At 53.6% G+C, this 57,671-nt stretch carries 43 protein-coding genes (1 of these 43 running past the window's edge); 27 read left to right on the top strand and 16 right to left on the bottom strand.

The genetic code is table 11. The annotated features are described in order from the left end of the window. Nucleotides 1–1,082: the 5' portion of an outer membrane protein assembly factor BamB family protein gene (locus RID21_RS00675; protein WP_350186693.1), read on the bottom strand. It extends 169 nt beyond the left edge of the window; 1,082 of the gene's 1,251 nt are visible here — the first part of the coding sequence; its start codon is at nt 1,080–1,082; its stop codon lies beyond the left edge, outside the window. A 454-nt stretch (nt 1,083–1,536) separates the two neighbouring features. Between RID21_RS00675 and RID21_RS00670 the strand changes: the two genes are divergently transcribed. From RID21_RS00670 to RID21_RS00660, 3 genes are all read left to right on the top strand, one after another. Continuing rightward, a complete protein-coding gene (locus RID21_RS00670; protein WP_350186692.1) occupies nt 1,537–2,313 on the top strand; it encodes an ABC transporter ATP-binding protein in 777 nt (258 codons plus the stop codon). Beyond that, nucleotides 2,313–4,544, top strand: coding sequence for an ABC transporter permease subunit/CPBP intramembrane protease (locus tag RID21_RS00665; protein ID WP_350186691.1), 2,232 nt, complete (start codon nt 2,313–2,315; stop codon nt 4,542–4,544). Before RID21_RS00670 ends, RID21_RS00665 begins: the two co-directional genes overlap by 1 nt. Nucleotides 4,545–4,680: 136 nt before the next feature. Beyond that, nucleotides 4,681–6,234 (top strand): sulfatase family protein, encoded by a 1,554-nt coding sequence (locus tag RID21_RS00660; protein WP_350186690.1) that lies wholly within the window; start codon nt 4,681–4,683, stop codon nt 6,232–6,234. Between the two features lie 21 nt (nt 6,235–6,255). Here the strand turns inward: RID21_RS00660 and dinB are convergent, their stop codons facing one another. Beyond that, on the bottom strand, nt 6,256–7,449 hold the full coding sequence (gene dinB / locus RID21_RS00655; protein WP_350186689.1) for a DNA polymerase IV: 1,194 nt from the start codon (nt 7,447–7,449) through the stop codon (nt 6,256–6,258). Nucleotides 7,450–7,726: 277 nt separating this feature from the next. Between dinB and RID21_RS00650 the strand changes: the two genes are divergently transcribed. Then, on the top strand, nt 7,727–9,100 hold the full coding sequence (locus tag RID21_RS00650; protein ID WP_350186688.1) for a Gfo/Idh/MocA family oxidoreductase: 1,374 nt from the start codon (nt 7,727–7,729) through the stop codon (nt 9,098–9,100). Nucleotides 9,101–9,199: 99 nt separating this feature from the next. Here RID21_RS00650 and RID21_RS00645 read toward each other — a convergent pair whose 3' ends face one another. Together RID21_RS00645 and RID21_RS00640 are read right to left on the bottom strand one after the other, a co-directional pair. Beyond that, a complete protein-coding gene (locus tag RID21_RS00645; RefSeq protein WP_350186687.1) occupies nt 9,200–10,039 on the bottom strand; it encodes an MBL fold metallo-hydrolase in 840 nt (279 codons plus the stop codon). Nucleotides 10,040–10,268: 229 nt separating this feature from the next. Then, complete coding sequence (locus RID21_RS00640) at nt 10,269–11,330, bottom strand: Gfo/Idh/MocA family protein (protein ID WP_350186686.1); 1,062 nt, start codon at nt 11,328–11,330, stop codon at nt 10,269–10,271. A 626-nt stretch (nt 11,331–11,956) separates the two neighbouring features. Between RID21_RS00640 and RID21_RS00635 the strand changes: the two genes are divergently transcribed. From RID21_RS00635 to RID21_RS00600, 8 genes are all read left to right on the top strand, one after another. Beyond that, on the top strand, nt 11,957–12,160 hold the full coding sequence (locus tag RID21_RS00635; protein WP_145042092.1) for a carbon storage regulator: 204 nt from the start codon (nt 11,957–11,959) through the stop codon (nt 12,158–12,160). Between the two features lie 122 nt (nt 12,161–12,282). Further along, nucleotides 12,283–12,594 carry an acylphosphatase gene (locus RID21_RS00630; RefSeq protein ID WP_350186685.1) on the top strand — a complete coding sequence of 104 codons (312 nt, stop codon included), beginning with the start codon at nt 12,283–12,285 and terminating at the stop codon, nt 12,592–12,594. Beyond that, nucleotides 12,533–12,916 carry a hypothetical protein gene (locus RID21_RS00625; protein WP_350186684.1) on the top strand — a complete coding sequence of 128 codons (384 nt, stop codon included), beginning with the start codon at nt 12,533–12,535 and terminating at the stop codon, nt 12,914–12,916. Before RID21_RS00630 ends, RID21_RS00625 begins: the two co-directional genes overlap by 62 nt. 69 nt (nt 12,917–12,985) lie before the next feature. Then, nucleotides 12,986–13,912 carry an ABC transporter permease gene (locus tag RID21_RS00620; protein WP_145187919.1) on the top strand — a complete coding sequence of 309 codons (927 nt, stop codon included), beginning with the start codon at nt 12,986–12,988 and terminating at the stop codon, nt 13,910–13,912. Between the two features lie 55 nt (nt 13,913–13,967). Further along, nucleotides 13,968–16,076, top strand: a complete 2,109-nt coding sequence (locus RID21_RS00615; protein WP_350186682.1) for an ABC transporter ATP-binding protein — start codon at nt 13,968–13,970, stop codon at nt 16,074–16,076. Nucleotides 16,077–16,091: 15 nt separating this feature from the next. Next, nucleotides 16,092–16,679 (top strand): HD domain-containing protein, encoded by a 588-nt coding sequence (locus RID21_RS00610; RefSeq protein WP_350186681.1) that lies wholly within the window; start codon nt 16,092–16,094, stop codon nt 16,677–16,679. A 149-nt stretch (nt 16,680–16,828) separates the two neighbouring features. Next, nucleotides 16,829–17,452: a DUF3124 domain-containing protein gene (locus tag RID21_RS00605; RefSeq protein ID WP_350186680.1), complete on the top strand. Its 624-nt coding sequence runs from the start codon at nt 16,829–16,831 to the stop codon at nt 17,450–17,452. A gap of 55 nt (nt 17,453–17,507) precedes the next feature. Next, nucleotides 17,508–19,076, top strand: coding sequence for a sulfatase family protein (locus RID21_RS00600; protein WP_350186679.1), 1,569 nt, complete (start codon nt 17,508–17,510; stop codon nt 19,074–19,076). On the opposite strand, the gene RID21_RS00595 is transcribed toward RID21_RS00600, so the two are convergent. After that, nucleotides 19,077–20,582 (bottom strand): sulfatase, encoded by a 1,506-nt coding sequence (locus tag RID21_RS00595; RefSeq protein WP_350186678.1) that lies wholly within the window; start codon nt 20,580–20,582, stop codon nt 19,077–19,079. It abuts the gene before it with no gap. A 191-nt stretch (nt 20,583–20,773) separates the two neighbouring features. Here RID21_RS00595 and RID21_RS00590 point away from each other — a divergent pair, with 191 nt between their 5' ends. Next, a complete protein-coding gene (locus RID21_RS00590; protein WP_350186677.1) occupies nt 20,774–21,631 on the top strand; it encodes a deoxyribonuclease IV in 858 nt (285 codons plus the stop codon). 39 nt (nt 21,632–21,670) lie between these two features. Here the strand turns inward: RID21_RS00590 and RID21_RS00585 are convergent, their stop codons facing one another. Then, entirely contained in the window at nt 21,671–21,826 is a 156-nt protein-coding gene (locus RID21_RS00585; RefSeq protein WP_197996696.1) for a hypothetical protein, read from the bottom strand. A gap of 21 nt (nt 21,827–21,847) precedes the next feature. On the opposite strand from RID21_RS00585, the gene RID21_RS00580 reads away from it, so the two are divergent. After that, complete coding sequence (locus RID21_RS00580; RefSeq protein WP_350186676.1) at nt 21,848–23,710, top strand: hypothetical protein; 1,863 nt, start codon at nt 21,848–21,850, stop codon at nt 23,708–23,710. Between the two features lie 99 nt (nt 23,711–23,809). Here the strand turns inward: RID21_RS00580 and RID21_RS00575 are convergent, their stop codons facing one another. After that, a complete protein-coding gene (locus RID21_RS00575; RefSeq protein ID WP_145187900.1) occupies nt 23,810–24,160 on the bottom strand; it encodes a PilZ domain-containing protein in 351 nt (116 codons plus the stop codon). A 523-nt stretch (nt 24,161–24,683) separates the two neighbouring features. Here RID21_RS00575 and RID21_RS00570 point away from each other — a divergent pair. Together RID21_RS00570 and RID21_RS00565 are read left to right on the top strand one after the other, a co-directional pair. Continuing rightward, a complete protein-coding gene (locus tag RID21_RS00570) occupies nt 24,684–26,909 on the top strand; it encodes an efflux RND transporter permease subunit (protein WP_350186675.1) in 2,226 nt (741 codons plus the stop codon). A 259-nt stretch (nt 26,910–27,168) separates the two neighbouring features. Further along, nucleotides 27,169–28,302 carry an SDR family oxidoreductase gene (locus tag RID21_RS00565; protein ID WP_350186673.1) on the top strand — a complete coding sequence of 378 codons (1,134 nt, stop codon included), beginning with the start codon at nt 27,169–27,171 and terminating at the stop codon, nt 28,300–28,302. Here RID21_RS00565 and nusB read toward each other — a convergent pair. The 5 genes from nusB to polA form a co-directional block, all read right to left on the bottom strand. Beyond that, entirely contained in the window at nt 28,295–28,810 is a 516-nt protein-coding gene (nusB, locus tag RID21_RS00560) for a transcription antitermination factor NusB (protein ID WP_145042079.1), read from the bottom strand. The two genes, RID21_RS00565 and nusB, sit on opposite strands and share 8 nt — an antisense overlap. A gap of 72 nt (nt 28,811–28,882) precedes the next feature. Further along, the gene (gene ribH, locus RID21_RS00555) at nt 28,883–29,371 is read right to left on the bottom strand and encodes a 6,7-dimethyl-8-ribityllumazine synthase (protein WP_145042078.1); all 489 of its coding nucleotides are present in this window, start codon (nt 29,369–29,371) and stop codon (nt 28,883–28,885) included. Nucleotides 29,372–29,460: 89 nt separating this feature from the next. Further along, on the bottom strand, nt 29,461–30,894 hold the full coding sequence (rho, locus tag RID21_RS00550) for a transcription termination factor Rho (RefSeq protein WP_145187891.1): 1,434 nt from the start codon (nt 30,892–30,894) through the stop codon (nt 29,461–29,463). A 228-nt stretch (nt 30,895–31,122) separates the two neighbouring features. Then, nucleotides 31,123–31,770, bottom strand: a complete 648-nt coding sequence (coaE, locus tag RID21_RS00545) for a dephospho-CoA kinase (protein WP_350186672.1) — start codon at nt 31,768–31,770, stop codon at nt 31,123–31,125. A 315-nt stretch (nt 31,771–32,085) separates the two neighbouring features. Beyond that, nucleotides 32,086–34,782, bottom strand: coding sequence for a DNA polymerase I (gene polA / locus RID21_RS00540; protein ID WP_350186671.1), 2,697 nt, complete (start codon nt 34,780–34,782; stop codon nt 32,086–32,088). Nucleotides 34,783–35,301: 519 nt separating this feature from the next. On the opposite strand from polA, the gene RID21_RS00535 reads away from it, so the two are divergent. Further along, entirely contained in the window at nt 35,302–36,801 is a 1,500-nt protein-coding gene (locus RID21_RS00535) for a coiled-coil domain-containing protein (protein WP_350186670.1), read from the top strand. Between the two features lie 77 nt (nt 36,802–36,878). Here the strand turns inward: RID21_RS00535 and RID21_RS00530 are convergent, their stop codons facing one another. Continuing rightward, a complete protein-coding gene (locus tag RID21_RS00530) occupies nt 36,879–38,642 on the bottom strand; it encodes a DEAD/DEAH box helicase (RefSeq protein ID WP_350186669.1) in 1,764 nt (587 codons plus the stop codon). Between the two features lie 510 nt (nt 38,643–39,152). On the opposite strand from RID21_RS00530, the gene RID21_RS00525 reads away from it, so the two are divergent. Both RID21_RS00525 and RID21_RS00520 read left to right on the top strand, forming a co-directional pair. Next, nucleotides 39,153–41,207, top strand: coding sequence for a prolyl oligopeptidase family serine peptidase (locus RID21_RS00525; protein WP_350186667.1), 2,055 nt, complete (start codon nt 39,153–39,155; stop codon nt 41,205–41,207). Nucleotides 41,208–41,329: 122 nt separating this feature from the next. Beyond that, nucleotides 41,330–42,691, top strand: coding sequence for a sulfatase-like hydrolase/transferase (locus RID21_RS00520; protein ID WP_350186666.1), 1,362 nt, complete (start codon nt 41,330–41,332; stop codon nt 42,689–42,691). A 9-nt stretch (nt 42,692–42,700) separates the two neighbouring features. Here the strand turns inward: RID21_RS00520 and RID21_RS00515 are convergent, their stop codons facing one another. Together RID21_RS00515 and trpD are read right to left on the bottom strand one after the other, a co-directional pair. Next, nucleotides 42,701–43,168 (bottom strand): DUF2203 domain-containing protein, encoded by a 468-nt coding sequence (locus tag RID21_RS00515; RefSeq protein ID WP_350186664.1) that lies wholly within the window; start codon nt 43,166–43,168, stop codon nt 42,701–42,703. Nucleotides 43,169–43,324: 156 nt separating this feature from the next. Continuing rightward, nucleotides 43,325–44,356 carry an anthranilate phosphoribosyltransferase gene (trpD, locus tag RID21_RS00510; protein WP_350186663.1) on the bottom strand — a complete coding sequence of 344 codons (1,032 nt, stop codon included), beginning with the start codon at nt 44,354–44,356 and terminating at the stop codon, nt 43,325–43,327. Between the two features lie 287 nt (nt 44,357–44,643). On the opposite strand from trpD, the gene RID21_RS00505 reads away from it, so the two are divergent. From RID21_RS00505 to RID21_RS00475, 7 genes are all read left to right on the top strand, one after another. Next, on the top strand, nt 44,644–45,789 hold the full coding sequence (locus RID21_RS00505; protein ID WP_350186662.1) for a YfgM family protein: 1,146 nt from the start codon (nt 44,644–44,646) through the stop codon (nt 45,787–45,789). Nucleotides 45,790–45,846: 57 nt separating this feature from the next. After that, nucleotides 45,847–47,055, top strand: coding sequence for an outer membrane protein assembly factor BamB family protein (locus RID21_RS00500; protein ID WP_350186661.1), 1,209 nt, complete (start codon nt 45,847–45,849; stop codon nt 47,053–47,055). A 71-nt stretch (nt 47,056–47,126) separates the two neighbouring features. Then, on the top strand, nt 47,127–47,522 hold the full coding sequence (gene crcB / locus RID21_RS00495) for a fluoride efflux transporter CrcB (RefSeq protein WP_145441505.1): 396 nt from the start codon (nt 47,127–47,129) through the stop codon (nt 47,520–47,522). Between the two features lie 261 nt (nt 47,523–47,783). Next, nucleotides 47,784–48,296 (top strand): TIGR03546 family protein, encoded by a 513-nt coding sequence (locus RID21_RS00490; protein ID WP_350186660.1) that lies wholly within the window; start codon nt 47,784–47,786, stop codon nt 48,294–48,296. Next, entirely contained in the window at nt 48,293–50,026 is a 1,734-nt protein-coding gene (locus tag RID21_RS00485) for a TIGR03545 family protein (protein ID WP_350186659.1), read from the top strand. Before RID21_RS00490 ends, RID21_RS00485 begins: the two co-directional genes overlap by 4 nt. 412 nt (nt 50,027–50,438) lie before the next feature. Next, nucleotides 50,439–51,608 carry a M24 family metallopeptidase gene (locus tag RID21_RS00480; protein ID WP_350186657.1) on the top strand — a complete coding sequence of 390 codons (1,170 nt, stop codon included), beginning with the start codon at nt 50,439–50,441 and terminating at the stop codon, nt 51,606–51,608. 178 nt (nt 51,609–51,786) lie between these two features. Further along, the gene (locus RID21_RS00475) at nt 51,787–52,782 is read left to right on the top strand and encodes a cation diffusion facilitator family transporter (protein ID WP_350186656.1); all 996 of its coding nucleotides are present in this window, start codon (nt 51,787–51,789) and stop codon (nt 52,780–52,782) included. Between the two features lie 38 nt (nt 52,783–52,820). Here the strand turns inward: RID21_RS00475 and RID21_RS00470 are convergent, their stop codons facing one another. Further along, nucleotides 52,821–54,248, bottom strand: a complete 1,428-nt coding sequence (locus tag RID21_RS00470; protein ID WP_350186654.1) for a porin — start codon at nt 54,246–54,248, stop codon at nt 52,821–52,823. An 863-nt stretch (nt 54,249–55,111) separates the two neighbouring features. Between RID21_RS00470 and RID21_RS00465 the strand changes: the two genes are divergently transcribed. Then, a partial coding sequence (locus RID21_RS00465; RefSeq protein WP_350186653.1) for a cadherin-like domain-containing protein occupies nt 55,112–57,671 on the top strand: 2,560 nt, incomplete at its 3' end.

Below are 57,671 nucleotides of genomic sequence, written 5' to 3'. Positions count from 1 at the left end.
GTCCCCCGTTCGTTCGTCAGATACAGATTGCCGTTCGCGAGGACCAGTGAGGAAGAGACTTTCCCGCCCAGGCGATGCTTCCACATCTCTTTCCCGGTCTGTGCATCCCAGCAGTAGGCGATGCCGTTGTCATCGACCGCGTAGAGATATCCATTCGCAGCCAGCATCGATTGCTCATAGCATTTAACGCGGTTCGTCCAGGCGACCTTGTCCGAACCATCTGCTTTCACCGCGATGGTTCCCTTCGTCGGGAAACCACCGCTGGCGAAGACAAGTTCCTGATCCCAGACCATGGTGCCACAACTGACAATCCAGGGAGCAGGGACCGACCAGATCTCGCGACCAGTTCGCGGATCGAAACTCGCAACCCGCGAGTTGCCGCTGTGCAGCAGCTGGTCCCGACCAGCGATGCGGGTAACAATGGGCGTCGAGAAATTAATTTTCTCGGGGCGATCGAGACGCCAGACTTCTTTGCCCGTCTGTTGATCAAAGGCAGCCAGGTAACCGTTCTTTTCATATTCGGCTGCCACAATCACAGTATTCTCATAGAGAAGTGGGGAAGGACCATAGCCGAACTGATACGCCCTGGGCAGAAAGCCTCCCGCCCGGATCTGCCAGCGCTGTTTCCCATCCAGATCGAGTGCCGTGAGTTGAATACTTTCATGATGCGGGAAGGCCGCGAAAACCAGTTCGCCATTCGAAGCAAGTGTGGGAGAAGCGTGGGTATTCTTCTGATGGATTTTGGGAGCGAAACCACCCCGGTTGACGTTGGTCTTCCAGAGAATCCTCCCCGAATCCCGGGCGAGACAAACCACCGACTGGATTTCCTGTGACTCATCAGCGGTCGCAATCAGTACTCGGTCGTTAACCACAATCGGCGAGGCATGGCCCCGTCCGGGCAGTGGGGTTTTCCAGTGAATGTTTTCCGTTTCCGACCACTTGACTGGTGGTGTTTGTCCGGCAGCCGCCACCCCGTTTCCCGTGGGCCCGCGCCACACGCGCCAGTCATCAGCGGCAAACAGGCTGGACGCAAACAGGTAGAACAGAAGATTCAGTACGATCTGGCGGGTGAAGCATCTCATTTCGGAAACGGCTTTCAAACGGGAATGGAATGATACGGATAATCTGAGCAGCTTGAAGTAAGTATTTCGGTTCTATTGTGTGTTTGATGAGAACGGTCTGCAAGCAGAGTCTGGCTTCAAAGTTTTGTTTACTAAAATACCCGGTGGTAGATATTCAAATATTCATAGAAGAGGATGCATTCCCGCCTTCCGTTCAGGAAACCTGTTTTCACAGGTGACAGATTGACTTTTGATTTGTTAAGATGGACCAGTTCCGAATCAGGTTATTTATGCGCCAGCATTTCTATTCGCACTTCCAGTGAATTTAACATGATTCAGGCAGGCCAGCTCTTCCAATCTGAAGTTTCAAGTGTTTCTGGTTCTAATGAATTCAAGCGATGATCCGCCTTTGAATTCTCATTGATACCTCTGGTGCGCTCCCGGGGTTCTTTTAGAATCAGGACTAAGGGCCGTTATGATCCGCGTTCAAAACCTCACACGTATTTTCGAAGCCGGAAAACAGGATGTTCTGGCCGTCGATCATATTTCGTTCGCAGTCGAAACAGGCGAAGTCTATGGTTTGCTGGGACCCAATGGTGCCGGTAAAACTACGACGCTCCGCATGATTCTCGGCCTGCTCAAACCGACCAGTGGCGATGCTGAAGTCGAAGGCTTTCGCGTCTCGACGCATCCCGACGAAATCAAACGGCGGGTCGGCCTCGTCTCAACCAGTGCCGGGCTGTACCAGTGGTTGACACCCCGCGAGATCCTCTCTTTTTTCGCCGACGTCTACGGCGTCTCCGCAGCGCAGGCGGAAGACCGTATCGCGCGACTGTCCGAACTGTTTCGGCTCTCCGAGTTCCTCGATCGTCGGTCTGCCACTTTGAGTACCGGTCAGAAGCAACGCGTGAACCTGGCCCGTTCCCTGATACACGATCCGCCGGTGATGCTGATGGATGAACCGACGCGTGGTCTGGATGTGGTCGGCAGCAAAGTGATCTTCGATTACATCGATCATCTCCGCGATGAAGGCAAGGCCGTCATCGTCTGCACACATCGCCTGGATGAAGCCGAGCAGCTCTGCGATCGGTTCGGGCTCCTGTACCAGGGTAAGAAAAGCTACGAGGGCACACTGGAAGAGCTGCAGCAATGCACATCCTGTCAGACATTAACCCAGATCTTCCTGCAACTGCTGGATGCGCCTGTGACAACATCGGAAACAGTCGCCGCGGCACAGGGGGAACTGCTTTAATGGTGTCGCCCTACGATCAGGGCTCGGATCACCGGATCTATACTCCTACGACCGGTTTTCGCTTTTCGGGTCTCTTGAAGAAAGAACTGCGGGAAATTCTTCGCGACCGCCGGACTGTGATCACCCTGATCCTGATGCCGCTGCTGGTCTATCCACTGCTCGGATTACTGCTGCAGAAGTTTTTTTTGAGCCAGATGAGCCAGCTGGGCAAAGTGGAATACCGGATTATTCTCTCCAACGAATCAGAGGGGCAGCTGTTTCGCGCCCTGCTCACCAAGGGGAACCGTCTGCTGGCAACCAATCCCGGCATGTCGCCTGTAGAACAGAAATCAGCTGACGACGAGCAGCCCCTGGCCCGCTTTCAAAAAGTCGACCCGGTAATCAAGTTTCTGATTGCCGAGAGTTCCGGTGAAAATCAAAATATTCCCAAACTGGTCCGCGATGGTCAGGTTGACGTGGGAGTACGCTATATTCCCATCGACACGGCGCAGGCAGATCAGACCCACGAAAGACACAGTGGCCGTTTTCAGATTATCTACGGCGCACAGTCGCCTCACTCTCGACGGGCCGCGGAATATGTCGAGAAGCGTCTGCAGGTCGTGCGCTGGAATTACCGCGACCAGCTGCTGACAGAAATGGGAAAAAGCGACACCGTGCCGTTCATCGCGACATTTGAACCGGTAAAGTCCGAGATGCGACAGGGGGCTTCCCTGGTGACGTTCGTCCCCATGATTCTGCTGTTGATGACGATGACCGGCGCCGTCTATCCCGCGATTGACCTGACAGCCGGCGAACGCGAACGCGGAACACTGGAAACCTTAATGGCCGCACCGTTACCCCGCATGTGGATTCTGTGTTCCAAGTTTTTCGCCGTCCTGGCAGTGGCGACGCTGACGGCCATTGTCAATATGGTGGCGATGCTCGCGACCGCTTATGCAAACGGTCTAGAGGGGATGCTGTTCGGCGAGGGGCTGACCCCGGTCGTGTTACTGCAGATTCTGTTACTCCTGTTGATCTTCGCCGCCTTCTTCTCTGCGGTCCTGCTCTGTATCACCAGCTTTGCCCGCAGCTTCAAAGAAGCACAGGCCTACCTGATTCCCCTGATGCTGATCTCGATGGCCCCCGGGGTCATCGGCCTGGTGCCCGATCTCAAAATGACGCTGCTCTGGGCGGTGATTCCCCTGGCGAATATCGTACTGCTCAGTCGCGATTTTTTACTGCATCAGGCACAACCCACTCTGTTTTTTGTTTCCGTCTTTTCCACGGTCTTCTACGGCGTGGTTGCCCTCAGTCTGGCCGCCCGGATTTTCGGGACCGACACGATTCTGTATCAGAGTGAAGCTTCCTGGAGCGATTTTTTTAAGCGTTCCACCAAAACCCATGCTGCCCCCGCATTGAATAATGCAGTGCTCTGTCTGGCGGTGTTGTTTCCGGTGTTCATCCTGTCGGCTGCATTTATCAGTCGGCTGCAGGAACTTTCCATGGCGATGCGACTGCTGGCATCAGGTACACTCACCTTCTGTCTGTTCCTGCTGATCCCGCTGTTGTTTGCCTGGCTGGGAGGTGTGAATCTGAAGTCCGGCTTTCGCTGGAATCGCCCCCGACCGCTGGCCTGCGTGGGCGCGGTCCTGCTGGGGTTCACGCTCTGGCCGATGGCTTACGAGATTGAGATCTTCGCCCTGACCGACTATCGCATTGAAGTTCTCACGAAACTATTCGATTCGATGAAGCTGGAACTGGAGCTGGTACCTCTCTGGATCAAGCTGATCAGCCTGGCGGTACTCCCCGCGATCTGCGAAGAGCTCTTCTTCCGTGGTTACCTGTTGAGCGGTCTGTTGAACCGATTTTCGAGTACCAAATCGATCTTCATTTCAGCGTTTCTGTTCGCGCTGTTCCACGTCATCGTGCGTGATTCCCTGTTTATCGAACGGTTTTTTCCCAGCTTCTTCATGGGAATCTCTTTGGGATATGTCAACGTCCTCTCGCGAAGCGTGATTCCCGGGATCGTGCTGCACATGTTGCACAACGGCTTGCTGATCACCTTCGCCAGCTATCAGCAATATTTCTCACAATGGGACATGAACCTGCAGGACCAGAAGCATCTACCCCTATTCTGGCTGATCGTTTCCCTCTGTTTCATCGTTGTCGGATTCGCGCTGATTCATTTCAGTAGCCGGAGCCAGAAGACAGACGAGTCACTGGTCGGCGTCACTCCCCCGACAGCTGGTTAACACTTTTCTGTCAGTCCTGCTTTCGCTGTCGTTTTATAACCGGTAGGATAAATAAGAGAATTTCTGTCAGCTTCACAACGAGCTGCAGTTGGCAATCTCCTGCTTCATTGTCCTGGATCGTCTTGAGGAGTCTAACATGTTGCGCCCGCTTGTCTGTTGTCTCTTGTTATGTCTGAGCCCCGGATTGCTTTCGGCAGCTGAACAGCAGCAACCGAATATCGTGGTCATCCTGGCCGATGATTTCGGTGTGGGTGATATCCAGGCACACTATCCGGACAACAAAATTCCAACGCCGTATCTCGACCGCCTGGTAAAGCAGGGGATGAGCTTTACCGACGCCCACAGTGGTTCGGCGGTCTGTACTCCTACCCGCTATGGACTCCTCACGGGCCGCTATGCCTGGCGAACGCGATTGCAGGAATGGGTCATCGCCGCTTACGAACCTCCGCTGATCGCTGCCGATCGGCTCACCTACCCCGGATTTCTCAAATCGCAGGGGTACACAACCGCCTGCATCGGAAAGTGGCATCTGGGCTGGAACTGGCCCGGACCACAGCCCAGCCAGATGACGGAGAAACGCAACGGCCAGTGGCAACTGAGATGGGACTTCACCAAGCCAATTTCGGGGGGACCGGTTGACCGGGGCTTCGATTATTTTTTCGGCGTCGATCTGCCGAATCTGCCTCCGTTTACCTTTATTGAAAACGACCGGGTCTTTCCACAGCCCACGGCCAAATTTCAACCCGATCCCGCAGAGGGAATTGTCCTGCCCAAAGCGTTTACCGGCGCTCCAGCGGCACCCGGCTGGAAAATGCAGGAAATTCTTCCCGAATTAACCCGGCGGGCAGTCAAGTACATCGAACAGCGCGCGGCACAGCAGGAACCATTCTTTCTCTATTTTTCGCTGACCTCTCCTCATGAGCCTGTCGTTCCCTCGCCCCCTTTCCGTGGAAAAAGCGGCATCGCCCCCGTGGCCGATTTTGTGATGGAAACAGACTGGTCCGCAGGTCAGGTCATTCAGGCCATTGACCGAGCGGGACTCGGCGAGAACACTGTAGTGATCTTCACTGCAGACAATGGCCATTCGCATTATACGGGCTGGAAAGATTTGATCAAAGCCGGTCATCTCCCCAGCGGTCCTTATCGCGGACATAAAGGCGATGTCTGGGAGGGGGGACACCGTGTTCCACTGGTTGTACGCTGGCCCGGAAAAGTACAGGCGGGCAGCAGCAGTGACCAGTTGATCTGCCTGACGGATCTGCTGGCAACCAGTGCCGATCTGTTGGGAACAAAGTTACCCACAACCGGCGCAGAAGACAGTCTCAGCTTTTTCCCCGCACTGCAGGGAAAAGCGTCAGGCGGCTCACGTGCGTCAGTGGTCAATCACTCGAACTTTGGTGAATTTGCCTACCGGGACGGTCCCTGGAAACTGGTGTATAAACTGGGCGGACGCAATCTGGAAAAATCGCGCGGCAAGCCGACCATCGCAGAGCTCTATCACCTGCAAGCGGACATTGCGGAGGAGCAGGATCTGTCACAGAAACATCCGGAACGGGTCAGACAGATGACAGCCGACCTGCAGGCATTGATCGACCGGGGCAGCAGTCGACCAGACCAGCAAAGTCAAAATGACGGACAAGTCGAATTCAAGACAACTCAAAAGTTGCGCTGGGCACCAGTCAAAGATTGAAGAAACAAACGGAATTCGAGCTCAGTCCGCTTCCGCTGATTCATCTTGCATATCATTTAAAATGCGATTGCCGCGTTTCAGTGAATCCATTCCGAAACGGTCGGCGATCTGATCTTTGATCTGGTCCAGTCGGGAGTGCTTCTGTTGATCCTCTTCATCAAACAGACTGCGCTGCTGAACGGCGCTCTGATCGAAACCGGAAACGCCGACTCCAATCAGTCGAATTGACAGCCGGCGGGCCGGCAGTCGGTGTTCCAGCATCTGCAGAGCGGCGGACTGGATATCGCGGGTGATGTCCGTCGGTTGCGCAATGGTCGATGCCCGCGTAAAGGTCGAGAAGTCATCATACCTGATTTTGAGCTGAATCGTTTTTCCGCGCAACTGGTTTTTACGGAGCCGACGAGCCACGTCTTCTACCAGTTCAATCAGAACGGACTTGAGGATTTCCAGATCGGTCACATCGCGGGAAAAAGTGGTTTCGCGCGAAATGGATTTGGCCTGGCGTTCCGGCACCACGGGACGCTCATCGTGCCCCTGTGACAGCTTCCAGAGGTGCGCACCCTGTTCGCCGAACAGTTCCGTGAGTAATTTCGGTTCGAGGGCCCGTAATTGAGCGACGGTTTGAATTCCCAGTTGGTTAAAGCGGCGGGTGGCGACCTTCCCAATGCCCCAGATGCGGGAAATGGGGAGTGGATCGAGAAATTCATGAATGCGGTCAGGCGCGACAATCACCAGACCATCCGGTTTGTCCGCATCGCTGGCAATTTTCGCGAGGAATTTGTTCGGTGCGACTCCCACGGACGCGATCAGGTGTAACGTTTCCTGAACTTCGCGCTTGATCGTGCGCGCTATTTCTGCCCCCGTGCCGAAGAGCAGTTCACTTCCCGTCACATCCAGGAATGCTTCATCCAGGGACAACGGTTCAACCAGGGGTGTAAAACGCTGGAAGATCTGCTGCAGTGTATGGGAGACGGCTGCATAATCTTTCATCCGGACCGGAAAATAGTGTGCGTGGGGGCAGAGTGAGCGGGCGGTTTTCATCGGCATGGCACTGTGAACGCCGAATTTGCGCGCTGCATAGTTGGCAGCGGAAACGACACCACGTGACTCGGCCCGACCGCCGACAATAATCGGCTGCCCTTTGAGTTCCGGGTGGTCCCGTTCTTCGATGGACGCGTAAAAGGCGTCCATATCCACGTGCAGGATGGTGCGCATGCTACCGTTTCAGGCAAGAAAATATGTTAGGGTCTTTTATAAAACCGGGATCGCCACGTTCGATCAGTAAAAGCGAGGTGACGGCACTTTTTGATACTTTCATTCTATCAGGAACCCCGGACAAGTCGTATGAAGAAAACAGACATAAAGCAGTCTTGATCTTTGCATTGCCGATTCCGAGTTCCTTATAATGGATCTATTGATCAATCATCCTGCACCTGCGTGATTCCATTCCTGAAATCGGCGCGCACCCTTCCATGTAGATAAGGAGTCTTCAGTGAGTAATTCCAAGCAGAATCGTCGCGACTTTTTGAAAACCTCAGCAGCCGCAGTCGCGGGAAGCAGCGTTCCCTTCTGGTTCAGCGTTGATCCTGCCAGCGCCTACAAATTCAAAGCGGCCAATGATCGCCCCGTTGTAGGCTGTATCGGTACCGGAAGCCGCTGGAACGCCGTTGGTCCGAATGCGATGAAGTACGGTGACGTGATTGCCGTTTGCGACGTGGATGCAGCACACGCCGGTAAAGCACACGACAAGGTTAAAGAAATTCAGGGGAAAAAAGGCAACAACAAAGAAATCGCGGTCTTCGAAGACTACCAGAAAGTCCTGGAAAATCCCGAGATCGATATCGTGACGATCGTAACGACCGACCACTGGCACACCAAAATTGCCATTGAAGCAATGAAAGCCGGCAAGGACGTTTATTGTGAAAAACCGCTGACTCTGACGATTGATGAAGGCAAGCAGATCATCAAAGTGCTCAAGGAAACAGGCCGGGTCTTCCAGGTCGGTACCCAACAGCGGAGCGAAATGAATCAGCGGTTCCTGAACGCACTGGCAATCATCAAGGAAGGGCGCCTGGGTGACATCACCGAAGTGGAATGTGTGATTGGTGGCATCGACCCCAGCGGTTCCATTCCCGTGGCCGAAGTTCCCAAAACTCTGAACTGGGACAAATGGCTGGGCCAGGCACCTATGACGGATTACCGCTGGAAATCAGCCGACGGACGTCCTAAAACCCGTTGCCATTACGAATTCCGCTGGTGGTATGAGTATTCCGGTGGCAAAATGACCGACTGGGGCGCACATCATGTGGATATCGCCCAGTGGGGGATTGGCATGGATCATTCCGGACCGACCCAGGTCGTACCGATTTCCGCAGTGCATCCGGTTCCTCTCAAAGACGGTATGCCGACCAAGGATGATGAATACAATGTGGCTTCCAAGTTTGAAGTTCAGGCGACCTTCCCGAATGATGTGAAGATGACGATCAAAAGCGATGGCCGCAACGGAATTCTGTTTAGCGGAACCAAGGGGCGGATGTTTGTCAGCCGCGGCGATCTGACCGGAAAGCCGGTGGAAGACCTGAAAGACAATCCACTTTCCAGCGATACTATCAAGGAACTCTATAAAGGACGCCAGCCCGGCGATCACATGCGGAACTTCTATGAATGTGTCGATGCCCGTGAGCAGCCAATCTCAGATGTGATGACGCACCACCGCGCAATCACCACCTGTCACCTGGCCAACATTGCGATTCGCCTGAATCGATCGTTGAAATGGGATCCCCAGACGGAACAGATCATTGGCGATGATGAAGCCAACCAGTGGCAGAGCCGTGAGCAGCGGAAAGGCTACGAAATCAACGCATAAACGTTGACTGCACAGAAAAGGCCTGGAGGGGCGATCCCTTCCAGGCCTTTTTTTACAGATCTGCTGTCAGAGTCTCACAGTCAATCGAGGCCGGGTAAATTACAGCCAGAGATGGATGCGCTCGAGTAAATCCTCGGGAACCCGTTTTTTGACCGCGTTGAGCACCTGATTATCGTGGTAGCGCGTACTGAAATGCGCGAGAATCAGTAACTCGTTCTTAAAACGGTCGGCGCGTTCGATGATATCATCCAGGTGCATGTGCCCGAACTTATGAATTCGTTCCCGCCGATGTTCCGGACGGTGGAACGTCATCTCGGTGATCAGGACTTTTGATTCATAAGCGGTTTCGAAATGGTCCAGTCCTGCAGGAGCGGTATCGCCCGTGTAGCAGACCAGGGGCACCCGGATTTCTTCACTGACTTCGACTCCCGCCATCCGCGCATCGCGAATTTCGGTTTCCGGTTTACCCATGAATTCCGGCTTGAGCTTTTTACGACAGTCCCAGACCTGGAATCCGATCGAAGGGACCGTGTGCTTGGTCTGAAATGCAGTGACTGCATGTTCGCGGGTCAGCTGAATGTCTTCGCCGTCTTTCATGCCGATGAGTTCACAGTCCATGCGGCCCCGGTCCAGTTTGTGCCAGCTGCGGAGCATTTTCCAGACGGGATCGACGACTTCTTCGGGCAGATAGATTGTGGGCGGACTCATTTTCATCATCCGCCGTCGGGCCACGTACGCGGGCAGCGCTGCCATGTGATCCAGATGCGCATGAGAAATGAAATACACCGACGTTCCCATAAACGACCAGGGGCTGGCCCCCAGGTCAAAGCCAAGTTTCAGCTCGGGAATCCTCCAGTAACTCTGTACTGCAGCGCGGGAATACCCCTCGATGGTGAGTCCCTTATATTTTACTGATTGGAGAGGCAGATTTTCGAGCATGAGCTTAGCTTATCAGAGACTGGGCAGAGCCGTTTTTCAGAACCGGACCGCTTATTGTTACCGGTTCAGGTCGGAGTGATTAAAGATTCGGGCTCAATTGCCCGGGAATCAGGCTCAGATTACTTCATTTTCAGCAGTATACCAAGAAATACACCGCCGGTTTTCGAGAACGATTCGAGAATCGGCGGTGTGAATCTAATAATGTGTACTTCAACAGATGAAGTGACACTTATTTGACAGGAATGGATCGCCCTGTCTGAATACTTTTTGCTTCCGCGTAACAGATTTTCAGAGCATCGCGGGCCAGGGCGCCGGAGAGTGCCTCGGGGTCTTCACCCGACTGAATCGCATTGACGGCTGCCTGCAGTTCCAGCGTGAAGGCGGCACACCATTCGTTGCCCCCTTTGAGTTTTGGATGTTTCAGCTGACCGGATTTGGTGATCAATGTCAGCGGCTGGCTGACAACCCATTCCTTATTTTTGCCGACACCCATGGTTCCGGCTCCGAAGAGAACGGTGGCTTCTTCGAAGTAGAGTTCAAAGCCGTGGGCGAATTCGAGGCCGCGCGTCGCGATGCCACCACTGACACAACTGATCGCCAGGTTCGGGTCTTCATAGTCATAAACGGTATGCACGTGGTTGATGTAACCCTTGTTTTCGATACCGCGAGAGGTCACTTTCTGGGGAACGCCACACATCAGGCTGATCAGGTGGTTGTCATGAATGTGCAGGTCGATGCCCCAGCCCCCCAGTTTCTGGAAGTCTTCAATATTCTCTGACCATTTGGGAGGAGCCATCACACGGCGGAAGTGTGCGGCCAGCAGTTTTCCATATTTCTGGCTGCGAACACATTCAACGGCAAACTGAAATTCCGGGAAGAAGGGAAGGACCTGGGCTACCATGAACTGTACGCCCGCTTTTTCGGCTGCCTTCACCATCCGGTTGGCGGCCTTGAGGTCGATGGCAATCGGCTTTTCGACCAGTGTGTGTTTGCCGGCCTGGATGGAATCCATGGCGACTTTCTCATGCATTTCGGTGGGAAGACAGATATCGACCAGATCAATATCGGGGTCTGCCAGCAGTTCATGGTAATCACTGTACTGTTTTACCTTGGAGAGATCGACCTGACCTCCGCGAGGACCGAAGTTGCCTTCGATGCTGCTCCAGTCGCCAGACAGTTTCTTGGGATCGCGCGTTGAGATCGCAGTGACCTTGGCTCCTTTGAGCTTTTTGGCTCCTTCGTAGTGAGCCATTCCCATAAAACCGACGCCGATTATTCCGATACGAACCATGATGTTCCCCTGATAGCGAGGCAGAAATTCTGAGTTAGTTAACACTGTTGCTAAAGACTGACGATCAAAGTGGGAATCGTCAAGCGGTTCCCCGCTGGTTTTCCGTCTTCTTTTGCATCTGCATTCACCATCGCCAACCGGTAACCGGCTGAGAGGAGAGAAAGAAATTTTGAAATTATTTTCCAGCGTACGGACTGTATTTCAGTAGAGCCTGCGGCATCCACTATACTGGAAATTGACTGCGAGCTGGGCACCGGTCAGCGGGCTGAGAGGAAATTGTCTGGTTATGAGAGCTCTGACGATGGCACTGATCGTGCCTGTTTATTGTGCAGGGGTGGTTGTGCCTGATTTTTGGGCACGATTTTGGGTAAAAAGAGTGGTTTCGGGGCGGTTATTGGCGGTTGTGCGGGTCGTGACGTTATTTTTCAGTCTGGGCTGGACATGATAATTCAAAAGCTGTTATCATACTGATGTCGACATCGTAGTGATGGCAGTTTGCTGGCTGGTTTCAGTGAATTGTCGAGATGAGTACTCTTGAACTACCCTCATCCTGCACAATGCTTTCGACCTTCCTGGAAGGTTACAGGGAAGTATGAGGGAACAGAAAACGAAGGATTCGAAAAGAAATGCTTGTATTATCACGTAAGCCCGGCGAGCGGATTCGGATTGGCGATGACGTAACCCTGACGATTGTTCGAATTGGTCCCAATTCTGTGCGATTAGGAATTGATGCTCCGCGCAGCATGAGCATTGTTCGCGAAGAATTGTGTATCGACTTTTCAGACTTGCCGGAATCAGGCCAGTTGACTGAAGAGCCTTCTTCGCATTAAAGCAGTGTGACCGAAGTCTCTATTCATTTCTCAGGGCTTAAAGTCCCTTCTGATCGTACTGTCTCCGATCAACGTTTTTTCGCTCATTAATTTACGGTCTCTTGATAGAGAGGATATCGGCCATGTGTGCTGATCCTCATCAGTCCGGTTCTTCGACGGATCTGATCAGTCTACGCGCGATTTATGCGGGGCGGGTGCAGGGCGTCGGGTTTCGATATCGCACAACTCAGTTGGCGGAGCGTTACCCTGTTACCGGATTCGTCAAAAATCTACCCGATGGAACCGTGGAACTGGTCGCGCAGGCCCGTGATCAGTCAGTGCTCGATCGGTTTTTCGACGATATGATGCTGACATTCGCAACGAATGTGACGGATGTATCGATTCAAGGGGCCCCGGCCGATTCTGATCGTCAAAGTTTCACCATCGAATATTGAGCGCTCCGATCCCTGCTGGATCACCGACACGCCAGGTTTCGATCAGTCAAAACCCGCTTTGCTGTTCAACAGGAGCAGACTCCCCCTCACCATTTGCCGTGAGCATGGCAGCAATTTGGCAAGTTATAGCGAAGCTGCCTGTCAGATTGGGGAAAACGCGGGGCGTTTGGGTCTGTTTTCTTTACTTTCGCCACCGGTTCTCGGTAAAGTAGCTGTTACTTTCCGACGATGGTCTGCGAATTCTGAATTCTCTTTCTTTTTTCAGAAGTTCAAAAATAAAACCAACATCGGAGCAGACTTCATTCGTATGATGCAAGTGTAGTTGCGCACTCAGGTGTCAGCTGCGAGCACTGACTTTTTGATGCATTATTTTAAAGACGGTACATAAACAATGGGAAACCTGCTGGTATTGGCTGCTGAGACGACAAATCTGACAGTGCAATGGTGGATTACCGGAATCGGAGTTGCAATCTATTTTGTACTCCTGTTCGGTGTGACTTCGATGACCCAGGCGGGGGTAATCGCCAGGGCGACCACGAAGGAAGCCATTCGCCAGCCCGTGTTCCTCTTGCTGATGGCACTCGGTTTAATCCTGCTGCTGTTAAATACGTTTCTCCCGTTCTTTTCGATGGGGGATGACGTCAAGATGCTGATGGACTGTGGTCTTGCAACGATCCTGATCTGCAGTCTGTTGCTGGCCGTGTGGTCGGCGAGTACCAGCATCGCTGATGAAATTGAAGGTAAGACGGCCATGACGCTGTTGTCAAAGCCGATCAACCGTCGTCAGTTTATCGTCGGGAAATACCTGGGAATTCTGAAGGCCGTCGTCTGGCTGATGTTGCCCATGGTGATTACTTTCCTGCTGCTGGTTTATTTCAAAGTCGGCTATGATGCCCGCGAAGCGGCCCAGGAACCACCAACGCACGCCGAGCGGATGGCTGCGGTCTGGCTGATTCTGCCCGGGATTCTGCTGATCTATATGGAAGTCGCCATTCTGGCCGCCATCAGCGTGGCGATCTCGACCCGTCTGCCCATGATGGTCAACATGATTATCTGTTTTGGCGTCTATATCATTGGCCACCTCACTCCCAATCTGGTTCAGGCCAAGGCAGAGGGGCTGGAATTCGTGAAGTTTACCGGGCAGCTGATTGCTACGATTCTGCCCAACCTGGATAACTTCAATATGTCACCAGCGGTCGCAACGGGAACCGTGGTTCCACCAGTCTATATCGGTCATTCCGCATTAAGCTGCCTGCTCTATTCCGGAATTGCGATTCTGGTTGCCTTCATCCTTTTCGAAGACCGGGACCTTGCCTGACAGACAGGGGACAGGCCTTTTAATTTAATCACTTAAAACAGATTCGGTGGGTCCTGTGTCAAATCGTCAGCCCAACGCATTCCATCGCGCGTTCCCCGCGCGGGAGTTTTTTCGTGGGTCTGCCAGATCCGTTGTGTTCTGGTCGTTCATCAATGGCCTCTTGCTGGCGTTTCTGCTCATCCTGTTTTTTCTGATCCTGGATCTGCTGGATCATCGTGGGCGGATTTCGGTGCAGGGGGTAGAGCGGGTTCAGCAACTGCAGGAAATCCTGGCCAGTCCCGAACCCGAAGCACCTGCTGAAGCCACCGAACCATCCGAGGAACCGGCTGAGCCGAAAGCCGATACTGACGAAGTTGCCGCCGCGGAAGAAAAGCCCGCGCCCGAACCAGAGCCGAAAGCGGCTCCCGCGGACGCACAACCAGCGACTCCTCCAGATCGCTTGATTCTTGCTGATACGGGGATTCTGCCCTCCGTCTGGTGGACGCATTCCAAATACCATCTGGGGATCATGAAAAGCGTGTATCAGCGTGTCCCCTTGCTGCAGCAGAATCAGTCCGCGTTATTCACACTGATTTTAGTCGCGCTGGTTGTGGCCAGCATCCGGGTGTTGATCCGCTGGCGATGCCGACTGAGGAGCCTGAAAGTTTCCCATCATATTTCGACAACGTTACGCAATATGATTCATCGCCAGGCGCTCCGCCTGGGGCCCGGGGATCTGTCGGGGAAAGAGACCGATCAGGCGTTTCACCTGTTCATTCAGGATGTGGGAACCGTACAGAACGGTGTCTTCCACTGGGTCTACGGTTTGACGCGGCACACTATGACGCTGGCGATTCTGCTGTTGATTGCCGTTTCCATCGACTGGCGTTTAACGCTGCAGTGCATCATTCCACTGGCCGCAGCCTGGTATTTTCTGATGCAGCATCGCAAAGATTATGATTTGCAGCATGCCAGAACACTGGTCACCATCGATACCGAACTTTCCCTGCTGGCTGAAAATCTGCGGAGCACACGCCTGGTTCGCGGCTATGGAATGGAAAACCCGGAGCATGAACAGTTTCAGAAGCATCTGGCGAAATACACCGAAAACCTGGAAAAGCTGAAACGCGTTGAAGGCTGGGGACATCGTATCGCCCGAGGCCTGGCCGTCTTCTGTTCGTGCCTGGTTGTCTTTCTGGTGGGGTATAAAGTCCTCGTGAATCCGGATAGTCTGCCGCTCTCTGCTGCGGTGCTGGTGGTGGGAATCTTCGGCTTCTTCTACCTGCCGGTCAATGGTTTGCATGAACTGTTCCGTGTGCGCGAAGAATCCACTGTGGCTGCCAGCTCGATTTATCGTTATCTGAACCTGATCCCCGAAGTCGGGCAGGCAGTCGGTGCGAAATTTCTGGAGCCAATGTCGACAGCACTACAGTTCGAAAACGTCACTTACAGTCTCACGCCTGGTTCACCTCCGATCTTGAATGGCTTTGATCTGAAAATTCCCGCCGGTTCGACAACCGCACTGGTATCGCTGGAGAAACTCGCCCCACGCGCTGTCAGTTTCCTGGTACCCCGCTTTATTGAGCCCCGCTCGGGCCGGGTCCTGATCGACGGCGAAGACACGGCGTGGGTGACCCTGGAGTCTCTGCGGGCGGAAGCGATTTTTGTGAGCGGTAACGATCCCTGTCTCACCGGAACCGTCAAGGACAACATTCGCTGTGGCGATGAACGGTATTCGCTGCAGGAAGTCATTGCGGCTTCCAAAGAATCACACGCGCATCAGTTTATCCAGGGGCTGCCTCAAGGTTACGAAACCGTTCTGGGGCAGCACGGGGAAGATCTGACAACGGGTGAGTGTTTCCGGTTAGGACTGGCCCGCGCCCTGTTGCGAAAGCCGGCTCTGATGATCATCGAAGAACCGGAAGGGCCGCTCGACGAAGATACCAAAACGCTGCTCGAAGATGCCTACTCCCGGATTTTCCAGAACCGGACCGTGCTGGTCATTCCTTCCCGTATCACGACCCTGCGACGCGTCGATCAGGTCGTCATGATTCACGAAGGCAAAGTGGAAGCGGTCGACAGTCAATCGAACCTGTTGAAGAAATCCGCCCTGTATCGTCACTGGGAGTACACACGATTTAACCAGTTCCGGCACTCACAGGATACTCCGATCGAACAACGTTAAACCAGAGTTTGCAGCATGGATACACTTCACTCTCCGGTAGTCGAGAACGCCATTCGGGTTGCCGCGGAAGCACATAAATCTCAAAAACGCAAGTCGTCCGGAATTCCTTACATCGCACATCCGATGGGGGTCTGTCTGATCCTGGTGAAAGCCGGCTTTCATGAGGAATCCATCCTGGCAGCTGCCGCCCTGCATGATGTGATCGAAGATACCGCGCTGACTTTTGAGGATCTGGAGGGAACCTTTTCAGATGAGGTTCTGCAGTACGTCAGGGAGATGACCGAAGAGAAGGAAACTCAGGAGGGCGCAAAGCGGAACTGGCGTGATCGCAAGCGGGATCATATTGAAGTGATGCAGCAGGCATCGCTCGGTGCGCGGGCGATTGAGCTCGCAGACAAACTGCATAACCTGGAAGCGATGCTGTTTGATCTGCAGACCGAAGACCGCGCTGAATTCTGGGGGCACTTCGGCGCCTCGCCGGAAGAGATTGTGCAGTATTACCATTCCATGATCGAGGCCGCCGGTCAGTCGGATGAACGACTGGTCCCGCTGGTAAAAAACTGCCTGTCACGCCTGGATGAGTTACAGAAACAGATGCCATAGTCGACACTGTCAGTCGGGGTGACTTTTCATGCGGGCTGAGGTAGTGTTTAATACATCAGCCGACAGAAAGTGTCTCATTCGTCTGAACCAGAATTTTCAGGCGCGCTGCCGGAAATGAAACAATAATTGTCACAGGGGAAGCGTGTGCGATGGGAAATAAAGGCGAATATCCCGACTGGTTTTTGTGGTTGTGGGACAAATGGTTCGTCCTGTTTCTGTTGCTGGGAGTCGTGACCTTAGTGCTGATCGCGGGGGCAGTGTACCTCGATACCCGCTTCGAACGCTTCGAGCACGAATTGAAGTTCGTACCGCCGCGCAGCTATGAACCGCCCGATCTTGCCAGTTACCAGGCAGGCGAAATCGACTCAGAAAAAATGACGCGCAGCGGTTCGATCTATGCCCCCTGTTATTCTCACATCTATTATCATGGCGGATCGCCGTTGCTTCTGGAAACGACTCTGAGTATCCGGAACATCAATCAGGATCAGCCCGTCTACCTCACCGGAGTCAAGTATGTCGATACTGACGGGGAGTCGATCAAGGTCTATCTGGACCAGCCAATCAGGCTTGCCCCGTTTCAGACGATTGAATTCCTGGTGGAAGAAAAAGACAGCACGGGAGGCTCCGGTGCGAATTTTCTCGTGAACTGGATGGCCGAGGAGCAGGTTGCACCGCCTCTGGTTGAATCCGTCATGGTGGGGGCTTCCGGTTCGCGGGCAATCGCCTTCACCCGGAGCGGTGTGCCGATTCCTGCTGCTAAAACAGGGGATTAAAGACCGCCCCGAATCCTGGATTCATTTTTAATTCATCATCATTGAAAGCGCTCTCATGTCATTTCGAATCTGCTCACTGCTGACGCTGTTCCTGGTTTGCCTCCTGCACGGTCATTCTCAGCTCCGGGCCGAAAAACCCAATGTGATCGTAATCATGGCCGATGACCTCGGGTACGGGGACGTTTCCTGTTATGGGGCGACAGCGCTCAAGACACCTCACATTGATCAACTGGCAGCTGACGGACTGCGGTTTACCAGTGGGTACTGTTCCGCTTCGACGTGCACGCCGACCCGCTATTCGTTCCTGACCGGGACCTATGCCTTTCGGGGAAAACGGACCGGGATTGCGCCGCCAAATGCACCGGCCATTATTAAGCCGGGAACAGAGACCGTCGCTTCCCTGTTGAAACATGCTGGCTACGCTACGGCTGTCATCGGTAAATGGCACCTCGGGCTCGGGGGAGAAGCGGGACCGGACTGGAACGGAGATCTGAAGCCGGGGCCACTGGAGATCGGTTTTGATACCTGCTTCCTGTTGCCGACAACCAATGACCGGGTTCCCCAGGTTTATGTGAAAGATCACCGGGTTCTCAATCTCGATCCGGCAGATCCCCTCTGGGTGGGGAACAAGAAGCCGAGCCCCGATCATCCGACCGGCCTCACACACCGTGATACGCTCAAGATGGACTGGTCACACGGGCATAATTCAACGATTCACAATGGAATCAGCCGCATCGGCTTTTATACAGGCGGGCATGCGGCTCGTTTCCGCGATGAGGATCTGGCCGATAAGTGGGTCGAGAAGTCGGTCGAATTTATCGAAGCCAACAAAGATCAGCCCTTTTTTCTGTTCTTCGCCTCGCATGATATTCATGTGCCCCGCATGCCCCATGAACGGTTTCAGGGGAAAACATCACTCGGTTATCGCGGCGATTCGATTGTCCAACTCGACTGGTGTGTGGGCGAGCTGATGAAAACACTCGATCGTCTCCAACTGGCTGAGAACACGCTCGTCGTATTCTGTTCCGATAACGGTCCCGTGATGGATGATGGTTACAAAGATGGCGCGTTGGAGAAAGTCGGAGATCACCGCGCAGCTGGACCGTATTCCGGGGGCAAGTACAGTGTCTATGAAGGGGGAACCCGAACTCCCTTTATTACCCGCTGGAAAGGACGTATCCCGCCTGGTGTCAGTGATGAACTGGTCTGTACCATCGATTTGCCAACCAGCCTGGCAACATTGACCGGACAGAAACTGCCTAAGGATGCCTGTCGCGACAGCTTCAATGTGTTGGATGCGTTGCTGGGGAAACCGGACGCTGCAGGACGCTCGCATCTCGTGCAACAGAACAACGGGAACAACGGCACGTATGCTTTGCGAACCGGGAAATGGAAATTACAGCGGTACGACAAACAGACCGCCCGCAATATCATCGTCGAGCAGCAGCTGTCAAATACCAACGTCCCCCAGTATCAGTTGTTCGATCTAGAGCAGGATCCTGCAGAAAAGCAGAACGTCATCGAAGCGCATCCGGAACTCGCACAGGGGTTGAAAAAACAGCTGGCCGATCTGATCGAGCAGGGAAGCAGCCGACCCGGTGCCGTTGCATCTGTAGAGAAGTAATTAAAACAGAGCCGGCTTCATCTGTGAATTCAGTTCGTTCCAGCGGGTGAGCAGTTCCTGCAGTTTGTCCTGCCGCTCGCTGGCGAGATTGGTCTGTTCCGACAGATCCTCTGTGATGTGGTACAGCTCCCAGTGTTTGATGTCGGATTTACCGCGCATTTTGACAATTTTCCAGTCCCCCAGTCGGAGTGCAGCTCGCTTACCCTGACGCCAGAAAAACTCGTGATGCGGCGTGCCCTCTTTTTCTTTCAACAGGTACGGCATCAGGTTTTCACCATCCAGGTCGTCCGGCAGCGGTGCACCGGAGAGAGCTGCCGACGTACTGAAAAGATCCATACTGCTGACTGGCTGCGAATAGGTTTGGCCAGCAGGCAGCTTGCCTGTCCAGCGCATCAGAAAGGGAACCCGCAGTCCTCCTTCGTACATGGATCCCTTTTCGCCCCGCAGGGGCAGATTGCTGGACGTGAGTTCGCGCGTGGGACCTCCGTTGTCACTCAGAAAGACAATCAACGTGTTGCGATCCAGTTTGGCTTTTCGGACCTGCTTCAGAATCTGGCCGACACTTTGATCCAGTGAAGAAAGCATTGCGGCAAAGACGCGTCGGTGCACATCGTCAATGTTTTGAAAACGCTGCATGTCCGCCTGTTTCCCCTGCAGGGGGCTGTGAACTGCGTTGTACGCCAGATAGAGAAAAAAGGGTTTGTCCTGGTGACGATCAATAAAGCTGACCGCTTCCCGCGTGAACGCATCGGTCAGGTATTCCGTTTCCACAATCGGTTGTCCGCCGCGAATGATGGGGTTGTTGGCGTCGTAGTCAGGTTCATCGTATCCCAGATGCGTTGAATAAATCAGCTGACCACCAATCCAGCGCCCCTTGCCACCACCGGGGAGTGTCTTGCGACGCAGCATGGTGGTCACACCCTGATACGGCGGCGGGACGAAGTAATGCCCCTCGTGCATGAAGCCGAAGAATTCGTCGAATCCATGGCGGTACGGATGATAGTCGGCAGCGCCCCCCAGGTGCCATTTACCGATCAGGCCGGTCGTATAACCCTGGTCGTGTAGGAGTTCGGCCAGCGTCTTTTCTGCTCGAGGCAGCCCCGTACCTGGATTTTCGTTGCGGGCACCGATGGGATTGAATTCATAACCGAAGCGAGTCGGGATTTTACCCGTCAGCAGTCCGGCCCGTGACGGACTGCAGTTGGGCGCGGTCACGTAAGCCTGTGTAAAACGAATTCCTTCTTGCGCCAGTGAGTCGATATGAGGCGTGGGAATCTGCGGATTTCCCTGGCAACCCAGTTCTCCGTAACCCAGGTCATCGGCGAGTAGAATGATGATGTTGGGCTGTTCTGCTGCCCGCAGGCAGGGATCTGTAGCCACGGGGGACAGGATGAAACTGAGTAGAAACAGGGAGACGATCAAACGCATGCTGGTTTCCTCTTCGATGAGCGAATCGATTTGAATACACAGTGCCGTTGCCGGGACCGGAGTGAATCCGCGGCTCATCGATTGTAACGCTTCGGGAAACCACTGCCCATGAAATCTCGATTGAATTCGTGAAATACGAGTGTGAGCGGGGCATCGCTGGAAGGGATCGCTTCGAACGCCTATACTGCAGGTTCGCTGATGAAAGCGATCCCGTCCGCAATTGAGACCGGGCGCAGCGAAGAACATCAATATTTTCCGGAAAGAGAATCATGCCATTACTGGGAGCACATCAGTCGATTGCTGGTGGATATTATAAAGCCGTGGATCTGGCTGCTGAATTCGAAATGGACTGCGTGCAGATCTTCACCAAGAACAACAACCAGTGGCGGGCCAAGCCTCTGACGGATAAAGATGTGGCTCTGTTCCAGGAGCATCTGGAGTCGACGGGCGTGAGTCGTCCCTGTTCGCATATGAGCTACCTGATTAATCTCGCCAGTCCCAAAGATGAACTCTGGAACAAATCGATCGATGCCGTCGTTGTGGAACTGGAACGAGCGGAAGCCCTCGGGCTGGAAGGGGCCGTGATGCACCCCGGCAGTTTTGTGACTTCCAGCGAAGAAGAGGGGCTGGATCGGATCGTGGCTGCCATCGATCAGATTCACGAGAAGACCGATGGCTTCCAGACCCAGATCTGGCTGGAGACCACAGCCGGCCAGGGATCAAATCTGGGACATCGCTTCGAACAACTGGCGTATCTGCTGAAACAGGTCAAGGAAGGGGAGCGACTGGGGATCTGTGTTGATACCTGTCATATCTTTGCGGCCGGCTATCCCCTGATCGAAGCAGACGAATACCAGTCAACCATGCAGGAACTGGATAATGTGATCGGTTACGATCGCGTGCGGGCCTTCCATCTGAATGATAGCAAGTGTGAGTTCGGCAGTCGTAAAGACCGTCACGAAAACATCGGTAAGGGCTTTCTCGGACTGGAACCGTTTCGGCATCTGCTCAACGATCCGAATTTCCAGGACCGTCCGATGTATCTGGAAACTCCCAAGGATGAGGAAGACGGCGTGCCGCTGGATCAGATTAACATGCAGACCCTGCGTGGTTTATGCGAACGCTGAACGATTTTCTCAAAGACTGCTAAAATCCGAAATACCCTCTCATGCCATCAATTTCGCCCAGTCGATAAAGGGTAACAGGCGAAGTGTCGGGTGCTGTTGCGCGCCTGTGTCATGTCTCGCCTGCACCTCAACGCCCCATTGAGGCTGCTCCCCGCGACCCAGGCAGAGATCTCGTTCCCGTAACGATATCTGCATGCAGAAACAGGATTTTTCGTTGTGAAGATCGGTCTGTTAACACGAAAACTGACAACGGTTTATTTATTGCTGGCACTCTTCGGTTATCTGACCGTGGGATGTCTGCGCCAGCCTGCGGACGTGATCTCCCAGTCGAATCAGAAATCAGACAACCCGTTGATCACAGCCAGTAACAGCTCCAGCTTTAACTTTTTTGAGCAAAAAAAGAAAGTTTCTGTTCCAGACAGGCCGGGCCGTGTGAAGCTGGGGGCGCCGACCTCAGTGCCGGAACAGCAGATTGCTCAAGCGGAACACAAATCAGAGGCGATGCAACCGGGGCCTGTGAAAATCAGCCAGGCTGCTTTTGAGGATGCGGAACGCCAGCGACAGGAAGCAGAAGCAGCAGCTCAAAACAAACCGGTCAAACGCAGCCCTGCCGATACTGACGACTGGCGCTCGAAATCACTGATCGCTTCGGCCAGGAAATATCCCTCAAAGCTGATGGACGCCTGTCAGCAGAACTCCGAACGGATTCAACAGGCTTCCGGTTCGATCAGCAGGGAATTTTCACAAGGGATTCGGCGTCTGGCGGGAACCTCGCAGCCGGAATCCACTACGCAGGAAAAAGCTGTCACACCGCAGGAACCTCCCCAAGAGGAACCAAATTTCGAACAAACGGCAGATGATGTTTTTCGATCGGACGAGCTCAGTCGCTATTTAGATCAGGCCGATCAGCAGCAGTCAGCTGATCCTCAGCTGAAACAACTCGGTCAGGAATTAGAGCGGGATCTGCAGCAGACGAATCCCGTCTTCGAAGATGTGTCACAGGAAATGCGAAGACTGCAGATCAGTTCGATCATGGAGCGTGCCCGGCGTGAATTGAAACAGAAGAACTATGAATACGCCCAGTTCCTGGCGGAACAGGCTCTGGAAACCAGCTATCGCGGGCATGTCGCCTTTGGTCTGGATGAAGTCTCTCCACAGATGCTGCTGCAGCAGATCAAAGAAGAACTGTCAGCCCAGCAGCCAGCCGAATTGAAACAGACAGGTCATTCAGAACCGCAGGTACAGTCTAATGGCGGTCAGAAAGTTCCCAACTTCCGTCCCTCAAGGGTTCATCCCTTGAAACGACGTGCTACACCTCCTCAGCAACCTGAACCGGTGAAAACGCGTCCTGTTCAACCGACTTCACCCGGTTCTGCGAGTGATGAGTTACCTCTGATCGTACCTCGTAACATGGGGACGACTCCTGTTCAGCCACAACAACCCATCAGGCAGAAAAGTTCCGCCGGAAGTCTCTCTCTCGAACCTCCGAGTTTTGAACCAACTCTCGAGGCTCCCGAAGAACTGCCGCCGATCGAACAGCCGATCCAGCGACGGGAACAGCCCGTACCGCAGGAACCGTCTGTCAAACTGGAACTGGAAGAAGTACCAGTCGAAGCGCCAGCTCGGATTGAGCTGAAAGAGACGAAACCAGCGGCTGCTCCGGTGCAACCGTCTCAGACTGTTGAAAAGCAGGACCAGAAGCCTGCTGCTGGGCCGGGGCCTCAGCTGATGTTACCGAAACTGCCTTCTGTTCCCGGTGATCAGACGTCACAGACGGGGCGCCACCGCAGTACCCAGACGGCACCCGTGAAGTTTCGCTCGCGGATTCAGGATCGTGGCGCGGAACCATCTCCCTTTGTCGAGCAGAAACTGGAAGAAGTGCAAGCGGAAGCAGGGCAGACAGGGACGAGTCTGCAACTGGATGAGATTGAATGGGATCTGGCAGAGCAGAAACGCCCCGAAGTCAAAAGCGGCTGGGGAAGTCTGACAACCCTGTTACTGGTCGCAGGTGGGGTGATCATCTTTCTGCTGTCCGGGATCATCATCGTTCTGCTGCGACGTGGAACCTCTGCCTCCTGATGGACTGATCACGTACTTCAGTTATGGGGCAGCAAGCGGGCAGCAGTCGACCTCTCCTGCGAGCGGTCTCTTCTGGATGGATCTGGTATCAGCGTCTGTTTAGTTTTCCGGTTTCGTGAGAAATTCACCACCGCTGATGAACATACCGTTATCGCAAGGCGTGCACCACATGATCTTGACGCGGTATTCAAATTCACGCGTTTCGCTGGCCAGTTTGACAGTTACTTCGCCCGGATTGATCATCCCTTTGTGCAGCAGTCCGAGTCCTTGACGGCTGATTTCGCGAGTCATGGCTGAAATGGTATTCCCCCGTGAAGTTTTGATCTCTGCGGGTACGGAGAGTTCCAGGCGATCCACGTCACGGACATTGACGGCATCCTGATTACCGAAGCTGGCCAGTACGTGTTTCAGGTCCTCCATTGAAGGACGGCTCCATGGCGTTTCTTCCATTGAATTACTCCCGGATTAGAAGTCTGTATTTCGAGTTTGTATGTGGGTTCAGTTCTGACTGATATAGAAATATAGAATACAAATCGAGAACAGTGCCTGATTTCATGCCAGATTACAGAGTTTGCTGGAACAGAGAGCCTGTAAATTGAGGAGAATAACTGAGCTCACCACAGTCGGTCCCTGCGAACGGGGTAACCGCTGACTTTTGTGTGAGTCAGAATGATGGCACCGGCTGTTTCAAATCTACCGGTTGTGACGGTATTTCACCCCTTGAAGGTACGAGTTATAACAGTCGTACGAAAGAAATCAGCTGATTCTGCTATACCGCCTGTCGTTTGGAAAAACCGTTTGACGCATTGTTTCAAGTCGGTTCGATATGAAATTGGGGTGGTCTCAGTAATCGATCATTTGACTGATGACTCAGCCGGGCCTGGATCCTGAGTTCAGAATAATGTTGATTACCAGGGGTGTGAGTACTTGAAATGGCTCGAGCAAGCGAAAGCAGATTGATCTACCAAATCTTATGATCTCATCTTTCTATCAAAAATACAGTCGTTGCCTGATCTGGGGTGTGTTCTGCACGCTGCCGATTCTGGCCTTCATGGCAGAGCTGCTGCCTTCCAACAATGATATCGAAACCTGGTTGCCCAAGGATTCGGATGTTCGCATTGTTTACGATCGCTTCAAGGCGGAGTTCGGTGCAGAAGAAGTCATTCTGGTGGCGGTAGAGAAGGGTTTGGATCAGCCGGCACTGATTGAAGGCACCGCAGGGCGGATCGAAACCTTAGCTTCAGTCAGAGAGTGCTGGACCCCCGATCGACTGAAAAATATTCTGAATGAATTCCAGGTAGAACCAGCAGAGGTCAACCGTCGTCTGGACGGTCTGTTGATGAACAAGCAGCATAACATGGCCGGGATTCTGGTATTACTCTCAGACGAGGGGATTAAAGACCGGGCAGGAACGGTCGCCGGGATTCGTGAAAAGCTGGAGTACAACCAGTTAACCGGACGTGAGGTCAAGCTGGCGGGAGCGCCGGTGGTGATTGCAGAACTGGATCGCCTGGGCAGTCAGAAATCCAATAAGAAGTTTTTCATCATCACACTGCTGATCAGCCTGTGTCTCCTGTATTACTCCTTCCGCGAATGGAAGAAAACACTGGCCACACTGGGGCTGACGATCTGGGCCATCAACCTGACCACCGCTCTGATCTACCTGGGCGGCGGTGAGATGAACTTCATTCTCGGTGCCCTGTCGGTGATGGTGCTGGTATTCACACTCGCCATTTCGATTCACGTGCATCACTATGTCGCCAGCTGCATCGATCAACCCGATCCCTTGTCTTCCGCACTCAAAATTGCCTGGAAACCCTGTTTTCTGGCGACTCTGACAACGACGATCGGCCTGTATTCGCTGACGATCAGCGAAATCGGACCAGTCACCCAGTTCGGCTATGCCGCCTCACTGGGAACGTTCGTCTCCCTGATTACCGGACTCGGGCTCACTCCCGCGGTGTTGACCATCTGGCCCATTGATCCGAAAACCATCCACGCCGCGGAATCCCGCTGGAACTTCCAGAAATGTGCCAACTGGTTGATCGATCATTCCGGACGTGTGTCGCTGGCGACAATCGTGCTGGTGATGATTACCGGCGTAGGGTTGTTCAGTCTCAAGACAAAAATCGATCCACTCGATTTTCTGCCCGCGGAAGGACGTGTGATTCAGGATGTGAGAGCGGTTCAGGAGAATCTGACCGAACTCGATTCCGTCGAAGCGATTGTCGATTTTGGCGATGACGACAAGCCGTTTATCGAAAAAGTAGAGCGTGTCCGCGAGCTGGAAAAAGTGATCCAGCAGCATCCTGCTGTCAGACACACCATGTCGCTGGCGAGCTTCTTCCCGAATCAGTTTCCCGAAAGTCCGTTCGAGACAGCCCGGCTGTTGTCAAAGGCACAGTCGAAGCATGGAGAGAATGACTTCGTTTCTGACGGGGAACGGCTGTGGCGGATCTCAGCTCGTATCAGCAGTGATGCAGAGCTGCCTCAGGATCAGATTTACGATGAACTGTCGGCGATGATCAATGACCCGCAGGTCGTTTTAACCGGCGTGGCTCCGTTGTTGAGACGGGCTCAGAACCAGATCTTTACCGGGTTCTGGGAAAGCTTTTCGATGGCGTTTGTGATCATTACGATCGTGATGATTGTCTCGCTGCGTTCCATCAAGGCGGGACTGGTGGCCATGGTTCCCAACCTGACGCCGATCTGCATCGTGTTCGGCATCCTGGGCTGGTACCAGATTCCGATCGACATCGGGATCATGATGACCGCCAGTATCGCACTGGGCATCGCCGTCGACGGGACGTTCCACTTCCTGGTGCGATACCAGGAGCAGTTTCGTCTTTCCCGTAATTCGGCTCAGGCTTCCCGCGATTCTCTGCTGATGACCGGTGAACCGATCTTTACGGCTGCGGTGATTACCGGGGCCGGTATGCTGGCATTAACGCTCAGCAACTTCGTGCCGACCGCGCGGTTTGGCTATATGATGACTTCACTGCTGGTAGCAGCACTGGTGGGAGATTTGATCCTGCTGCCCTGTCTGCTGGCCCTGCGACCACGGAATGTCGACCAGCCGGATGGATCTGATCACAAAGACAGTGGTGCTGAGACAGATGAGTCCCGACCTCGGAGTCCGCATTTTCTCAAGCAGTCGCAACAGGGAGCGAAAGATCAGTCAGACAAAGCAGTTGCATAGTTCCTTTTAGTGCAATTGCCTGAATTCGTCGGTCAATCTCTTCGCTTTTCCGTACCCGTTGATTGATATATGAAGCCAGTTCATTATCATTGACTTTCGCCTGAAAAACAGCATCTTTTCTGTGTCGGCGAGGGACCGGTCTGCAGCGTTTCTGTGCTGCAGCGATGCCAGCTGGATAGGACCGGCCAGAAAACAGAGATAACAAACAGAGCTATTCAGCACTTCTTTTTTTAACTACAGGTTCATAGCGGATATCAAAATGGGATACCATCTGATCACAGGTGCCACCGGCTTACTGGGAAGATACTTAATTCGAGATTTATCCATGGCGGGAGTCCCGCTGGCGGTGCTGGTGCGACCTACCCGACGGATGACAGCAGACCAGCGGATCGACATGATCATGGGCTTCTGGGATGATCAGCTGGGCCGTGAACTGCCGCGACCTGTCGTGCTGGAAGGCAACATCAATGAAGAGAATCTGGGTTTGAGCGAAGAGGACCTGAAGTGGGCCACTGCGAATGTGGATTACATGATTCATTCCGCCGCCAGCCTCTCATTCTACAGCACCAGCCATGAAAGTGAGCCCTGGCGTTCCAATGTGGGCGGTGCGAAAAAAGTGCTTGAGTTCTGTAAAACCGCGGACATCAAAAAGTTTGCCCACGTTTCGACCGCGTATGTCTGTGGTTTACGAACCGGTCGGATCATGGAAAGCGACGTCGATGTAGGGCAGGAATCAGGAAACGATTACGAACGGAGCAAACTCGAAGCAGAACTGATGGTTCGCGGCTCTGATCAGTTTGAATCGCTGACCGTCTTCCGTCCGGCGATCATTATTGGGGATTCCAAAACCGGATTCACGAACACCTTCCACGGATTCTATGCCGCTCTGCAGCTGGGACACACCCTGATGCAGATGCAGTCCCGGGATGAAACGGGCCTGCTGTATGCCAGCTCCCGGTTCACGCTGAATGGGGATGAATCCAAGAACCTGATTCCCGTCGACTGGGTTTCCGCAGTGATGTCATACATCATTACGCATCCCAAGCATCATGGCAAAACGTACCATCTGACTCCGCTGCATCCGGTTCAGTCCCGCCTGGTGCACGATGTGCTTTCGACGGCCTGCAAGTTCTATGGTTCCCGGTTTGCAGGGGCTGGCGTGGAACTGACTGACCCCAATGAAGGGGAACGGTTGTTCTACGATCACATCCGGGTGTACAACTCTTACTGGCGCGATGATCCGGTCTTCGACAGTTCCAACACACAAGAAGCTGCACCGCACCTGCCTTGTCCGCACGTGGATCGCGATCTGCTGCTGCATCTGTCGCAGGTGGCGATTGATATGAACTTCAGCTGGAACGATCGTACGCCCCACCGGTTCGGCGTTAAGTAGCCCAGGGACTGCCCGGCTTTAGTGGAGGATCTTCTTCTTCAGGATCCTCTTCCACCGGTGGTTGAGGAGCGGGCTCAGTTGGCAGAGGAGGGGCGGCACGATTTTCGTCGTGTCGTCCGGGGACGAGCTTATCCAGGATCCCGTTAACGAACTGGGATGACTGAGCACTGCCGAATTCACGAGCCAGTTCGACGGCTTCGTCGATAATGACCGCGGACGGCGTGTCGGTATGCAGCAGCTCGTAGGTTCCCAGTCTCAGGATGTTACGGTCGGTGACCGCCATCCGCTTCAAGGACCAGTTCTCTGCAACGTGGACGATTTCCGCGTCGATCTGCTGTTTGAACTCCATCACTCCGGTAAACAGTTCCCAGGCGAAAGCGCGAACTGTTTTGCTGCGACCATGCTCATCGATCATTGCGCGAATCTCTTCCGCAGTGATGTCAGAGTTGAGGTCGATCTGGTAAAGCATTTGCACGACCAGCTGTCGTGCCTGTTTTCGGAGAGACATAGGGGTATCACAACTACAGTCTGGAGACAGAAAAATCCGGTTTGTCCGGGGAAGCGGATCAGGGCCTGATTATCAGGCGGATGGCTGATCCTGATCAATCGAGTCTAACAGATTGACCATCTCAATAGCAGCCAGAGCGGCTTCACTCCCTTTATTGCCGACTTTTCCACCGGCCCGGTCCATGGCCTGTTCCATTGTTTCGCAGGTTAAAACACCAAACAGAACGGGAATTCCGCTCTCCTGGCTGCTGCGCATAATACCTGCAGCCACCTGGTGATTGATGTAATCGTGGTGCATGGTGCTGCCCTGAATGACGGCGCCGAGGCAGCAGACTGCCTGAAAGCGTCCACTTTTGGCCAGTTTATCAGCGACGAGCGGCAGCTCGAAGGAACCAGGCACCCAGTAGACAGAAATTTTCTCTTCGGAACCACCGTGACGACGGAATGTTTCCAGTGCGCCATCCAGCAGACGGCGGGTAATCAGTTCATTCCAGCGGGATACAACAATTGCATAGTTCGCATCGCGGGCCAGCAGGTTGCCTTCAATCAGTTTGTGGTTCATCGAGGTCGTTATTTCAAATAGCCAGGTGGATAAAAATGACAGATCCGGGAGAGTCAGCAGTCTGTTTTGAGACTACTTTGCATTGCTGATTATCCCAGGTTCATGCTCAGCAGAAATTCTTCGTTCGTTTTAGAACGTCGCATCCGGTTGGTCAACAGTTCCATCGCATCAACCGGATTCATATCGTTGAGAACCCGTCTGAGGATCCAGACGCGACGGAGTTCTTCTTCGTCCATCAGCAGTTCTTCGCGACGGGTACCCGACTTGTTGACATCGATTGCCGGCCAGATACGCTTTTCGACCATTCTACGGTCGAGGTGCAGTTCGGTGTTACCGGTCCCTTTGAATTCTTCGAAGATCACTTCATCCATGCGGCTGCCGGTATCGACAAGGGCGGTTGCAACGATTGTCAGGCTGCCCCCTTCTTCCACGTTACGGGCAGCACCGAAGAACCGTTTGGGGTGCTGCAGCGCGTTTGCGTCTACACCACCGGAGAGGATCTTACCAGAGTGCGGGACTTCGGTGTTCCAGGCACGGGCCAGGCGGGTGATGGAATCCAGGAAGATGACAACGTCTTCACCGTATTCCACCATGCGTTTGGCTTTTTCAATGACCATTTCCGAAACCTGAATGTGTCGGCTCGGCGGCTCGTCGAATGTACTGGAGACGACTTCACAGCGGTCGCCGCCGACCTGTCGTTCCATGTCGGTGACCTCTTCCGGTCGCTCGTCAATCAGCAGGATGAACACGTACGCGCTGGGATGGCTGGCGAGAACGCACTTGGCCATCTCCTGCAGCATGACCGTTTTACCGGCACGTGGAGGCGATACGATCAGACCACGCTGTCCCATACCGACGGGGGCCACGAGATCGACAATGCGCGTGCTCAGGTTGCCGGCAGGTGAAGAGAGGCGGAGCCGTTCTTTCGGGTGCAGCGGGGTCAGGTCATCGAAGAAGACTTTGGTCGTGAGGATTTCGGGGTCACAACCGTTGACCGCTTCGACTCGCAGCAGTGCGAAGTAACGTTCGTTTTCTTTGGGCGGACGAATCTGCCCTGCCACGATCGCACCGGTGCGTAATCCGAAGCGTCGGATCTGACTGGGCGAGACGTAAATGTCGTCCGGGCAGGGGAGGTAGTGGTAATCGGGGCTGCGGAGGAAGCCGAAGCCGTCCGGCAGGATCTCGAGAGTTCCTTCGCCGAACATGAGTCCGTTGACCTTGGTTCGTTCTTTCAGGATCTTGAAGATCAGGTCCTGTTTTTTGAGCCCGGTGTATTCGGTGAGGTTTTCTTCCTTGGCGAGCTGCATGAGTTCCTTCATGGTCAGTCGCTGCAGATCGGCGATGTGGATTTCGCTCTGCTTGATTTTTTCGTAGCGTTCATCTGCCGCTTTGGAGATGGCATCCGCGCGCTGATCGCGCGTCGCGGTTTTGCCCGCTTTACCGTTCGAGTCTAACCCGTCTATATTTTCTGAAGCCACAAGCCCGTCATTTTCAGAGGTCTGAAGTTTTATGGATTTGGCCATGATCAAATACTTTCCGAATTGCTAAATAGTGAGATGAAATCGAGTGGAGTTTCTGGGAGTAAAGCAGATGGGTTGAACGCGAAGAATTTTGAACCTCTGGAAAGGTCAGGTTACATTTGAAAAGGCATCAACTGGTTTCGGTTGAATCAGCGGCGAGTCAGCTGTCTCAGGTTGAAGACGAAATTATTATATGTGTCAGACTGAGGATGTGAATGGGATATCCTCAAATCATTGAATTGTCTCTTTTTCTGTTGGCAGTATTGAATCGATGAATCTGGATAATTGAAGACCTGCTGATTCCAGGTCCTGATCATTGTGAATCACGCTGGTTGCCAGTTTACGCTTTTCTGAGAGAGGCAACTGTTGATTCTCCCGTTTGGTTAATTCTGCTGCTGACCACCCTCGATTCTCAGTCACTCTGTGCAGGCGTTGCTCAAAGGGACACTCAATAAAAACGATGTGATCACACAGCTTTTGCCATCCCGCTTCCAGAATCACGGCGGCGTCTACCAGGATGGCATCTACCTGTCCTTCAGACCGGGCTGCCACAATTTCCTGTTCCAACCTCCGATGAATCTCGGGATGGACGATCTTTTCAAGTGCGTCTAATGCTTCCTGGTGTTGCTTTGTTTCTCCAAAAACGAGTCTGGCGAGTTCTTTACGTATTATTATCCCCTGTTCATTGAACACCACAGACCCGAAACGGGCTCGTATTTTCTGTTGAACTTCGGGGAAATCAAGTACTTCGTGTCCGATCTTGTCGGCATCGATGACTCTGATCGGTCGAAATGAATTTACTGTTTTGGCTACTGCACTTTTACCTGATCCGATTCCTCCAATCAGAGAAATCGTAGGGATGACTTTATGACAAGACACAAGGTGGTTGTGCTAACTTGCAATGGTGGAAAATGGTTTTCTTACACATTCCTTTGCAACAGAAACGTACCACACAGGAGGCTTATGATTGCTGAATCCCTTAGCAACAGGTAGATGAGACACATAGGCGTGCATTAATATCGTTACCAATACCTGACTGGTTGTCAACAAAAAAAAGGAAAGTTCACTGTTTTCAGCTTAAAATTTATCCTTTCTTTACAAGACTGTTGAACTGCCGGATCAGCCCTTTTTGATGGGTGACAGTTTGTCGGCTCCACGATCCGGAAAATGCTGGATTTTGCGAAGAATCAAGCCTCAGTCAATTCCCAGAGACGTCTGTTCCAGCCAGTTCAGTCCGGACGACATATCGACGATCAGAGGCACCTCCAGATCCATGGCTGATTCCATCTCGCACTGTACAATTTCTCCCAGTGATTCCAGTTCGCCCACCGGAACTTCGAAGACCAGTTCGTCATGAATCTGCATCAGCATCCGGCCGGGATGTGCTTCGTCTTTGAGTCGCTGGCTGACGTTGATCATTGCCTGCTTGATCAGGTCGGCGGCTGATCCCTGAATGACGGTATTGATGGCGGTCCGTTCGGGCATATTCAACTGTTTCTGGACGCCGCCCCGCACGCCCTGGATCTCACGTTTTCTGCCACAGATGGTCGTGACGTAATTTTTACTGGCACAATCCTCCAGAATCTGGTCCAGGAATTCCCGGACACCCTGGTAACGATCAAAGTAATCGTCGATGAAGCCGGCTGCTTCGTTCTGAGGGATGCCGATCGCTTCGGAGAGACCGAAGGGACTCTGACCGTAAATCACACCGAAGTTCACTGCTTTGGCGGTCCGCCGCATGTCACTGTCGACGTCATCCAGGGTGACGCGGAAGATGTCGGCGGCAACCGCGGTATGAATGTCGGCTCCTTCCCGGAAGGCCTGGCTGAGGGCCTCGTCCTGACTGAGATGAGCCAGCACGCGGAGTTCGATCTGCGAATAGTCCGCACAGAGCAGCCGCCAGGTTTCGTCCTGAGGAATGAAAGCTTTGCGTATCAGGCGCCCTTCCGGTGTGCGAATCGGGATGTTCTGCAGATTCGGGTCACTGGAACTCAGACGACCGGTGGCGGCGACCACCTGGTTGAAGCTCGCGTGAATGCGTCCGGTTTCCGGATTGACCAGCCCGGGCAGGGCATCGAGGTAGGTACTCTTCAACTTGGAGAGGTGCCGGTGTTCGGTGATTTTCGCAGGCAGCTCGTGTAACGGAGCCAGCTTCTCCAATACGCTCTGATCGGTACTGGGGCCGGTTTTGGTTTTCTTGACGACGGGCAGATTCAGTTCTTCGAACAGCACCGTGCGGAGCTGCAGCGGAGAGGCGATGTTGAATTCATGGCCGGCCAGTGAATGGATCTCTTCGATGAGTGTCATCAGTCGTTCGTCCAGCGCCTGGCTCTGCTGCTTGAGTTCATCGATGTCGACGCGGATGCCGGTGAATTCCATCTCGGCGAGGATCGGAATCAGCGGACGTTCCAGGTCCCAGTACAGGTCCCACAGGTTGTGTTGCTGCAGTTCATCCTTGAGAATCCGGGAGAGTTGCCAGGCGATCTCAGCATCTTCGACCGCGTATTCAGCGACCTTGTTGATCTCGACTTCGAACATCTTTTTCTGCTGTTTTCCAGAGCCAATCAGTTCCGAAATGGGAATCATGGTGTGCTGCAGATAGCGTTCGGACAGCTTGTCCAGGCTGTGTCCCCGTTCGCCTGCATTGAGCAGGTAGGAAGCGACCATCGGATCGATACTGACGCCCTGCAGAAAGACGCCGGCCCGCATCAGCACGACCATATCGTACTTGATGTTCTGATTCGTAATCTGAATCTCGGGGTCTTCCAGCAGTGGTTTGAGCTGGCTGAGCACCAGTTGAGGATCGAGGGCCGGCTGCCCCGGAGGGCCTTCGACGGGAATGTAATAGCCGCTGTGCTTTTCCCAGCTGATGGCCCAGCCGACGATTTCAGCTTCGGCCGGTTTCAGTCCGGTGGTTTCCAGGTCGACGCAGAATTCATCCTGTTCCTTGAGCAGTGCCACGAATTTCTCGAAGGCGGCTTCAGTGTCGACGGTCTCCCGGATGCGTTCCTGGGGCTCGACTTCCTCTGGTTTGGTGAAGTCTTCTTTCATCTCCTCGGCGAAGCGACGGAAGCCGAAATCCATGAACAGCTCGTGCAGTCGTTCCCGGTCGGGATGTGTCAGGCGGGAGGCTTCCCAGTCAACGCTGAGGTCCAGGTTCTGATTCAGTGTTACCAGCTCGCGGGACATGCGGGCCTGGTCGGCGAATTCTTTCAGGTTCTGCTGCAGTTTGGGGCCTTTGGCTTTATCTGCATTGGCGAGCACCTCTTCCAGGGAGCCGAACTGCTCGATCAGGGTTTGTGCCTTCTTGGGACCGACGAGGGGGACACCTGGGATATTGTCGACGCTGTCTCCCACGAGTGACTGGAAATCGATAACCTGATCCGGTCGCACGCCCCAGTCGTCTTCGACGGCCTGGGCGTCCATGAACTTGTTTTTACGAATGTTGTAGAGTCGTACGGCTTCATTAATCAGCTGGCGGGCATCCTTGTCGTTGGTGACGATCACCGTATCGAGGCCTTTTTCCCGGGCCTGGCGGGCGATTGTGGCAAAAACGTCATCAGCTTCCCAACCCGGACATTCGATAATCGGAACCTGAAATCCCCGCACGACATCCATGATGTGCGGAATCTGGGGCCGGAGGTCTTCCGGCATCTCGGTGCGATTCGCTTTATATTCGGGATACACATCATTCCGGGTGCCCGGTCCGCTGGAATCCATGGCGAAGATCAGGTAGTCGGGGGCCTGGCTCTTGATGATGTTCAGAATGTCCCGCGTAATGCCAAAGATGGCATTGGTCGGTTGACCCGCAGGACTGGTCATGGCCGGCACAGCATGAAAAACCTGAAATACCAGAGAAAACGTATCAATGATGTAAAGTGTTTCTTTCATAAAGATTTAGCTTTACCTGAAATTTTGAAATGAGATAGCCGAAACTGGAAACATGAGGAGATTTTACGGGCCCGGCATGAGGACCTGCTGTTCGCGAATCTGCAGGAAATCGACTCGTGAGAGTCTCATTATTGGGGAGACAGTCGCGAATCGCCATGTACAGGCGGGCCGAAGTCGGAACTCAATGAAATCTTTTGTCAGTCAGACTGCGGGAACGCAGTTTACTGATACTTTGTGTAGCCTGGCAGGTGGGGCAAGCCTGCCGGTATATCGGAAACTGTTTATCGACAGAGGGGGGAGGTTCAGAGAAGCTGCTTGACACTGCTATTCCTGAACTTAGAATGATAGATAGCAGGACGCTGTTCTTCAGAATTCTCAGAACCACCTCTTCTGGTCTTCCTGCAGGTTGTCATGGCAGACGGCCGGGCATTGCTGAAGATAGTTTGACATATCGACCATCACCGCCACGGTGCTTCGTTAACCACGATTGTCACTTGAAAATCCTTAAGGTTAGAAAAAATGGCTGCCAGTAAACCAACTGCTGTTCACTTCTCATTAATCTTTTTCGTCATGCTCACACTGATCTGTGGCGTGATGGCTTACCTGAACTATAAAGATCTGGCAGAAGCCAACGCCAAGCTGAATCAGGCTGAGTCAAACGCTCGTACCAGCGATGCCGCAGTACGCAAGCTGGACGAAGAACTGCAGGCTTTGAAAAAGCTGATCGGGAACGAGCAGGATGAAATCGGCCTTGATAACAAAACTCCGAACACCGTCATTGGTGCGACCGAGCAGGATATCAAGACCCATGCTGACGTTCTGGCAGAGCCCACGATTAAAAACACCCTGATCAAGCTCTCCACTCAGCTCAACCAGACCAAGAATCAGCTGGCACAGGAACAGGCCGACAAAAACAAACTCGAAGCCCAGTTCCTGGCTCTCAAAGGTGAGCTGGATAAAGTTGTTGACCAGCACCGGACTGCCCGCGACGGAGCAGAAAAGGATCTGGCTGACACTCAGAAAGTCAAAGAAGAAGAAGTTTCCGCCAAAGATCAGCAGATCGCTGCCCTGCAGAAGGAAAACGAAGAAATCCTGATCGAGCTGGACCAGTTGCGTGAAACCAACGCGAAAACAATTAAAGACCTCGAAAACAAAAACAATACCTACGCCAGCCTGATTGATACCCTGCGTAGCCGATTGACTGAAGTTCAAAAGGTCAGCTTTGAAAAACCGGATGGCGTAATTCGAACTGTTGATAACAGCACTGGCGTGGTCTGGATCAACCTGGGTGAGGCAGACCGTCTGCCCAAGCAGATGACATTCAGCGTCTATCGTAAAGCCCACCAGGGAATCGGTCGTGGTGAAGAAGACATCATTGGTGCCATCGAAGTCACCAAGATCCTCGGACCACACCTCTCTGAAGCACGCATTGTTTCTGATGACATCTACCAGCCAATCAGCCCCGGCGATCCGATTTACACACCGCTCTGGGGTGTCGGTCGTCCTGAAACCTTCGCAATTTCAGGTATCATCGACCTGGATGGTGATGGCAAGTCCGATATGGATCTGCTGCAGCGGATCATCGAGAATGCGAACGCCAAGATCGATAACATCGTGACCGAAAATGGCGAGCGGACCGGTAACGGCCTGACCGTACACACCAAGTTCCTCGTGATTGGTGAGTCTCCCGATGTGGATTCTGCCAAGACCGATGAACAGCGCGACAAGATGCAGCAGGTTCTCGCGAAGATGAAAGAAATTCGTGAAGAAGCCCGTCTGAAAGCAGTCCGCGTGATCGGTATCAACGACTTCCTGAGCTACATCGGTTACAAGCCACAGCGTCGCCTGCATACTCCCGGTTCTGGGATTGCCTCTCCGATCAAAGCGGGAGCCAAGAAAACCGGCGTGAGTGCCAGTTCTTCAGGACAGGTTTCCGGAGTCTTCACCCGCAGCAAACGATTGAAGCAGCAGACCTCTTCCGGTCAGACTTCGAATGTCTTTGGTGGAGCCGGCAAATAAACGGCTGACACACTGATCTCAAAATAAAAAACCGCTGTCCCGATTACTCAGGACAGCGGTTTTTTTGTATCCACAGCTTAGGCTTTCTGTTGCTTGTGTTTCAGTTTGCCTTTGAAACGTTTCTTCTTACCGGCGAAGGTTTCGGGTGATTCCCAGCGGGAGATCCGTAACTGCTGACCAGCCACCCAGACGTTCTTCAAAGCACGGAAGATATTCCGGGGCATCCCTTCGGGAAGATCGACCGTACTGAATTCATCAAAGATATTGATGCGGCCGATGTACTGGCTATCCAGGTTGGCTTCGTTAGCGATGGCACCAACGATGTTGCCTGGTTTGACGCCATGGTTGTGACCCACCTGCAGCTTGTAGCGTTCCATACCCTCTTCCGGTGAATCGCTGAATTCCCGTTTGCGAGGGCGCTCCGGACGGTCTTTGTCTTTGTTGAAACGACGTTCGCCTTGAGGTGGTTTGTGACCTTCGGTCTCGCGCGGTTTGCGTGTTTCCTGCCGGGTTGTTTCCTGAAGAAACAGAGGGCGTTTGCCCTGATGCAGGCAGGCCAGGGCAGCGGCGATTTCGATTTCCGAACAGCTGGTGTCAGCCTGGTGTTCGCTGAGCAGCTTGCGGAACATGTCAAAATCGGGAGCACTCATAGCGCTGGTGATGGATTCCTTGAAACGAGCGGTGCGACGTTCATTGATCGCCTCGATCGTGGGCAGGTCCATGCGTTCCAGTTTATGTTTGATGGCCCGTTCAATGTTGGACAGCGAGCGGGTTTCACGCGGGGAAACGAAAGTGATCGCGTGGCCGGTTCGGCCGGCACGTCCCGTTCGTCCGATGCGGTGCACGTAGGCTTCAGAGTCCCCTGGCAGATCGTAGTTGATCACGTGGCTGATACGGTCTACATCCAGTCCGCGGGCAGCGACATCGGTAGCGATGACAATGTTGACATGGCCGGCTTTCAGTCTGCCGACAGTGAGTTCACGCTGCCTTTGAGGGATATCACCATTCAATGGAGCCGACAGGAAGCCGCGGGCTTCCAGTTTTTCAGCCAGCTCAGTGGTGATGCTCTTGGTACGGACAAAGATGATCACGCCATCAGTTTCTTCCACTTCCAGGATGCGGGTCAGAGCATCCATTTTGTGGTGCCCTTTCGCGAGCCAGAATCGCTGATGAATTGTATCGGCGGTACGAGTTTTGACTTTAACGGTAATCTCTTCCGGCGACTGCAGGTAGTTGACTGCGATGCGACGGATGGCATCGGGCATCGTGGCGGAAAAGAGTGTGGTCTGATGGTTCTCGGGGGTCTGTTCCAGAATCCATTCCACGTCGTCAATGAAGCCCATACGCAGCATTTCGTCTGCTTCATCGAGCACAAGACAGCGGAGCTGGTCCATTTTCAGAGTACCACGACGCATGTGGTCCATGACGCGTCCGGGGGTTCCCACTACGACATGCACGCCCCGTTTCAGGGGTTGCAGCTGGTCGCGGAAGCTGGCGCCTCCGTAGATGGGGAGTACCTGCAGCCCCTGCAGTTCTGAACCGTAATCTTTGAACGACTCAGAGACCTGGATCGCCAGTTCCCGGGTCGGAGCCAGCACCAGAACCTGGGGAGCTTTGACTTCCAGGTCGATATTTGAGAGCAGGGGGAGTGCGAACGCGGCTGTTTTGCCGGTTCCCGTCTGTGCCTGACCTACCAGGTCACGACCCTCCAGCAGATGCGGGATCGTCTGTGCCTGAATCGGGGTGGGTGTCTGGTAGCCCAGCGTCTCAAGTGCAGCGAGAATGGGTTGTGCAAGCGCAAAATCAGTGAATTTTGTCTGCTCAGAGACATCAGTTGACATATAATCAGCCTTTTGACGCACCTTCATCCCGCAGGTGAGGCATGCGTCGCGTAAAAAAGAACATGGTGTGAGAGTCGATCCCTATCGACTCAGGGGGCATGAACAGACGACGGTCTGGACAGCGCTCTCCTCGAAGCTCTGCTTCGTATCACCCCACTGCTACGGTCAGAAGCGAAACCCCTGTCTCAGGATTTCGGCAAAATGTAGCAAAAACAACACGAAAAGAGGGCAAACAGCCGGCTCTTTATGAAAGAGATTCTGGAGATCAGCTCAGAGCGGGTCGGTCACCGTACCGGTAGACGGACCATCTGGCTCCTCATCGGAGTGGAATTGTATCAGCGGTCTCCGCTAAATACAGCCCCTGAATCGGGATTTTCAGAGAATATCTCATTTCAGAGGTCCGTTGCCGAAAAAGCTGACAAATCGAACCAGATGACTTAAGTCAGGCTCAAGTAATCCTCTACAATAGTTCTCAAACCGAACAGTGCCGTTATTTCAGGAGCAAGCAGGATGGATGCAGCAGAAAATTCCGATCAGCAGGATTCAGAGCATAAGGATGAACAGTCGCTGCTCTGGCTGGAAGAAATTGAGGGGGAGCAGGCCCTGGACTGGGTGAAGCGACAGAATGCCGAGACCCTGCAGGTGCTGACCAGCGATCCCCGTTATCAGCAGTATGAACGGGAAGCCCTGGAAATTCTGACTGCCGCCGACCGGATTACTTACGGGACCCTGCGGGGAGATTTCGTCTATAACTTCTGGCGCGATCCGCAGCACGTGCGGGGAATCTGGCGTCGCATGCCCCGGGAGCAGTACCAGCAGAAATCGAAAGAGTGGGAACTGCTGCTCGACGTGGATCAGCTGGCCAAAGAAGAAGCGGAAAACTGGATCTACAAAGGCGTCGACTGTTTGGCTCCGGATCACGACCGCTGCCTGGTGGAACTGGCACCGGGCGGAACGGATTCGGCCGTCTATCGTGAATTCGATCTTCCTTCGCGGTCGTTCGTGCAGGGGGGCTTTTCTGTGCCGCAGGCGAAGAGTAATCTCTGCTGGGAAGACCGCGATCATCTGCTGATTGCAACCGACTGGGGTCCAGGCAGCCTGAACTCATCCGGTTATGCCCGCATTCTGAAACGCTGGCAGCGGGGGACGCCACTCTCGGCAGCGGAGACCATGCTGGAAACGGGCGAAGACGAGACCTTAGTGTACCCCGTCAATCTGAAACACAACGGCCGACAGAGCTGTGTCGTAATGCGGGGGCATGATTTTTATCACTTTACCTTTTACCTGGTGACTGCGGAGGGAACACTGCAGCAGCTGCCGCTGCCACAGAAATGCAGTCTGTCGAGCCTGTTCCAGGATCAGTTGCTGGTGGAACTGAAAGAGGACTGGCGCGACTTCTCAGCGGGAGCCCTGGTGAGTTTCTCCCTGTCCGAGTTTGCCAGGACGGGGGAGATTGCAGACATCTTGTCCGTATATGATCCTGGCCAGAGTGGAACGATTTCTCAGGTCCGCTCTGCGCGGGATGCGGTTTATGTGACCGGAATCGAACATGTTTCGAGTCAGATCCGCGAATTCAAACTTGCAGACAACGCCTGGCAGGGGCGCGTGCTTCCCTGGGGAGAGGGAGATGTAATCTCCATCAGTTCTTCTGACAGCAGCAGTAATGATCTCCTGATGTCACGCGACGGTTTTCTGCAGCCGGGCAGCCTGTATTATGTCAACTTTCAGGAGGGGACCGAGACACTGCTGCAATCGACGCCGGCCCGCTTTGATACGAAAGGTCTGACGGTGAAAAAGTCATTTGCCGTCAGTCGCGACGGAACGAAAGTCCCGTATTTCCTGGTGCACCGTGAAGAGATCCCGCTGGATCATTCCACGCCCGTCTTACAGTACGGCTATGGTGGTTTCGAAATTTCGATCCTGCCGCACTACAGTCCGTTGATGGGAAAACTCTGGCTGGAGAAGGGGGGCGCGTATGTGCTGGCCAACATTCGCGGCGGTGGGGAATACGGTCCCCGCTGGCACGAAGCGGCACTGCAGGAGAACCGGCAGCGCGCCTATGATGACTTTTTCGCGGTTGCCGAAGCGGTACAGCATCAGGGAGTAAGTTCGCCGAAACATTATGGAGCGATGGGTCGGAGTAACGGCGGACTCTTGATGGGAGTGACGCTGACACAACGCCCGGATCTGTTCAATGCCATCGTCTGCGGTGTACCGCTGCTGGATATGAAGCGTTTCAATAAGCTGCTGGCAGGCGCCAGTTGGATGGCGGAGTACGGAAATCCCGATCTTCCCGAGCAGTGGGAGTTCATCAGCCAGTATTCGCCGCTGCAGAATCTGAAGCCGGGGCAGTCATATCCCCGGGTTTACTTCTTTACTTCGACCAAGGACGACCGCGTGCATCCCGGGCATGCGCGAAAGATGGCGGCCCGCATGGATCAACTGGGGTATGACTATTTTTATTATGAGAATATCGAAGGGGGCCACAAAGGGACGGCGAACCAGCAGCAGGAGGCAATGCACAGCGCCCTGGAATATCTGTATCTGATCCGGCAGCTCAGTTAACGGCCCTCGATTGACAGGCGGCGCTTAACATGTTGTGATGGAACCGGGGCCTGGCACAGGTCTCAGCGCTACGCAAAGTTACCGAGCTAACCACCTGTTGAGAGTGATCTGGAGAAGCCGTGATGATTCGCCGTCTGTTCTGTCTGTTGAGTTTCTGTTTTATAGGTCTGTGTCTAACGTCGCATCCGGTGGCAGCGCAGCAGGATAAACAGCAGCGGCCCAATATCCTGTTGATCACAGCGGACAATCTGGGTTACGGTGATCTGGGCTGCTATGGAAACAAGGTCATGCAGACTCCCCGCCTGGATCAACTGGCGCGGGAAGGGGCGCGGCTGACCGATTTTTATACGGCTTCCCCCACCTGTACGGTTTCGCGGGCGACGCTGCTCACGGGCCGCTATCCGCAGCGGATCGGCCTGAATCACCAGTTGAGTGCAGATGAAAATTATGCAGATGGCCTGCGACAGAGTGAGCGGCTGATTCCGCAGTATCTCAAGCCGCAAGGATACCGGACGGCCTGCTTCGGCAAATGGAATGTCGGTTTTTCCAAAGGCAGCCGACCGACAGAGCGGGGCTTTGACGAGTTCTTTGGATTCGCAGCCGGGAACATCGACTATTATCACCACTACTACGCCGGGCGGCACGATCTGTGGCGTGGTGTCAATGAAGTCTTTGAGAAAGGCTATTCTACGGAGCTGTTTGCCGATGAGGCGTGTCGTTTCATCACTGAGAATCAAAAGCGTCCGTTTTTCATCTATCTGCCTTTTAATGCACCGCATTTTCCCAGCAAACGCAACAAGCAACCGGGACAAGGCAATGAATGGCAGGCGCCGGACAGTGCCTTTGCTGCCTATGGCTATTCACCCGAGACCAAAGACCCCCGGAAACGCTATCGCGCCGTTGTAACTGCCCTGGACACGGCAATCGGCCGCGTGCTGGATCAGCTGGACACCTGCGGATTGCGGGACAATACATTGGTGATCTGGTATTCGGACAACGGTGCCTTCATGCTCAAGGACCGCGGACTGGAAGTCGCTTCCAACAAACCCCTGCGAGACGGCGGCGTCACTTTATGGGAGGGGGGCATCCGCGTGCCGGCGATCGTGCGTTATCCCGGTCGCATTGAAGCAGGCTCTGTTAACAGCAGTCCGCTGATCAGCCTGGACATCCTGCCGACCCTGATAGCGGTCTCCGGAGGAGAGCGCCCTGCAGATCGAACGCTGGATGGAACGAATATGCTGCCGGTACTGGAGCATCCGGAAGTGGCAGAGCCGCGGACGTTCTTTTTCCAGTACCGGAAATACGCAGCAGTGCGGCATGCAAATTATAAACTGTTGCGGACGAATCCCGACAAGCCCTTCATGCTGTTTGATCTGGATCAGGACCTGAGCGAGACAACCGACCTCGCAGACCAGAAGCCGAAGATTGCTAAACAGATGAAAGCAGCGTACGCAGCGTGGGAACAACGGGTGCAGGCTGAGTAAGCATTGAGCTTACATCAGCATGTCGTTGTGGTCATCGTTGTCGATGGACTCTTCGAGCAGCGAACGGCGATCTGAGTAGGTTTCGTCGAGGGAGTGCCAGTGGCCGACTTCCTCTTCACCCAGTCTCCAGCAGAGGTAAACTTCTTTGCCTTCGCGGAGGGTCGGGAAGTTGACGACACCCAGAGCAGGATCTTCCAGCTCAACACCCAGTTCGAGCAGTTCGTCTTCGTAGGTTTTCAGCTGCTCTTTATCGTTCTCGATATCCAGCTCAGCCTGCAGCAGCTCTTCGCTGTAGACGGAGTCTTCATCGCGCGTGGTGGAGCCGGGGAGATGCTTGATCTCTTCGATCCGTTCCTGGCGGTCATGCAGATTTTCGTACAGCGCGATAATGTCTTTGACGATGGCCCGTACGAGCGGTAAACGGAGATTGGCCTCATCCGGATTGAAAATCAGTTTGCGTTGTGCTTCAGCATTCATAATGGTGAGACCTTTATTTTTGCCAGAAACCACTGAACATGGTCTCTGGTCGGGGTGACATTGTTTTGAGGAATTATAAGAGTCAGTCCAGATTCGGCAAGTCAACCTGACGAAAGCATTCGTTTTTTATTAGACCCGCGTGGAATTTCGTCTTATTTATTCTCCTCCTCTACTACTGCTAAAGTCGATGAGTTGTTGGAGTTTTTCGCGTACTTTTCCCTCATCGATCAGTTGAGCGACCTTTTGAACAGCCTGCATCAGATCGGAAGCCTGTTCAGCAGCCAGTAAAGCAGCTGAAGCATTGGCGACGACCATGTTACGGGCCGGGCCCTGTTCACCATTCAGGATCTCGCGGATGATATTGGCACTTTGCTCGGAGGATTCGACTGTCAACTGACTTACGTCGCATTCGGGTAACCCGAAGTCGGCAGCCGTCCATTCGAAGCGATTCAGGTTGGACCCCGTCACTTCGAAAACGGTCGTTTTTCCCCAGAGGCTGACCTCATCCAGTTCTCCGTTGCCACAGACAACCAATGCATGTTTTCGACCTAATTTTAACAGGGCTTGAGCAATTTTTTCCGCAGCCTCTACCGAATTGGCCCCCAGCAACTGGTACTCGGCGCTGGCCGGATTCGTTAAAGGCCCCAGGTAATTGAAGATGGTGCGAATGCCGAGTTCCCTCCGGACCGGGGCAACATATTTCATCGCGGAATGGAGCAGGGGCGCGAAGCAGAACCCAATGCCGGTCGTCTCCAGACACTGGCCGATTTGTTCAGGTGTCAGGTCGAGTCGGACGCCGAGTGCTTCGAGGACATCTGACGACCCGCTGGAACTGGAGACGCTGCGGTTGCCATGCTTGGCGACAGGGATACCGGCTGCAGCCGCGACCAGGGCGACTGTCGTGCTGATGTTGAAGGTGTGCAGCTGATCGCCGCCGGTGCCACAGGTATCCAGCAGGCCTTGCCTGTTCGTGGGGATCGCAAGCGCCTTGGCGTGCATCGCCTGGGCGGCGCCGACGAGTTCGTCTGACGTTTCGCCTTTCATGCGGAGTGCTGTGAGCAACGCGGCAATCTGGGCATCGCTGCATTCTCCCTGCATGATCGAGGAGATGACCTGGCGGGTCGCTTCACTCTCCAGATTCTCTCCCTCGAGCAGTCGATTCAGAGTCTGGCTGAGAATTAAAGACATACGAGAAGTTCCTGGGGCTCAAAAGTAGTCAATCTGATTCGTACGGGAATTATATCACAGGCAAGACTCAGATTCAGCCAAGACACGAAGGGAATGCAGGAAGTTCGTTTGAATTGGCTGACAGGCAGCATTCCGTGATTGGGGCTTCCCAGGGAAATTTGTCTGCATACTTGTTGGTGCGGGAAGGAAACTGGTACAATCGCAGGCACTTGACTCTACTCAACGACGCGATCTCCAGGCAGCGGAGATTGCTGATTCAGAACAATTTTGAAAGTCGGGAGATTCTCATGCAGCGAAGTCGTTTTCTTTTCTGCTGTTTGTGTCTGTTCAGCGTACTGAGCAGCGTGCGGGCGGATGATGTGGAACAACAGATCGCCAGAATCAAACAGGTTCAAAAAGAGGGGCAGGGAAATCAGGCTGCCTCCCAGGCGGTTCAATCGCTTTCCCAGGCAGATGCGTCGGCACTGATTCCGATTCTGTCCAGTTTCAAGGGGGCGAATCCTCTGGCGGTCAACTGGCTGTGCGGGGCATTTGAAGCAGTCGCGTCGAACGCGATTCAGCAGGGCAAGCTGCCCAAAGCGGAACTCGAAAAGTTCATTCTGGACAAATCCAACAATCCCCGGGCACGACGACTGGCTTACGAAACGCTCATCAAAGTAGACGCGAGTGCCAGCGAACGCATCATTCCCGGGATGATCAACGACCCGAGTGTGACACTCAGACGCGATGCCGTGCAGCGACTGATTGATCAGGCAAAGAAACTGGAAAAAGACGGCAAGAAAGACGCAGCCAAACAGGCCTACGAGCAGGCGCTGAGCGGCGCGACCGATGACGACCAGGTGAAAGCGATTGTCAAACCGCTGCGAGGCCTGGGCGAGAAGATCGATCTGCAGAAGCACTTTGGCTTCCTGTCGGACTGGAAGATCATCGGCCCCTTCGATAACCGGGAACTGAAGGGATACGATACGGCCTACCCACCCGAGAAAAATCTGGACTTCTCCTCGGCCCTGAAAGGCAAGGAAGGGGAAGTGAACTGGAAGTCGGTGAATACAGAAGACGATTACGGCATCTTCGACATCGCGAAAGAGATTTCTCCCTACAAAGGGGCCGTGATGTATTGTGCGGCTGACTTCTATAGCCCGGGGGAACAGGAACTGGAGATTCGCCTGGGAACTCCCAATGCCTGGAAAATCTGGGTGAATGGCAAGTTGCTGTTTGCCCGCAATGAATATCACCGCGGGATGATCATGGATCAATACAGTGTGCCCGTGACATTCAAACCGGGGAAAAATGTGATTCTGCTGAAACTCTGTCAAAACGAGCAGACCGAAAGCTGGGCACAACGCTACCAGTTCCAATTACGCATCGCCCGTCCTTCCGGGACTGGTGTACTTTCCGAAAAACCAGAGGCAACGACGCAGTTAACGCCGTAACTGTCGATCTGCAGTTTCTCCTCGAATTCAAACATACTTTCCTGACAGGTTAAAATTATGAATAAGAGTGCCTTTCAACTTGTGATGCCTCTGATTGCCATCGGTCTGTGTTGTGGAGCCGACTGGCCGCAGTTCCGGGGTCCGCTGACCAACAATGTGGCGACGTCGGATACACCGCCGACCCTGGTCGACCAGGAGAGTATTGCCTGGACCGCTGATCTGGAAGGTCGGGGGGCTTCGGGACCGATCATCGTGGGAGACAAGGTCTTTCTGACCAGCACCACCGGTTTCAAACAGGACCAGTTGCACGTACTCTGTTTCGATGCGAAGACCGGCAAGCAGCTGTGGGACCGTCAGTTCTGGGCAACGGGACGGACACAGTGTCATAACAAAATGTGCGTGGCAACGCCGACTCCCGCCAGTGATGGCAAGCGGGTTTTCGCCACATTCTCGAGTAATGATGTCGTCTGTCTGGATATGGACGGAAACCTGCTCTGGATCCGCGGACTGTCACACGATTTCCCCAATGCGAGTAACAGCCTGGGAATGGCCTCTTCACCCATCGTGGTGGGTGAGACCCTGATCGTACCCGTCGAGAATGACGACGATTCTTTCACCACCGGCCTGGATGTGAAAACCGGCATCTCCCGCTGGAAAATCAAACGTCCCCGGGTTGCCAACTGGACGTCGCCCGCGATTCTGAAAGCCTCTGACAGCGCCGAAACCCTGGTGCTGTTGCAGTCGAGTGAAGGCGTGGATGCGATTTATCCCGAAACGGGAGATACCGCGTGGAGCTACGAGCAGGGAGCCGGCCGTATTCCTTCGACCACGGTCGGAGACAATACGCTGTATATTCCTTCCAACGGTCTCACCGCACTCGTACCCGGGTCCAGCAGCGAGCCTCCCAAGGTTCTCTGGCAGGAACAGAAGCTCTCTCCCGCGACGGCCAGTCCCCTGGTGTATGAGAAGAAGGTCTTCACCGTGAACCGGGCAGGCGTATTGACCTCTGCGAATCCGGAAGATGGCGAAGTGATCTGGCGTCTGCGGTTAAAAGGTCCTTTCAGTGCGACTCCGATCGCCGCCGGCAAGCATCTGTATCTGGTCAACGAAAAAGGACTGTTACAGGTGGTGCAGGTGGGAGCAGACGAAGGCAAAGAGACGGGCGAAATCGATCTGAAGGAGACGATTCTTGCCACGCCCGCGATTGCGGATAACGCTCTGTTCCTGCGCAGCGACAAGCACCTGTGGAAGATCTCTTCCAAGTAGGCTTCCGAGAACTCAAACCGATTCGTACGCCTGTGTCAGCAGGCTGAGCAGACTGAAAAAAGGGATAACAGGTGTCACAACTGCTGGCCGTTGGACTGGGTGGATTTTTCGGAGCGATTGCGCGCTACAGTATCACGGAATTCATGTCACGAAAGTACCCCGGATTTCCCGCGGGTACCTTCGTGGTGAATGCGACAGGCTGCCTGTTGATCGGCATTCTGATGGCGATTGTCTCGCATAAGCAGATCCACTCTTCAGTGTGGGTGCATAAACATGTGAGCCTGTTTCTGATCACGGGCATGTTGGGCTCACTGACCACCTTTTCCACGTTCGGCCATGAAACCGTCAGTCTGCTGCGGAATGCAGAGATGCATCATGCGTTGATCAACATCGCCGGGAACCTGCTGGTCGGCCTGTTCGCTGTCTGGCTGGGCTGGTCGCTCGTCATGCTCTGGATTCAGAAATAATCTGGGCCGGTACAGGGGGGAAATCCAGGATTCCTCAGCCTTTCTGATACCATTTCGAACTGTTCGACCGCCTCAAATCAGTAGTGACACTAAGTAATATCTCCGCGAATGTTAAGAATTTCTGATTATAACGATTAAGACGCGCGACGCTTTCAGCCGATACTTAGGCTTAACAGGGGGGATTCTGCCTGACCTTCTTACGCAGGCAGGCAGAATTTTTATTCCTTTTAACTCCAATGATATAACGGAGTTCACCCCGAAATGTCTTACTGGCTTCGCTCTCTGCGATTTCTGGCCAGCGCCTTCACTGGCGTTTCCTCACCGCGTCAACTGGCCCTCGGGTTCAGTATGGGCATGGTGATCGGTCTGGTTCCCAAAGATAATCTCATCGCCTTGATGCTGCTGTTCATTCTGGCGAGTTCCAAGGTCAATCTCTGCTCCGCTTCCCTGGCGACCCTCGTCTTTTCCTGGCTGGGTATTTTGCTCGATCCATTGAGTCATCTGCTGGGGAAAAATGTCCTCAGCGCGCCGTCGTTACAGGGATTCTGGCAAAGCGTGTATGAACTCCCGCTGGCTCCCTGGACCGATTTCAATAATACCGTCGTGATGGGCAGCCTGTTGCTGGGGCTCTGTCTGTTCTATCCGGCTTTTCGACTGACGCGCCCCCTCTTCGAAAAGTACACGCCGATCATGGCTGAGCGGCTGAAAAAGTACTGGATTGTCAAACTGCTCTGGGGAACCGAAGTCGGTACGGTGATGGGAGAGGTTTCATGAAGTGGAATTACCTGCTCCCTCGTCTGACCCTGGCAGCGATTATCTGGGTCTTTTTTGCCTTCGCCTTCGATCCGCTCGTGCGCTCCGGCCTGATTCAAGTGAGTCAATCCGTGACGGGAACGCAGGTGGAAATTTACGATCTCAAAACCGGTTTCTTTCCCCCGGCGATCAAGACCGGGCCGGTGGCAATCGCCAGTCCGGCGAAAGATAAGAGCTACATCGCCACGTTTTCTGAGATGGAACTGAAACTCGCGGGACGCCCGTTGCTGCAGCGGAACCTGATTGTCGAAGAGGCGGCCATTCTGGGAATGGAATTCAATCCGCCACGTTCCACTTTTGCAACTGGAGAAGAAAATTCGGAGCCGGGCAGTCACTTTCATCTGAATTTCGCTCCCTTTCGTAAAAAGTCAAAACAACTGGGTAAGAGCTGGCTGGATGTTTTGAAGCAGTCTGCTGTCGAGCAGCTGGATCCCGATCGTCTGGCAACCGTACAGGTTTCAAAGCAGGTCCAACTGGAGTGGAAGCAGCGTTTCGCACAGTATGAATCGAGGGTGGACCAGGTGAAGCTGGAACTGGATTCGGTTCAGGATTCGGTCAAAACCGCCGAGGGTAAGACCCTGGATCGAATCAAAACCTACGCGGAGTCGGCTGAACGTGTCGATCTGCTGGTCAAGGAAGGCAAGCAGATGCGGGAGGAACTCAATAACCTGCCTCAACTGGCACAGCGCGATTTCCAGCGGATCGAAGACGCCAAAGATCAGGATCTGGCGCAACTCGATTCGCTGATGGACTCCGTCTCGCCCGATCCAGAGAAAATTCTGCATGCCCTGATTGGTGAAGAACTCACAGCACAACTGGAAGAGATGACCGGCTGGTCGAGTATGATCTTTCAGACTGTGAACACCATGCGCGACGAACCCGAACCGGAGCGGATGCAGGGAGAGTGGATTGACTTCCGACCGGCGGATGCACTGCCGAATGTGTTATTCAGGCAGATCAAAGTGAGTGGAAGCGCGCGTGTGAATCAACAGAAATATCCATTTCAGGCACTCGTGCGGGAACTCTCTTCTGAGCCGACAGCGTATCGCCGGCCGATTCAGCTGCAGGCACGCGTCGAGGCGGAAGGGGAAGTCAGGCTCGCGGGAGAACTCAAATTTTATGAGCAGCAGCCCACGCACGACTTTCTGGTCAAGTTTGACCTGCCGAAACAGAAAACGATTCAACTTGAGAATTCCGATAAGTTATCGCTGGCACTGATCGCGGATCAGACTGAGTGTGAGTCGCGGATTTCGTTTCGGGAAAATGATTTCACGTGCCGGGTGGAATTTAAACAGACTCCCGTGCGGTTTCAGTTCGATTCTGAGCAGGCGGGCATCAAGCCTCTGACACAAGTCGTCGCCCAGGCGCTCTCCACCATCGATTCCATTTCGGCGACCCTGGAGGGATCGGGAAGTTACAGCCAGCCTGTCTGGCGGCTGGAATCGGAAACCGGCGAGCAGATTGCCCGTGGGTTGAAGCTGGCCTGCCAGGCGGAAATCGGTCGTCAGAAGCAGGCACTGGCCCAACAGATTGAACAGCTGGCCCAGCAGGAGCGGGATCAGCTGATAGAAAAGCTGAATCGCCAGTACTCGGAAGTGATTGCTGACCTGGAAAAAGAAGAAACCCGGGTGCAGTCGGTCATTCAGAAAGTCTCTGGACGGTCACTGAACATTCGCAGCCTGTTGCGTTGATGTCAGGGCGACAGAATGTCGTATTTTCGGGCTATGGAAGGGCGTGCCCCCGACTGCTGATCGAAAATGCCCTTGATTTCTTTCATATCCTGATATGATTAATGCTAGGTACGGAGTGCGTTGCAGGATGCGTTTATTCTCTTTATCTGCCTTTTCTGGCTGCACCCTCCTGTCCTCAACAAATCATCTCTGTCTGTCTGCAGCGGTAGAACCGGTGCTGAAAAATCCGTTAATCGTTTCTATGAAGATAAAACCTGTATTTTGCCGCTGAGATCAGCGGGAAATGCTTGACTTCAGCTATTTTAAATACAAAACTCATTTATTGACACTGACTTCATATCAGACAAATTTCAGAGGGTCACAATCGTGTGTTGGGAAGATTGTTTGTTGTAGTACCAGCGGGGAGTCCTCTATGACGATCGTAGCAGTGAATGCTCATGCACCAATCTCTTCCGGAGAAATTCCCACGTCAGACCCCCGGCGTGCCACCGATGTGGAATACAAGCAGCAACAGCTGATCTCGCTGCTGGAGGCTCATAACCTCGATGCGCTGCTGCTGCAGTCCCCCGAAAATATGGCCTGGTTCACCGCGGGAGCCGAGCTGACCCGAACCGGATCGAACGATCCCTGTGCTGCGGTCTTCATTACCCCGGATGCCCGCTTGATTGCCTGCAGCAATGTCGACGCGAATCAGATTTTTGACCGTGCCATTCCAGGGCTGGGCTTTCAGATCAAAACCCGCCCCTGGCATGAACCCTTGTCACAACTGGTGCGGGACCTGTGCAAAGGACGGAATGTCGCCAGTGACACCGGAGTCGAGGGGACGCTGAATCTCTCCAACGAAATAAGGACCCTGCGGTTTCCGTTTACCGAACTGGAAGGGGAACGCATCCGTGAACTGGGGAAACTGGTTTCGCATGCGGTTGAAGCGACTGCCCGCCGGGTCGAACGGGGAAATACCGAACAGGAAATCGCCGGCTGCCTTTCACATCGTCTGTTGAAACATGGCGTCAACCCCCGGCGGTTACAGGTGATGGCAGACGGACAGAGTATCCGTTATCGACACTGGGGCTATGGTGAAGACCGCCTCGAGCGTTACTGTGTAATCTCTGCCGTCGGTTCCCAAAACGGTCTGCATGCGGCTGCGACACGCACCGTATCTCTGGGAAAACCTCCTTCCACTATCATCAAATCTCATCATCTGGCACTGCTCATGCAGGCGACGGGAATGTATTTTTCCAAGCCGGACTGGGCTCTGTTTGATACGTGGAACCGGGTGAAACGCATCTACGAGAAATACGATTGCCCCGATGAATGGCAGCACGCCGACCAGGCGGACATCATGGGGTATCAGTCGGCTGAGACCTCAATTCTGATCAATAGTGAGTTCAAGTTTCAGCCCGGCATGGCTGCATTCTGGCATCCCTCCGTTGGTCCTGCGATGACGGGGGATACCATTCTGATCGAAGAGAATGAGACCATCATGATTACGCCGATGGAGCAATGGCCTGCGGCCAAGATCATGGTGAAGGAAAACCAGCTGAGCCTGCCCGATATTCTGATTCTGCCTGACGCAGACTGAGGCCCGCACCGGCTGCGATAAACTGCTCTCAAATCGGTTCCCGATCACGCTTTGACTCGTTTCGCTCTTGTCAAACTGCCTCAATCCAATCAAGATGCGGTGATGATGGTGTTCACTGTAAACCTGCAGCGGACTACTCTCCTACAATCCTGATCCTCATTGATGTGTGTTGACTGGTATGGCAGCTGCTGACAGTGCTGGTAATTCGAATGAGCCTTCCCCGGCTCCCCTGCTGGAGGAATTTCCGGAACCGCTGGAATTGTCGGACGATGTCACGCGGATTCGTCGCCGCAGAACTTCCCGGCTCATGAAAGTGGCCTGGGTGGGGATCAATGTCCGCCTGTTCGTGATCGTGATGGAGCTGGTGGGGCTCTGGTTTCTGGGACACTCGGTCCTGCTGGTCGATGCCCTGGCGAGCTGTGCTGATGTTTTTACTTCGCTGGCAATTCTGTTCGCGATTCGCCTGGCAGAACAGCCTCCCGATGAGGACCATCCTTTCGGACATGGTCGTTATGAGCCGCTGGCAGGGTTCCAGCTGGGCATCTTGATTCTGGTGGTCGGGACCGGCACGTTTTTCTATCAGCTGGTAGCAGCATTCAGCCACGTTCAGTACGAAGTGATCGGCTGGGTGAGTTGGACGATTCCCCTGTTTGCTGCCGTACTACTGGAAGTGACCTGTCGGGTGGTACTCCGTATGGCCCGTCAGGAGAAGAGCTCCGCGATGATAGCCGAAGCTTATCATTATCGAACCGATGCCCTGACCAGCTTCCTGGCGGCCCTCGGGCTGCTGATAGCCAGCTGGATCCCCGGTTACGGCCATTTGATCGATCACATCACAGCAATGCTGCTGGCGTTAATCATGATCTACCTGGGCTGGGTCGCTGCCCGGGAGAACCTGCACGAGCTGACCGATAAGATTCCCGATCAGAAGTATTTTGATCAGGTGCGGGCCTCAGCCCTGAAGGTAACAGGGGTGCTGGATGTAGAAAAGGTCCGGATTCAGACTGCAGGGCCTGACGCACATGTGAATATCGACATTGAAGTCAACCCGAACGAAACCGTCGATCAGGCCCATCTGACGGCCCAGCAGGTCCGCCAGCAGATTCAGCACGACTGGCCTTCCGTGCGGGAGGTTGTGGTGCACGTCGAGCCGTACTACGAAGATGACCATTAACGGGTCTTCGGGTACTTGCCTCTCATCCGCTTCCTGAATTAGAAGCGGATGATCACGTCGCCACCCAGCAGGACCTGGTAATCAGACTGGAAGTTGCGGTAAGGTCCCTGAACGTTGAGCAGAGGAGCCCGGGTATCAGACCAGTCGAACCGCAGTTCCGGTCGAACAGTGACGCAGGGATGTGGTCGCCAGTTGGCACCCACGGTCAGACCATAATAGTTTCCGCCGGTGGCCAGGAACTCAGGTACCTGCAGGACCCGTGAGAAGTTCTGGTCCCGGAAGTATTCGAAGCGGGCACCCACGGCAAATTTGTCGGTGATGTCGTAGAACAGGTATTGATTAAAGGAGTACCATTTGGCAGGAACGACCTGGAACTGGTTGTTGATAGTTCCGTTGTCCTGAATCCCGAAATCGCTCTGGAAGACGTAGGTCAGGCAATCGGTGAAGTCGTGCGACAACACGAAGCTGAGCAGGGTCCGGTTGGCGGTATTGCTGAATCCGTTGTCCTGATCGCCTGAAGTCAGGGTCAGGTTGATGCTGGTGTCTTCATTAGCGCTGTTCCAGCCGATACCTGCCAGCAGTTCCCCATCGTCATTCGGATCTTCCCAGGCGTCCCAGCCCCGAGCGACACCGGCAAGTACCTGTAGTTGTTCATTGATCTGCACTGTGCCCAGTACACCGGTATGAGTGAAGGGCTCACCATACTGCATGCTATAAGAGTGCGAGTAGAAGAAGTTCTTCGGGGCCATCACGCTTTCATAACCGATGGGCGTATAAAAGTGACCAGCTTTGAAGCTGACGCCAGACAGGAAGGGCAGATAGAATTCTGCATATAACTGAGGCATCGCCAGGCCGTACATGGCATAATTATATCCGCCGCTGCTCCGAGGTCCGTTGGAGCTGTTCCAGTGAGGGGCTCCATCAGAGCGGGTTTCCAGACCGAGGGCGGTTGTATAAAAGTAGTCAGTACCGTAGAGCAGGTCTCCCCGGAAACCCCAGTCGAACTCATCGCCGCCGAAGTCAACGGGACGCTCGACGAACAGGTACAGCTGATTCATCTGGTATTCGTTAGAGCGGTCGTTGAAGGTGACAGGCAGGTTGAAGTTGTTTGATGGTTTCTGGAAGTTGCCTGTGAAACCCTGGTCCAACCAGCCGCCAACGCGAACCCGCTGAGAGTTCATCGAAGGGTAGATCGGCGAGTGACGCATCAGAAACTGCTCGAGGAAATTGCAGCACTGGCATTCGGGCAGGCAGATCTGATTCACGCAGTCCTGAGCGGCCATGGTATCAGGGGCGCAAACTGCTTCCTCTGCTACGTTTAGCGAGATCGGCTGGTACAGGCTCTCCTCCGTGGCTGGAGCCGATTCGCCCAGGTAACCGGGTTCCGGGTAAGTTTCTCCACCGAACACGATACCGTGCGTACTGATCGCGAGAGCAACCACAATCCATTGTGAAAATTTATTCATTCGCATGTTTTCCAACTCGTGCGATCACCAGATTGTTTATCTGCAGACCTGTCGTTGATTTTTTCCCTGAATCCAGCTGCAGGATGTCAGGACGAACCGATTCAGCTCAAACAATGTATTTGTAAAACAGAATGACCTGACTCCCTGGATTCAGGCCTCGATAGAGGTAGAAATCCCGCGGGAGAGTCATAATCACTCTTCTTCACTCTAGTTCGGTATGTGGGATCAGCTCTGGCGAATCAATTTAGAGCTGAACAGGTCTCTTCATACTGATTTTCGGTTGCAAACGTTAACTTTCCCTCTGGATTGCCTATTTTACGGGGAAAGATCATGCCTGAAGGTCCCTGTGTGTCACGTATCGGAATCTGTTGATCTCTTTTTGGGTTTTGTTCAGGTTTCTTATCAAGCGTGTTGCCTAAATGAAACTTTCTTGTTGAGTTAAGGCATCAGCATGTCCTATCCCCCCTACTGAACATGAAACTCATTTTTGCGCTGATCTTTACGAAGGTCCTACAACCTGAACTAGATCTCCTAAACATTCCAGATTGCCTTTTTATTAATTGCAATTCCTTCACGCGTAGGCAAAGATATTTCATAAATTGCATTATTAGCTGAAAACTTGAGCTAAAAATGCGTACTCAAAAAGAAAAAAACGTATTTCGAGCAAGTGGCTGACTGTTAGGTTTAATTAGCTTAATCGTCAAAGTATGTGTCTATTTCGACAGTAAATATCCTCATCTGCCATACCTGTATATTCTTTGACCACGATCCAATCCAATACGAGTAAAAACACTATGAAGAGCCTCAAGAGATTATTTGGCCGCAACTCTACTCGCAAATTCAAGCGTCGTTTACCTTTTCGGATGTCTCGTCCGATTGGATATGCCAGCCACGTTGAGCGTCTGGAAGACCGGACCCTGCTGGCGAGCAACATTCTGGCGTCGCTGGAGAGTTCAGTAAACCAGCCAAATGATTCGACTGAACTGCTGCTGACGGTTGGTGCCGGCAGCTCGCCGACTTTGGGATTTGAGGTTCATGCCTCTCCCGGCTCTGCATTTAATCCGGCTGCGGTCCAGATTCTGGATGCGAACACCAATGCTGTGGTTCCACTGCAACTGGCTGAACACGATCATGCTGGCACGTCCAGCTCACTGGTCCTGGCCACACTGGCTCCTGGTGACTACTCGATCTTCGTCCAGGGCCAGACAGCAGCCACCGGTAATTTCACCATCGACATCTTTATGCCGGGTGACTCTGACGGCAGTGGCTCTGTCAGTGATACTGAATATCAGCAGGCGCTGGCTGCCTCTTACCAGCATCTGTTCGGATTTAATCATTTCACTTCGCAGATGATTCTGTCGATGGGTCTGAATCCGAATCAGAATTATTACTCGGAAGAGCAGGACGGTGACAAAGATGGTGACATCGACAACTACGACCTGCAGATGATGAACAACAACCGCAACGTACCCACGGTGCAACTGGAACTGATTGGGGACCAGGATGCGCCGGCTGTGGTAGCCGGCCTGCAGACGGATTCCGGAGTTTCCAATTCGGACGGCATCACCAACGATTTGACGATTATCGGTACTGTCTCTGATGAAAGCCTGATTGCCCAGTTCAAAGTCGCCCTGGATGGGGGCAGCTATGTGGATATCTTTGGTCTGCTCTCCGGCGGCGCCAACGGTGGTTCATTCACGCTGACACGCGGCTGGCTGGAAACGAACCTGAACGGTGGCGGTTCGCTGGAAGGGGGCACTCATACCCTGCACTTCATGACTGTGGATGAACATGATAATGTCAGCCCGGCTGGTGCCTTCGATGTCAATTTTGAACTGGATACGATTGCGCCTACCACAGCGACTCCAATCGGGAACCAGACACTCAACGAAGATTTCGGCAGCTTCAACCTGGGCCCGTTCACTGATTTCTTTAATCAGAACGGGGGAACCCCGCTCAGCTACAGTGTTGATTCCATTACCAATGCCATTCTCAATTTTAATTTCGCCACAGAAGAACTCATTTTGACTTCCCGGCAGGATGTGAGTGGGTCGGCGGATATTGTGATTCGGGCCATCGACGTCGCCGGGAATACTGTGCTGTCGAATACGTTCACTGTGACAGTCAATGCACTTAATGACGCCCCGGTAGCTGTCGACGACAGTTTCAGCACAGATGAAGAAACAGTCCTCAATGGTGCCAGCAATGTGCTTGCTGCAAACCCTACGACAGCTGATTCCGATGTTGAGAACAATACGCTGACCGTAACGGAAGTCAACGGGGTGGCAGGTGACGTCGGCAATCAGATTGCACTCGGTTCCGGTGCGTTACTGACACTGAATTCCGATGGTACGTTTACCTATGATCCTACTGGCGTGTTTAACTATCTGGCAGTCGGAGAATCAGCAACGGAAAGCTTTACCTACACTATCGACGATGGAACCGGGCTGCTGGTTACCTCGGACACCGCGACCGTCACGATTACGATTCACGGTGTGAACGATCCTCCGGTCGCTGCTGACGATGACTTTACGATCACTCAGAACGAAACCCTGAACATGAATCACCACAGTGTGATCAGCAGTAACGGCAATGGTGTGGACTACGATCCCGATAGTAGCGACAGTATTGAGGTAACGGCCGTCAATGGTAGCGCAGCCAATGTGGGTAATGAGGTTGTGCTGGCTTCCGGTGCATCGTTGACACTGTTCAGCGGTGGGTTTATTTCTTATCAACCCAATGGGGTGTTTGACTATCTGGCTCTCGGTGAGACCGCGACCGAAACCTTTACCTACACCCTCAGCGATGGAAACGGCGGCACCGATACCGCGACCGTGACGATCTCCATTACCGGTGTGAATGATGATCCTGTCGCCAATCCCAATACAATTCTGACGGTAGGCGCAGATGAAGATAATCCTGTAAGCGTTCCCGCCGGGGCGATTTTTGAATTTGCCACTGATGCGGAAGACGATTCCCTGCTGATAACGGAAATTAATGGCGCTGTCGGGAATGTGGGCGCTACAATTTCCATCGGACTCGGAGGGTTGCTGACTGCGAATGCAGACGGCAGTTTCACATTTGACCCGAACGATAGCTATGACTTTCTAGCCGTTGGTGATTTTTACGACGAAGCATTTACGTATAAAATCTCTGATGGCAACGGTGGTACGGATGGAGGCACCTACACCATCAGGATTCATGGCATTAACGACGCCCCGATCGCCGCCGACGAAGGCATTGCAGCGACCGAAGATGGTGGTACGGTATCCACGAGCGTGCTGGCCGATGATGTGGACAGTGACGACGACGCCAACAGCCTGGTCTATGCAATCACCGCTCAGCCGAGTGAAGGAACTGCTTCTTCAAACGGAGATGGCAGTTTTACCTTCAATCCGGGGACTGACTTCCAGGACCTGGCCG

The sequence above is a fragment of the Gimesia sp. genome (genome assembly GCF_040219335.1).
GTDB lineage: Bacteria > Planctomycetota > Planctomycetia > Planctomycetales > Planctomycetaceae > Gimesia.
This window is presented reverse-complemented; position numbering and strand designations above follow the sequence as displayed.

Coding starts and splice junctions, on each gene's coding strand:
- RID21_RS00670 (WP_350186692.1), top strand. CDS start 1,537: ATGATCCGCGTTCAAAACCTCACACGTATTTTCGAAGCCGGAAAACAG.
- RID21_RS00665 (WP_350186691.1), top strand. CDS start 2,313: ATGGTGTCGCCCTACGATCAGGGCTCGGATCACCGGATCTATACTCCT.
- RID21_RS00660 (WP_350186690.1), top strand. CDS start 4,681: ATGTTGCGCCCGCTTGTCTGTTGTCTCTTGTTATGTCTGAGCCCCGGA.
- dinB (WP_350186689.1), bottom strand. CDS start 7,449: ATGCGCACCATCCTGCACGTGGATATGGACGCCTTTTACGCGTCCATC.
- RID21_RS00645 (WP_350186687.1), bottom strand. CDS start 10,039: ATGCTCGAAAATCTGCCTCTCCAATCAGTAAAATATAAGGGACTCACC.
- RID21_RS00640 (WP_350186686.1), bottom strand. CDS start 11,330: ATGGTTCGTATCGGAATAATCGGCGTCGGTTTTATGGGAATGGCTCAC.
- RID21_RS00635 (WP_145042092.1), top strand. CDS start 11,957: ATGCTTGTATTATCACGTAAGCCCGGCGAGCGGATTCGGATTGGCGAT.
- RID21_RS00630 (WP_350186685.1), top strand. CDS start 12,283: ATGTGTGCTGATCCTCATCAGTCCGGTTCTTCGACGGATCTGATCAGT.
- RID21_RS00625 (WP_350186684.1), top strand. CDS start 12,533: ATGTATCGATTCAAGGGGCCCCGGCCGATTCTGATCGTCAAAGTTTCA.
- RID21_RS00620 (WP_145187919.1), top strand. CDS start 12,986: ATGGGAAACCTGCTGGTATTGGCTGCTGAGACGACAAATCTGACAGTG.
- RID21_RS00610 (WP_350186681.1), top strand. CDS start 16,092: ATGGATACACTTCACTCTCCGGTAGTCGAGAACGCCATTCGGGTTGCC.
- RID21_RS00605 (WP_350186680.1), top strand. CDS start 16,829: ATGGGAAATAAAGGCGAATATCCCGACTGGTTTTTGTGGTTGTGGGAC.
- RID21_RS00600 (WP_350186679.1), top strand. CDS start 17,508: ATGTCATTTCGAATCTGCTCACTGCTGACGCTGTTCCTGGTTTGCCTC.
- RID21_RS00595 (WP_350186678.1), bottom strand. CDS start 20,582: ATGAGCCGCGGATTCACTCCGGTCCCGGCAACGGCACTGTGTATTCAA.
- RID21_RS00590 (WP_350186677.1), top strand. CDS start 20,774: ATGCCATTACTGGGAGCACATCAGTCGATTGCTGGTGGATATTATAAA.
- RID21_RS00585 (WP_197996696.1), bottom strand. CDS start 21,826: ATGCAGATATCGTTACGGGAACGAGATCTCTGCCTGGGTCGCGGGGAG.
- RID21_RS00575 (WP_145187900.1), bottom strand. CDS start 24,160: ATGGAAGAAACGCCATGGAGCCGTCCTTCAATGGAGGACCTGAAACAC.
- RID21_RS00570 (WP_350186675.1), top strand. CDS start 24,684: ATGATCTCATCTTTCTATCAAAAATACAGTCGTTGCCTGATCTGGGGT.
- RID21_RS00565 (WP_350186673.1), top strand. CDS start 27,169: ATGGGATACCATCTGATCACAGGTGCCACCGGCTTACTGGGAAGATAC.
- nusB (WP_145042079.1), bottom strand. CDS start 28,810: ATGTCTCTCCGAAAACAGGCACGACAGCTGGTCGTGCAAATGCTTTAC.
- ribH (WP_145042078.1), bottom strand. CDS start 29,371: ATGAACCACAAACTGATTGAAGGCAACCTGCTGGCCCGCGATGCGAAC.
- rho (WP_145187891.1), bottom strand. CDS start 30,894: ATGGCCAAATCCATAAAACTTCAGACCTCTGAAAATGACGGGCTTGTG.
- polA (WP_350186671.1), bottom strand. CDS start 34,782: ATGAAAGAAACACTTTACATCATTGATACGTTTTCTCTGGTATTTCAG.
- RID21_RS00535 (WP_350186670.1), top strand. CDS start 35,302: ATGGCTGCCAGTAAACCAACTGCTGTTCACTTCTCATTAATCTTTTTC.
- RID21_RS00530 (WP_350186669.1), bottom strand. CDS start 38,642: ATGTCAACTGATGTCTCTGAGCAGACAAAATTCACTGATTTTGCGCTT.
- RID21_RS00525 (WP_350186667.1), top strand. CDS start 39,153: ATGGATGCAGCAGAAAATTCCGATCAGCAGGATTCAGAGCATAAGGAT.
- RID21_RS00520 (WP_350186666.1), top strand. CDS start 41,330: ATGATTCGCCGTCTGTTCTGTCTGTTGAGTTTCTGTTTTATAGGTCTG.
- RID21_RS00515 (WP_350186664.1), bottom strand. CDS start 43,168: ATGAATGCTGAAGCACAACGCAAACTGATTTTCAATCCGGATGAGGCC.
- trpD (WP_350186663.1), bottom strand. CDS start 44,356: ATGTCTTTAATTCTCAGCCAGACTCTGAATCGACTGCTCGAGGGAGAG.
- RID21_RS00505 (WP_350186662.1), top strand. CDS start 44,644: ATGCAGCGAAGTCGTTTTCTTTTCTGCTGTTTGTGTCTGTTCAGCGTA.
- RID21_RS00500 (WP_350186661.1), top strand. CDS start 45,847: ATGAATAAGAGTGCCTTTCAACTTGTGATGCCTCTGATTGCCATCGGT.
- RID21_RS00490 (WP_350186660.1), top strand. CDS start 47,784: ATGTCTTACTGGCTTCGCTCTCTGCGATTTCTGGCCAGCGCCTTCACT.
- RID21_RS00485 (WP_350186659.1), top strand. CDS start 48,293: ATGAAGTGGAATTACCTGCTCCCTCGTCTGACCCTGGCAGCGATTATC.
- RID21_RS00480 (WP_350186657.1), top strand. CDS start 50,439: ATGACGATCGTAGCAGTGAATGCTCATGCACCAATCTCTTCCGGAGAA.
- RID21_RS00475 (WP_350186656.1), top strand. CDS start 51,787: ATGGCAGCTGCTGACAGTGCTGGTAATTCGAATGAGCCTTCCCCGGCT.
- RID21_RS00470 (WP_350186654.1), bottom strand. CDS start 54,248: ATGAATAAATTTTCACAATGGATTGTGGTTGCTCTCGCGATCAGTACG.